60 protein-coding genes and 1 pseudogene (2 of these 61 only partly in view) are annotated in these 57,671 nt (G+C 31.0%); 3 read left to right on the top strand and 58 right to left on the bottom strand.

Going from position 1 to position 57,671, the window contains the following annotated elements; genetic code table 4:
- From SCLAR_RS01265 to SCLAR_RS01230, 7 genes are all read right to left on the bottom strand, one after another.
- On the bottom strand, positions 1-892 hold the start of the coding sequence (locus tag SCLAR_RS01265) for a hypothetical protein (protein ID WP_100254146.1). It extends 1,445 nt beyond the left edge of the window; 892 of the gene's 2,337 nt are visible here — the first part of the coding sequence; it begins with the start codon at positions 890-892; its stop codon lies off the left edge, out of view.
- Positions 892-3,144: a hypothetical protein gene (locus SCLAR_RS01260; protein ID WP_100254145.1), complete on the bottom strand. Its 2,253-nt coding sequence runs from the start codon at positions 3,142-3,144 to the stop codon at positions 892-894. The genes SCLAR_RS01265 and SCLAR_RS01260 overlap by 1 nt, the downstream gene beginning before the upstream one ends.
- Positions 3,145-3,207: 63 nt before the next feature.
- Positions 3,208-3,438: a lipoprotein gene (locus SCLAR_RS01255; RefSeq protein ID WP_100254144.1), complete on the bottom strand. Its 231-nt coding sequence runs from the start codon at positions 3,436-3,438 to the stop codon at positions 3,208-3,210.
- 323 nt (positions 3,439-3,761) lie between these two features.
- Positions 3,762-4,085, bottom strand: coding sequence for a hypothetical protein (locus tag SCLAR_RS01250; RefSeq protein ID WP_100254143.1), 324 nt, complete (start codon positions 4,083-4,085; stop codon positions 3,762-3,764).
- A 279-nt stretch (positions 4,086-4,364) separates the two neighbouring features.
- Positions 4,365-5,291, bottom strand: a complete 927-nt coding sequence (locus tag SCLAR_RS01240) for a hypothetical protein (RefSeq protein ID WP_100254141.1) — start codon at positions 5,289-5,291, stop codon at positions 4,365-4,367.
- A gap of 344 nt (positions 5,292-5,635) precedes the next feature.
- Positions 5,636-6,556, bottom strand: a complete 921-nt coding sequence (locus tag SCLAR_RS01235; RefSeq protein ID WP_100254140.1) for a hypothetical protein — start codon at positions 6,554-6,556, stop codon at positions 5,636-5,638.
- A gap of 315 nt (positions 6,557-6,871) precedes the next feature.
- On the bottom strand, positions 6,872-9,598 hold the full coding sequence (locus SCLAR_RS01230; protein ID WP_100254139.1) for a 2-oxo acid dehydrogenase subunit E2: 2,727 nt from the start codon (positions 9,596-9,598) through the stop codon (positions 6,872-6,874).
- A 149-nt stretch (positions 9,599-9,747) separates the two neighbouring features.
- On the opposite strand from SCLAR_RS01230, the gene SCLAR_RS01225 reads away from it, so the two are divergent.
- Entirely contained in the window at positions 9,748-11,649 is a 1,902-nt protein-coding gene (locus SCLAR_RS01225; RefSeq protein ID WP_100254138.1) for a M13 family metallopeptidase, read from the top strand.
- Positions 11,650-11,674: 25 nt separating this feature from the next.
- Here the strand turns inward: SCLAR_RS01225 and SCLAR_RS01220 are convergent, their stop codons facing one another.
- From SCLAR_RS01220 to coaD, 4 genes are all read right to left on the bottom strand, one after another.
- Positions 11,675-12,961, bottom strand: coding sequence for a hypothetical protein (locus tag SCLAR_RS01220; protein WP_100254137.1), 1,287 nt, complete (start codon positions 12,959-12,961; stop codon positions 11,675-11,677).
- 125 nt (positions 12,962-13,086) lie between these two features.
- Entirely contained in the window at positions 13,087-14,280 is a 1,194-nt protein-coding gene (locus tag SCLAR_RS01215) for an acetate kinase (protein ID WP_100254136.1), read from the bottom strand.
- 1 nt (position 14,281) lies between these two features.
- A complete protein-coding gene (gene pta, locus SCLAR_RS01210) occupies positions 14,282-15,262 on the bottom strand; it encodes a phosphate acetyltransferase (protein ID WP_100254135.1) in 981 nt (326 codons plus the stop codon).
- A 5-nt stretch (positions 15,263-15,267) separates the two neighbouring features.
- Positions 15,268-15,690 carry a pantetheine-phosphate adenylyltransferase gene (gene coaD / locus SCLAR_RS01205; RefSeq protein ID WP_100254134.1) on the bottom strand — a complete coding sequence of 141 codons (423 nt, stop codon included), beginning with the start codon at positions 15,688-15,690 and terminating at the stop codon, positions 15,268-15,270.
- A 97-nt stretch (positions 15,691-15,787) separates the two neighbouring features.
- Here coaD and SCLAR_RS01200 point away from each other — a divergent pair, with 97 nt between their 5' ends.
- Complete coding sequence (locus SCLAR_RS01200; protein ID WP_100254133.1) at positions 15,788-16,549, top strand: type III pantothenate kinase; 762 nt, start codon at positions 15,788-15,790, stop codon at positions 16,547-16,549.
- Between the two features lie 25 nt (positions 16,550-16,574).
- Here SCLAR_RS01200 and pflA read toward each other — a convergent pair whose 3' ends face one another.
- From pflA to SCLAR_RS07105, 11 genes are all read right to left on the bottom strand, one after another.
- Complete coding sequence (gene pflA / locus SCLAR_RS01195; protein WP_100254132.1) at positions 16,575-17,324, bottom strand: pyruvate formate-lyase-activating protein; 750 nt, start codon at positions 17,322-17,324, stop codon at positions 16,575-16,577.
- A 53-nt stretch (positions 17,325-17,377) separates the two neighbouring features.
- Positions 17,378-17,623 carry a glycine radical domain-containing protein gene (locus SCLAR_RS07285; RefSeq protein WP_100254131.1) on the bottom strand — a complete coding sequence of 82 codons (246 nt, stop codon included), beginning with the start codon at positions 17,621-17,623 and terminating at the stop codon, positions 17,378-17,380.
- Between the two features lie 28 nt (positions 17,624-17,651).
- A complete protein-coding gene (gene pflB / locus SCLAR_RS01185; RefSeq protein WP_100254130.1) occupies positions 17,652-19,724 on the bottom strand; it encodes a formate C-acetyltransferase in 2,073 nt (690 codons plus the stop codon).
- Between the two features lie 140 nt (positions 19,725-19,864).
- Positions 19,865-22,471 (bottom strand): bifunctional acetaldehyde-CoA/alcohol dehydrogenase, encoded by a 2,607-nt coding sequence (adhE, locus tag SCLAR_RS01180; RefSeq protein WP_100254129.1) that lies wholly within the window; start codon positions 22,469-22,471, stop codon positions 19,865-19,867.
- 143 nt (positions 22,472-22,614) lie between these two features.
- On the bottom strand, positions 22,615-23,922 hold the full coding sequence (locus SCLAR_RS01175) for a flavin monoamine oxidase family protein (protein ID WP_100254128.1): 1,308 nt from the start codon (positions 23,920-23,922) through the stop codon (positions 22,615-22,617).
- A gap of 123 nt (positions 23,923-24,045) precedes the next feature.
- The gene (gene rpsI, locus SCLAR_RS01170; protein WP_100254127.1) at positions 24,046-24,450 is read right to left on the bottom strand and encodes a 30S ribosomal protein S9; all 405 of its coding nucleotides are present in this window, start codon (positions 24,448-24,450) and stop codon (positions 24,046-24,048) included.
- Complete coding sequence (rplM, locus tag SCLAR_RS01165) at positions 24,450-24,905, bottom strand: 50S ribosomal protein L13 (protein ID WP_100254126.1); 456 nt, start codon at positions 24,903-24,905, stop codon at positions 24,450-24,452. The genes rpsI and rplM overlap by 1 nt, the downstream gene beginning before the upstream one ends.
- A gap of 174 nt (positions 24,906-25,079) precedes the next feature.
- Positions 25,080-27,740, bottom strand: coding sequence for an endo-beta-N-acetylglucosaminidase (locus tag SCLAR_RS01160; RefSeq protein WP_157795120.1), 2,661 nt, complete (start codon positions 27,738-27,740; stop codon positions 25,080-25,082).
- A gap of 8 nt (positions 27,741-27,748) precedes the next feature.
- The gene (locus tag SCLAR_RS01155; protein WP_100254124.1) at positions 27,749-28,858 is read right to left on the bottom strand and encodes a hypothetical protein; all 1,110 of its coding nucleotides are present in this window, start codon (positions 28,856-28,858) and stop codon (positions 27,749-27,751) included.
- Positions 28,842-29,783: a hypothetical protein gene (locus SCLAR_RS01150; protein WP_100254123.1), complete on the bottom strand. Its 942-nt coding sequence runs from the start codon at positions 29,781-29,783 to the stop codon at positions 28,842-28,844. Before SCLAR_RS01150 ends, SCLAR_RS01155 begins: the two co-directional genes overlap by 17 nt.
- Complete coding sequence (locus tag SCLAR_RS07105) at positions 29,783-30,106, bottom strand: hypothetical protein (RefSeq protein WP_146637316.1); 324 nt, start codon at positions 30,104-30,106, stop codon at positions 29,783-29,785. Before SCLAR_RS07105 ends, SCLAR_RS01150 begins: the two co-directional genes overlap by 1 nt.
- Position 30,107: 1 nt before the next feature.
- On the opposite strand from SCLAR_RS07105, the gene SCLAR_RS07100 reads away from it, so the two are divergent.
- Positions 30,108-30,431 carry a hypothetical protein gene (locus SCLAR_RS07100; protein WP_146637315.1) on the top strand — a complete coding sequence of 108 codons (324 nt, stop codon included), beginning with the start codon at positions 30,108-30,110 and terminating at the stop codon, positions 30,429-30,431.
- Between the two features lie 204 nt (positions 30,432-30,635).
- On the opposite strand, the gene SCLAR_RS01140 is transcribed toward SCLAR_RS07100, so the two are convergent.
- The 36 genes and pseudogenes from SCLAR_RS01140 to rplB form a co-directional block, all read right to left on the bottom strand.
- Positions 30,636-31,322, bottom strand: a complete 687-nt coding sequence (locus SCLAR_RS01140; RefSeq protein ID WP_100254121.1) for an ABC transporter ATP-binding protein — start codon at positions 31,320-31,322, stop codon at positions 30,636-30,638.
- Between the two features lie 317 nt (positions 31,323-31,639).
- A complete protein-coding gene (gene truA / locus SCLAR_RS01135; protein ID WP_100254120.1) occupies positions 31,640-32,377 on the bottom strand; it encodes a tRNA pseudouridine(38-40) synthase TruA in 738 nt (245 codons plus the stop codon).
- Positions 32,378-33,334 (bottom strand): energy-coupling factor transporter transmembrane component T family protein, encoded by a 957-nt coding sequence (locus tag SCLAR_RS01130; protein WP_100254119.1) that lies wholly within the window; start codon positions 33,332-33,334, stop codon positions 32,378-32,380.
- Between the two features lie 15 nt (positions 33,335-33,349).
- Positions 33,350-34,243: an energy-coupling factor transporter ATPase gene (locus tag SCLAR_RS01125; RefSeq protein ID WP_100255211.1), complete on the bottom strand. Its 894-nt coding sequence runs from the start codon at positions 34,241-34,243 to the stop codon at positions 33,350-33,352.
- Between the two features lie 293 nt (positions 34,244-34,536).
- Entirely contained in the window at positions 34,537-35,733 is a 1,197-nt protein-coding gene (locus tag SCLAR_RS01120; protein WP_100254118.1) for an energy-coupling factor transporter ATPase, read from the bottom strand.
- Between the two features lie 128 nt (positions 35,734-35,861).
- Positions 35,862-36,809: a DHH family phosphoesterase gene (locus tag SCLAR_RS01115; RefSeq protein ID WP_100254117.1), complete on the bottom strand. Its 948-nt coding sequence runs from the start codon at positions 36,807-36,809 to the stop codon at positions 35,862-35,864.
- A gap of 11 nt (positions 36,810-36,820) precedes the next feature.
- Positions 36,821-39,409 carry a PhnE/PtxC family ABC transporter permease gene (locus SCLAR_RS01110; RefSeq protein ID WP_100254116.1) on the bottom strand — a complete coding sequence of 863 codons (2,589 nt, stop codon included), beginning with the start codon at positions 39,407-39,409 and terminating at the stop codon, positions 36,821-36,823.
- A 3-nt stretch (positions 39,410-39,412) separates the two neighbouring features.
- Positions 39,413-40,174 carry a phosphonate ABC transporter ATP-binding protein gene (gene phnC / locus SCLAR_RS01105; RefSeq protein ID WP_100254115.1) on the bottom strand — a complete coding sequence of 254 codons (762 nt, stop codon included), beginning with the start codon at positions 40,172-40,174 and terminating at the stop codon, positions 39,413-39,415.
- 55 nt (positions 40,175-40,229) lie between these two features.
- Positions 40,230-41,498, bottom strand: coding sequence for a PhnD/SsuA/transferrin family substrate-binding protein (locus SCLAR_RS01100; protein WP_169921830.1), 1,269 nt, complete (start codon positions 41,496-41,498; stop codon positions 40,230-40,232).
- A 388-nt stretch (positions 41,499-41,886) separates the two neighbouring features.
- Positions 41,887-42,876, bottom strand: a complete 990-nt coding sequence (locus SCLAR_RS01095; protein WP_100254113.1) for an NAD(P)-dependent oxidoreductase — start codon at positions 42,874-42,876, stop codon at positions 41,887-41,889.
- A gap of 19 nt (positions 42,877-42,895) precedes the next feature.
- A complete protein-coding gene (locus SCLAR_RS01090; protein ID WP_100254112.1) occupies positions 42,896-44,116 on the bottom strand; it encodes an AEC family transporter in 1,221 nt (406 codons plus the stop codon).
- A 157-nt stretch (positions 44,117-44,273) separates the two neighbouring features.
- On the bottom strand, positions 44,274-44,633 hold the full coding sequence (rplQ, locus tag SCLAR_RS01085; RefSeq protein WP_100254111.1) for a 50S ribosomal protein L17: 360 nt from the start codon (positions 44,631-44,633) through the stop codon (positions 44,274-44,276).
- A 14-nt stretch (positions 44,634-44,647) separates the two neighbouring features.
- Entirely contained in the window at positions 44,648-45,601 is a 954-nt protein-coding gene (locus tag SCLAR_RS01080; protein ID WP_100254110.1) for a DNA-directed RNA polymerase subunit alpha, read from the bottom strand.
- Positions 45,602-45,610: 9 nt separating this feature from the next.
- Entirely contained in the window at positions 45,611-46,003 is a 393-nt protein-coding gene (gene rpsK / locus SCLAR_RS01075; protein ID WP_100254109.1) for a 30S ribosomal protein S11, read from the bottom strand.
- A gap of 17 nt (positions 46,004-46,020) precedes the next feature.
- A complete protein-coding gene (gene rpsM, locus SCLAR_RS01070) occupies positions 46,021-46,386 on the bottom strand; it encodes a 30S ribosomal protein S13 (protein WP_100254108.1) in 366 nt (121 codons plus the stop codon).
- Positions 46,387-46,439: 53 nt separating this feature from the next.
- Positions 46,440-46,553 (bottom strand): 50S ribosomal protein L36, encoded by a 114-nt coding sequence (gene rpmJ / locus SCLAR_RS01065; protein ID WP_100254107.1) that lies wholly within the window; start codon positions 46,551-46,553, stop codon positions 46,440-46,442.
- Between the two features lie 53 nt (positions 46,554-46,606).
- A complete protein-coding gene (gene infA / locus SCLAR_RS01060) occupies positions 46,607-46,837 on the bottom strand; it encodes a translation initiation factor IF-1 (protein ID WP_100254106.1) in 231 nt (76 codons plus the stop codon).
- Positions 46,837-47,607: a type I methionyl aminopeptidase gene (gene map, locus SCLAR_RS01055; protein WP_100254105.1), complete on the bottom strand. Its 771-nt coding sequence runs from the start codon at positions 47,605-47,607 to the stop codon at positions 46,837-46,839. The genes infA and map overlap by 1 nt, the downstream gene beginning before the upstream one ends.
- On the bottom strand, positions 47,607-48,242 hold the full coding sequence (locus SCLAR_RS01050) for an adenylate kinase (protein WP_100254104.1): 636 nt from the start codon (positions 48,240-48,242) through the stop codon (positions 47,607-47,609). Before SCLAR_RS01050 ends, map begins: the two co-directional genes overlap by 1 nt.
- A gap of 15 nt (positions 48,243-48,257) precedes the next feature.
- The gene (secY, locus tag SCLAR_RS01045) at positions 48,258-49,676 is read right to left on the bottom strand and encodes a preprotein translocase subunit SecY (RefSeq protein WP_100254103.1); all 1,419 of its coding nucleotides are present in this window, start codon (positions 49,674-49,676) and stop codon (positions 48,258-48,260) included.
- Position 49,677: 1 nt separating this feature from the next.
- A complete protein-coding gene (rplO, locus tag SCLAR_RS01040; RefSeq protein ID WP_100254102.1) occupies positions 49,678-50,115 on the bottom strand; it encodes a 50S ribosomal protein L15 in 438 nt (145 codons plus the stop codon).
- Between the two features lie 16 nt (positions 50,116-50,131).
- Positions 50,132-50,770, bottom strand: a complete 639-nt coding sequence (gene rpsE, locus SCLAR_RS01035; protein WP_100254101.1) for a 30S ribosomal protein S5 — start codon at positions 50,768-50,770, stop codon at positions 50,132-50,134.
- Positions 50,771-50,789: 19 nt separating this feature from the next.
- The gene (gene rplR, locus SCLAR_RS01030) at positions 50,790-51,140 is read right to left on the bottom strand and encodes a 50S ribosomal protein L18 (protein WP_100254100.1); all 351 of its coding nucleotides are present in this window, start codon (positions 51,138-51,140) and stop codon (positions 50,790-50,792) included.
- 23 nt (positions 51,141-51,163) lie between these two features.
- Complete coding sequence (rplF, locus tag SCLAR_RS01025; RefSeq protein ID WP_100254099.1) at positions 51,164-51,706, bottom strand: 50S ribosomal protein L6; 543 nt, start codon at positions 51,704-51,706, stop codon at positions 51,164-51,166.
- A 15-nt stretch (positions 51,707-51,721) separates the two neighbouring features.
- A complete protein-coding gene (gene rpsH / locus SCLAR_RS01020; RefSeq protein ID WP_100254098.1) occupies positions 51,722-52,111 on the bottom strand; it encodes a 30S ribosomal protein S8 in 390 nt (129 codons plus the stop codon).
- Between the two features lie 20 nt (positions 52,112-52,131).
- Positions 52,132-52,317 carry a type Z 30S ribosomal protein S14 gene (locus SCLAR_RS01015; protein WP_100254097.1) on the bottom strand — a complete coding sequence of 62 codons (186 nt, stop codon included), beginning with the start codon at positions 52,315-52,317 and terminating at the stop codon, positions 52,132-52,134.
- A gap of 11 nt (positions 52,318-52,328) precedes the next feature.
- Positions 52,329-52,880 (bottom strand): 50S ribosomal protein L5, encoded by a 552-nt coding sequence (rplE, locus tag SCLAR_RS01010; protein WP_100254096.1) that lies wholly within the window; start codon positions 52,878-52,880, stop codon positions 52,329-52,331.
- Positions 52,881-52,893: 13 nt separating this feature from the next.
- The gene (gene rplX, locus SCLAR_RS01005; RefSeq protein ID WP_100254095.1) at positions 52,894-53,211 is read right to left on the bottom strand and encodes a 50S ribosomal protein L24; all 318 of its coding nucleotides are present in this window, start codon (positions 53,209-53,211) and stop codon (positions 52,894-52,896) included.
- Between the two features lie 14 nt (positions 53,212-53,225).
- A complete protein-coding gene (gene rplN / locus SCLAR_RS01000; RefSeq protein ID WP_100254094.1) occupies positions 53,226-53,594 on the bottom strand; it encodes a 50S ribosomal protein L14 in 369 nt (122 codons plus the stop codon).
- A gap of 24 nt (positions 53,595-53,618) precedes the next feature.
- Complete coding sequence (gene rpsQ, locus SCLAR_RS00995; RefSeq protein ID WP_169921873.1) at positions 53,619-53,879, bottom strand: 30S ribosomal protein S17; 261 nt, start codon at positions 53,877-53,879, stop codon at positions 53,619-53,621.
- 1,202 nt (positions 53,880-55,081) lie between these two features.
- Positions 55,082-55,492: pseudogene (gene rpmC / locus SCLAR_RS07340) on the bottom strand (50S ribosomal protein L29); the annotation flags it as partial.
- Complete coding sequence (gene rplP, locus SCLAR_RS00985) at positions 55,492-55,905, bottom strand: 50S ribosomal protein L16 (protein WP_100254091.1); 414 nt, start codon at positions 55,903-55,905, stop codon at positions 55,492-55,494. The gene rplP and the pseudogene rpmC, both read right to left, overlap by 1 nt.
- A gap of 2 nt (positions 55,906-55,907) precedes the next feature.
- On the bottom strand, positions 55,908-56,615 hold the full coding sequence (gene rpsC, locus SCLAR_RS00980) for a 30S ribosomal protein S3 (RefSeq protein ID WP_100254090.1): 708 nt from the start codon (positions 56,613-56,615) through the stop codon (positions 55,908-55,910).
- Between the two features lie 17 nt (positions 56,616-56,632).
- On the bottom strand, positions 56,633-56,968 hold the full coding sequence (rplV, locus tag SCLAR_RS00975) for a 50S ribosomal protein L22 (protein ID WP_100254089.1): 336 nt from the start codon (positions 56,966-56,968) through the stop codon (positions 56,633-56,635).
- Between the two features lie 23 nt (positions 56,969-56,991).
- Entirely contained in the window at positions 56,992-57,261 is a 270-nt protein-coding gene (gene rpsS, locus SCLAR_RS00970) for a 30S ribosomal protein S19 (RefSeq protein ID WP_100254088.1), read from the bottom strand.
- A gap of 12 nt (positions 57,262-57,273) precedes the next feature.
- Positions 57,274-57,671: the 3' portion of a 50S ribosomal protein L2 gene (gene rplB, locus SCLAR_RS00965; RefSeq protein ID WP_100254087.1), read on the bottom strand. 445 nt of this gene lie beyond the right edge of the window; 398 of the gene's 843 nt are visible here — the last part of the coding sequence; its start codon lies beyond the right edge, outside the window — the gene reads right to left on this strand; it ends in the stop codon at positions 57,274-57,276.

Here is a 57,671-nt window from a genome sequence, read left to right as displayed (position 1 = left end):
TTTTGTTTGATTGAATTGTAAATTCAAATTCACGGGTGAAGTTTAATAGATTGTTCTGGTTCACTTTGTCTTCAACAATGTCAGGTTGTTGATATGCATTACTCATAAAGTATTCTTTAAAATTATTTTTAAAATAATCTGCAAAATGTGTTCTTGCATATCTAAATGGTTTTAAAAAGTTGCCAACCTCATTTTCACTTGAACTTGGGTTCAATCCTTTAATAGGGTCATATCTATAACCAGGAACCAGTAAGGTTTTTAGTTTTTCTCTATCTGTTGCATTAAAAGCATTAAAGTATTGACCATTATATAAATAAAATAGTGAATCATTTACAGTATAGTTTGCCTTGTTGTAAGCAATGTCTGCTTCATCAATTGATTCAAATCAATTTACATAATCATATGAATATTCTGGTCTTAAAAGTCCTTGATTTATGTAGCTGTTAACAGCTCTTGAGTGAGCATCTTCAGTTGAATTTACACACCCTTTTATGTCACCAATTTCTCGACAACTTGGTAAAACTATATTTCCTAAGGCATTTTCATAAACTTTAACTAAATTACTTGCATTAGTATCATAAATTTTAGTTTCATCCAGTTGGTTGGTTGCATAATTTGAAACAATTTTTAAAGGATCACTTAAAGTTTTTTTAACTTTTATTGGATTCTTTTTCAACTCTTCGGCCACAATACTGTCTTTGTTTCTATATTCTTTGTTATTGTAAACATATTTTTTTTCAGAACCAATTAACCTTGAATTATCTAAAATATCTTTTTTTAGCTGATCCATGACTAGATTTGTGTTTGCACTACCAACTTGATAAGTTGAAGCTACCAATGGTGTTGAAATAGATAAACTAAGTCCGGCTATAATTAATTTATGTATTAACATTATAAATTCACCCCTTCATATTTATTATTTTGTGTTTTGGTTTCAACCAAAACAATATTTTCTTCTAGATACTCTACATATTTAATTATGTTTTCAAATTCCAAACCATTCAGTGAATAGCTAAGAGTTTCTGTAGTAACTAGTTCATTTCTAAAATTAAGAATTTTTAGAATGGCAAAGAAAGCGTCATCTTTATTTTTGTAAAAGTACTCCATACCATATAGTTCAAAACTACAAATTTTTTGTTCAAATTGACTTAAATCATAAAGTTCATCAAATTTTGAATTTGAAATAAACTCTGTGACACTCACTTTTTTTACAGTCAGTGGATTGTCTTCATCAACAAAGGCCTTTGCTTCATCTAAACTATCAAAGAAAATCTCATTGTCATTCAGTTGTCCATATCTGTAAGAATAAGTTTTTTTAAAATTATCTTCATCTTTAATTTTTTCACGCATTGATACTAAGGCTTCATCCCTAGAATCAAATACCCCACCAAAATAATCTAAGTATCTTGGTTCCACTTGTCCTTCACTAATTATTTTATCCATCCAATAATCAACTAGTTCTTCTTTATTCTCTTTTTTAATTGCAACTTGTCCTCGGATGAAATAATAATATGGTCCTTGTAAAACTGTTCTTGTAACAATATCTTTTACTAATTGTTCATTTGCAGCTTCATAGGTTGAATAGTATCTACCATTTAAAATATATGTTTCATTTTTTCTTGGTTCTTTTATTTCAAAAACATTAAATATTTCTTTTGGTTTAAACTTTTTATTTTCAAAGAACCATTGACTCATTTGGTAAGTTAATTTTTTATCACTATTTGGTAAAATTAACTCATAAATCATTGTAGTTCTAATATTAAAGTCTCTTGCAAACTCTAAGATATCTCCAATAACAGGAATTGCTTCTGCTAAATCCAAAGCAGTTTCCATTATATAATTGATTGCAATATCTGCTGCTTGACTGATTAATTCCATTGAAGTATCAAATATTTTTTTCTTAAATGCTAGTTTTTCTGAATCCATAGCAATACTTAATTCAGTTGCAAAGTCTTTTACTTTTGCTTGTATTTGAGCTTTATTAACATACTGGTTAATAATGCTATCAAATGAATTCTTATCAACAAAGTAATCAGCAAGTAGTAAAATATCTGCTTCACCAATTTCTTCAATTAAAGCATTTCATGAATTGATTCCCACAATAAAATTACTAAACATAACTTTTACTATACGGTTTCATTCTAAATTATCTACATAACTAATTTCAACATTTCTAAACATTTCTCTCATTTGATAAATAAAAATTGTAGCTTTTTCATTAATTGGTAATGACTCAACATTATTAAGATTTCTAATTATGTGAGTGGTTTCTGCCATTAATTCTTCTTTTTGAATGATAGACAATAAACTACTGTAGTCACTTTCACTTGAAAAACATGTTATCATTGATTTTAAAGTAAAATCATCACCATTATTGAAACATGCTTTTATTCCATTATTGTCATCATTTTCTTTGATGTTTAACAGTCTTTCCACTAATGGGGCCACACCCATCATAATTGCAGAAACTGCTGAATTTTGCACAACTTTATAAATGTCCTCTGAATACTCACCAGTTTTTATTCAATTATTTTCATTATGAATTACATCTTCAAGATTAGTTTCTGAATCAATAATTAAATCCCCAGTATAAGTTCCTCCAGCACTTGATCGTGCTTCCACTAAATATTTACCTGGTGACTTAAAGTATTTTTTAATCGCTTGTTTATCAATATAATTTGGTGTTATCAAATTTGGTTGATTAATTTCTGAGTCAAGAAATATTGTTTCATCATATTTATATGCTGCTTTTACTGAAGACTCAATTTTACTTTTTAATTCATTTTTGTTATATGAAACACTATTAAATGAATAAAGATCTTGTTTAATAACATTATCTTTATTATTTAAAAAATTAGTTTGGTAGTAGTTTGCAACTTCATTTAGAGTTTTAAAAACTCTACCGTCAACATAAAAATTTTCATTAATACTTGAATAATATGAATTCTTAGCATACTCTTTTGCAATTTCAGAATTTTTATCGTAAATTGCATTGCCATTTTTATCCTTATAAACTAGTATTTCCTCATTACTATCACCAACAACATTTGGTGATAGTTGATTCATTCCATCAATTATATACTTATCAACATTTTTATTTGTTACTAACTCTTTGATTGGAACAGTTTCATTAATATAATTCATTAAAGAATTGGAATCTGAAAATTTAGTTTCATTAATTTTCAGATTATTACTGTATGATTTAGTTTAATCTATCTCAACTCCACTTTCAACTTTTGTAAAATGATTAATTGCATCAGTTTTTGTACTAAATTTTTTACCAAAAAGCTCATAATAGTAGTTGTCATTCCCATGTTCAGTTTCGGGACTACTTACAGAACCAGAAAAATCTGGTACTGCTCTTCCACATGAAATGACAGTAATTGTTGAAGTGGAACAAAACATTATTGTTCCTAAAATACTCAATAATTTCTTCATTTTCAAATTTATGATTAAATAATAATCACTTACCTCCAAAAAAATTATAACGCATTTAATTATTTTTAAAAATTTTTTTCAACTAACGAGTGTGTTTTAAGGGTTTTAACACAAATTATTTAAATTTTTTCAAAAAATACCACTGTGATAAAATAGGTAAGCAAAATTATCAATTAATCAGTGTTAAGAGTTTTAAATAACTAAAAATTATTATCACTAATACAAGAAAATCATTCAAAATCATTCAAAAAAAAGACTAAGAATTAGTCTTTTTTAAATGCTTGCTTATATCAAAAGTTGTCAAAATCTGGTTTTAATAATAATTATAAGAATTTAAGAAATGTTATCAAAAATTTCAGTGTTAAAATAATACTAATAGAAGTGCACATAATATATCTTCAAGCATATCTTCATTTTTGTGCCTTTAAAAAACATTTGTCATGGTATGGGGCTTGAGACACCCCTCTTCTTGAATTACGCATCAATAAGATTTCATCATCTTTAATAAAATTTTTACATTTAAAACATAAAACTGCAACTGGTTTTGTGGTTGGTGTTCCACTCAGGCAATGCTGACACAAAACATCTGGGTCCAAAAAATCTAGTATTTCTCACTTACAATTTTTACAAATTTTATAACCTTCCATTTTTTTAACTCCTTTCAAACTATATTAGTCAAAATTTTATAAACAACAGTAAAAGTATAAAGACAAGCAAACAACTAAAAAATATTAGAAAATAACCAATCTCTCTAATAATCATCTTCATCAAACACTTCTTATGAAATAGACACTTATTCTTTTGAGGTGAAGTTCAATCAACAATAAAGAATTTTTCATCAGTTTCAAATGGTTTAGCACAATAATAACAACCTCTCATATTTTGCTCCTTTGTGAGTTAACTCTTGATATTTTGATAATTTTAAATTATAAATTAACTATTTCTTTAATTGTGAGAATTTCAGTTTCATAATTTTTTATTAGTTTTAAGATTGATTTTTTTAAAATAAATCTAGGTCCTAGTTCACGAAAAGCATCAACCTTGAATTTTTTAATCTCAATTGCATTTAAATCAGTAAACTCATTCTCAGCTAAGTTATCTTGATCAAGACTAGTCTTTTTAAAAAATATTGTTCCTCCATAAATTGGGAATCAATTCTTTTTTCATGACTCAGGTGTATAAGTTAAATTACCTCTTGAGAGTATAGCTGGATTTGTCACCGCAGCAACTACCAATATTCCCATTGTTAGATACAAAGCAACCAATCTCATTGCTCTAAAAATATTTAATTTAGCTTTTTCGAGATAAAAAGCTAAAACAAATTTTTGGTTGTTTATTTCAAAAACTCTTTTAAGATCCTTATATTTTTCAAATTCTTGATTACTATAAGTTTCTTCACTACTTGAAAATATTTTAATGTTTGAGTTTAATGATAAGAAACTTGAACTTTTTTCACCCAGTATTTCTTTTAGAATATTGTTATAGATTTGTTCAGTATCTATTTTTTTTACCTCATACTTGAGTTTTTGATTTTTTTTAAAATGTTCTCCTTGAATTAAACTTTTTAAAAAGTTTCCAAAAATACAGATTTGAAAAACAGATAGTAAAAATATTGCAGAAATAAATAATATAACAATTATTTTGTATCCTGTACCACTTGAATTTCAGAATTTCATAAAAATAATTGTTTCTCAGACAAGTAATCAACCCAAAAGTGACATGCCCAACTCAGATAATATTCAGAAGGCTATGGTCAAAATTATATGTTGTTTAAGTCTTGTTGCTGCTTTTAATTGTTTAAAATCTATTAAATCTTCAAGATGATACTTTGCAATTTTTTCTTCTAACTTCATAATTTGTCCCCATAATTTGAATCTATTGTTTGTAGTAAAATACTAAGTACCCTGCATGATTTTAATGATTTTTGTGTATTCCGTATTTATTATACACTATCAGTGCCTTGTTAACCTAAAAACAATTAAAATAAATCTAATTTTTTTTAAAATAACCAAAAACAAATCTACATATTCTTAAAAACTGAGAATTTATTCAAAATTCATATAATTATCCTTTTTATTTCTAAAAGCAACTCAAAGAAATATCATTATAAATTCTCAATAATGTTATTGTATTGATATCAAGCTAATTTAAAATTACAAAACCTCCTGATAAATTTAAAATTAAGAGATAAGCAAAACTATGAATTAATGATTTCTTTAATGGCTAGAATTTCCTTTTCATAACTTTTTATCAATCTTGAAATTGACCTTTTGACAGTAAATCTAGGTCCAAGTTTACAAAAGGTTTCAATTTTAAAGTTTTTAACTTTAGTACAATTTAAATTAACAAATTCTGAACTAGTTTGCTTTTGTTGATCATAAAATAATAAAACCCCACTATAGACTGGGATCTTGTTTACTTTCCAAGAATCTGCTTCAAAATCTATATCTGCATTTGAATAATCATTTATCATGGGATCTAAATCTTGACCTGTTCCTGCAAAGGCAAAGGCAAGATACATGATTGATAAAATAATGATTTTTCAAACACTAATTTTGGCTTTTTCAAAATAAAAGGCCAAAACAAATCTCTGATTATTTACTTCAAAAACTCTTTTAAGATTATTATATTTTTCAACTTCTTGGTTTTGAAAATTTTCTACCTTATTATAAAGGTCTTTCATTAGCAAGTCTGTCGATAAAAAACTTGAGGATTTTTCACCCAGTATTTCTGTAAGTATATTATTGTAAATTTGTTGTTTGTCAATTTTTTTTACCTCAGCTTGAAGTTTTTGATTTTTTTTAAGTAACTCTCCTTGAATTAAAATTTTTAAAAAATAGATTCCCATATTAATTTGAAGCAGAATTGTTAAAAATGCTAATGTAGAGAATAGTGCAATAGCAAATGATTGAAATATATCAAAGGCTTCTTGTTTCTGCAAAAAATTAAGTGCTATTAGAAGAAATAAAAAACTAAAAGTTGACAAAATTAATTCAATTAATAATGCCATAGCTATGACCAAAGTTGCATATAAAAAAGGTTTTGCAGCAATCTTTAATTGTTTAAAATCTATTAAATCTTCAAGATGATACTTTGCAATTTTTTCTTCTAACTTCATAATTTGTCCCCATAATTTGAATCTATTGTTTGTAGTAAAATACTAAGTGACTTGCATGATTTTGATCTAATTTTAGTGTTTCTTGTTTTTACGTATTTATTATACACTATCAGTATCTTGATAATCTAAAAACAATTAAAATAAATCTAATTTTTTTTAAAATAACCAAAAACAAATCTACATATTCTTAAAAACTGAGAATTTATTCAAAATTAATATAATTAGCCTTTTGAAAAGTACTTAATAAAAAAACCCACACAGGTTTGTGTGGGTTAATTTAAATCTTAAAAATTTTAGCTCTAGAGTTTTCTTTTTCTAAGACATTGTTAAGAATTCAGGTTTTTCTAAAATCTCTTTAACCCTAGCTAAGAATTGCCCAGCTTCTGCTGCATCAATAATTCGTTGATCAACAGTTAAAGTCATATTCATAATGGCTTTAATTGCTAGTTTTTCATCACTAACAACCACTGGTTTTTTAATTACTTTTCCAACTCCAATTACAGCAGCATTGGGGTAAAAAATTGTTGGTGTTGCTTGAATTGCTCCAATACTTCCATAGTTTGCAATTGTAATAGTACTACCCTCAGTTTCATAATTGTAAAGTTCACCTGTTCTTAAACGTTGTGTCATCTCTTTAATATCAATTGCTACTTCTTTAACAGATAGTTTTTCAACAAATTTTAAGACAGGAATTATTAAACCCTCACTTGTTTCAGTTGCTAAACCAATATTGTGGTATTTTTTAATAATAACTTCATTACTTTCAGGATCATAACTTGAATTTAACTTTGGATATTCTCCTAAAGTTAAAGAAATAGCTTTAGCTATAAAAGCAATTGAAGGAAATTTTAATTCTGTTTGAGTTTTTTTCAAAACATGCTTTAACTTCAAAATTGATGACATATCAATTTCAGTTGAAATAGTCAATGGTGGAATATAATTTTGGCTTAAAATCATTGACTTTACAGCAGCATTTCTGTTTTTATTGACTTTTTCTCTTTTAACAATCTTGTTAGCATCACTACCCTCAAAATCTAAATAGCCTGTGGTTTCTGTTTGAGGTTTTTCAAAATTGACTGCTTGCATTTGATTTCAATCTTGATTAGCATAATTTTTCTTTTGAGCACCAAATTGTTGTGTGGTGTGAGGGTCAAATCCTGGATAATTTGGTTGGTGAAATTGGTGTTCATGAGGTGGAAAGTTATTGTAAGGTTGAGATTGTTGACAATAACATTGATTGGGACTATTGTGATAATGTTGATTACCTGGTCTTAATTCATTTTTGAAATTGTCAATTTCACGACGAATAACATCCTTAACATCTTCACTTGAATTTTTATTCATAGGCATACTTTGCATAATATTTTGCATCATCATATATTGAAATAATTGTGAAAATGTATCAGTTCCACCTGCATAGTTTCCTCCAAAGGTTGGTGCTGCATTTAATCTTTGAGTAGCTGCATTTAACTGATTTTGTTTTTCTAAAGAACTTTGTAAATCTGCAATTTGTTTTTTTAATAACTCAATAGCTTCATTCGCTACCTCTTTGCCAGCAACCGCTTTTAATTGCACCTCTTGTTGGTTTAATTTTTGGTTTAAATCTTGTTGCAATACTTTTGGGGTTGCATTATGAAGATCTCATTCTTGAGTAACATCCAAAGGAGAACTTTGGGGTTGAAAATTATAGTTAGGAGTTGTTTGGGGTGTAACTGCTTGATTTTGATACTGTTGGGGTTTTTTATTTTGATTATTTTTAATTCACTCAGCTAGTTCAATTTTTCCCTGAGGGGTTTGATCATAAGAAACATACTTAATGTCACCACTCTCTGTTTGATAAGGCACAACTTGAGCAAACTCTTTTGGTAAATTACCTTTTCAAAAAGCCAAATCAGGGTTTTTTGGTTCGCTACCATCTAATAAACCAGCTTCAACTGCTTGACGTCTTTGATTTATGATGTTTCTCTCATTACCTTTGGCAATAATTGAGTTTCTTTTAGTTGGATCATACAAATTTGTTAGTTTAGCTTCAGCATAAGTTTTATTTGACTTATTTTGAATTGCACCCATTAATTGATTTGGGTTTACTGATGGTAAAACTGTCCCTCTGTAAGTTGTTGAACCAATATCTTGGGGTTCAGACTGAAAATCAGTTTGTGCCTTATTTTGATCATTGATATTATTATTTATCATTTCACTCTGACCTCCAATCTTTGTTGAATCATTTGTCTCATTACTTAAAACATTGACATCTCCACCAGCATCATTTAACTTTTCCATTCTGGCAGCAATAATATTTCTCATAATAAGTGGTCTACCTTTTTCATCAGTCTTTGACATTGCATTAAGTTCAGGTTCTTCTTGAACTTCTCTAAAGTTATTTTCTTGTAATAAGGCTTCTTTACGAGCATTAACTAGTTGACGAAATTTACTTGGACCTACTCCATCTTTTTTTGAAAAAATGGCACCCTCATCTTTGGCAATGGCTGCTTTATCCATTTTTAAAAGTTCTTCTTGACTAATGGGTGTTTCATTTTTAATTTGGGGAGCATTTTTAATTGAGTCACGAATATTTGCTCGCATTTGTGCAAATCTGTCTAAGCTTTGACTTGGCATAGTTTCCCCCTCAACTTTTGGTAAAAGAGCTGGTTGAGGTTCGCTGATTTCACCAGAAACTAGTGCCCCACTAGTTTCTGCATCAAGATCATTAAAACCATTGGTTTCACTAACCTTAAAGTCCTCTGGCATAAATTCATTTATTTGCGGAGGCACATGCTCTTTTAAAAAATTTCTATTTTTATACTTGGCTATTTCTTTTTCCCCAACAAGTACATTAGCTAAAATGCTGCCATTTTTAATGGGAGAATTTAGTCTTATGGTTTTAACTACAACACCATTGTAATTCGATTTAACAATAAAGTCAGTCCCATCTTCAAGCAAAACTCGAGCAAAGTCAGCACCAAAGGCAATGGTATCATCTGTGAATAACCATTCAACAACAATTCCTTTAGTTGGTAAATTTCTAGCCCTTTGGTGTACCATAAATAATCCCCACTCCTACATATTATACCATTTTTTTTAGATTTTTTCAGGTGCTTAACTGACATAAAACCATTATTAATTATATAACATTCAAGGGGTTTTACATTAAAAATAGATTATAATTATTTTGTGAAGGAGCGATTTTAATTATGGATAAAAAAATAAGACCACAAGATGATTTTTATAACTTTGTTAATAAAGATTGATGTGATGGAGCATGTTTACCACCAGGATATTCATCTTGAGGTAGTTTTGAAAAACTAAGCAAAAAAGCAGTTACTGATGTTAATAATTTAATTGATAAATTAGCTGCAAGTAGTTCTTTAACAAGTGATCAAAGTAGAATTGTAAACACTTATAAAAACTACTTAAATTATGATGCTAGAAACAAAGCTGGATTAACTCCAATTCAAGATGTTTTAAATGAGGTTGAAACCTTAACAGATAAAAAAGATTTTACAGATTTTTTGATTAAAATGAATCAAAAATATTGTATTTCATTTTTCCACTCAAAAGGGATTGATTCAGATTTTAAAGATAGTAACCTTAGAGCAGTTACTATCAACTCTATGGGTTTGGGTATGAGTGATAAAGACTTTTATGACCCAACTCACCCAAGACATATAGAAATCAAAACAGCTTATGAAAAATACATTATTGAACTAGCAAATTATTCAAAAATAAAATTTAAAACTAATGATTTGTTTAAATTAATTTATGACTTTGAAGAAACATTGACAAAAGGAATGTTACGTCAAGAAGAGTTAAGAGATGTTGAAAGAATCTACAATGTCTATACAATTGCAGATTTACAAAAAATGTGTCCTTTTATTGACTGACAAAAATACTTAGCAACCTTAGGATATGACAAAGCTAAGAAAATAATTGTCTCAGAACCTAAATTTTTTGAAGATTTAAGTCAAATGCTTGATAAAATAAGCCTTGATGATATTAAAGATTTAATTTATTTTGACATCATTGACGGTTATACTGGTATGCTAACTGCTGAAATGGAACAAATTGCTTTCAATTATGGTTCAGTTTTCAATGGAGTTACAGAAATGAAACCAGTTAAAGAAAGAGCTGTTAGTTTTACCAATGGTTTAGTTGGTGAACTTGTTGGCCAAGAATATGTTAAAGAACATTTTTCTGAATCTTCAAAAAAAGATGTTTTAAAAATTGTTAATGATTTAATTAAAGTTTATGAAAAAAGGATTTTAAATCTAGACTGAATGACTTCTGCTACAAAAACAAAAGCAATTGAGAAACTTAAAACTTTTGCAATCAAAATTGGTTACCCAGATAAATTTGAAGATTACTCAAAAATTACAATTAGATCATATGCTGAAGGTGGGTCTTTATTTGAAAATATCTTAAATATTTCAAAACACTTTACCAAAAAAGCTTTGGCAGAAATCAACTTACCTGTTGATAAAACTAAATGGTATATGACACCCCAAACTGTAAATGCTTATTACAATCCCTTATCAAATGAGATTTGTTTTCCAGCAGGAATTTTACAAGCACCATTCTATGACATAAACCAATCACATGCAAAAAACCTTGGTGGTATTGGAGCAGTTATTGGTCATGAAGTTAGTCATGGTTTTGATGATGAAGGAAGTAAATTTGACAAAGATGGAAACTTAAATGATTGATGAACTGAAGAAGATTACAAACAATACAATTTAAGAACTCAAAAACTAGTTGAACAATATAGTCAATATGAAGTTGATGGCTCAAAACTTAATGGAAAATTAACTCTTGGTGAAAATATTGGAGACCTTGGTGGATTAAATGCTGCTTTGGATATTTGTCTAGAACAATGTCCAAATGAAGTTAAAGAATTTTTTGAAAATTATGCCTTTGTTTGAAGACGTATTTCAACACCAGAAAACATGAATACTCGTTTAATGATTGACCCCCATTCACCTGAAATTTTTAGATGTAATGGAGTGCTAGTAAACATTGATCTTTATCATGAAGTTTATGAAACTAAACCTGGTGACTTAATGTATAAAGTCAAAGAGGAAAGAATTAAAATTTGATAACAAAAAAAACGGTTTGGCCGTTTTTTTAATCTGGTTCTAATTTACTAATCAAGACACCTTTTTTAACAAGTTTTTTGTAACGTTCAGCCTCACGGATATTTTCTTTGATAAAAACACGATCTGCTGTTTTAACATTGGTTAACATTGAACGAATTTCACGACGAGTTTGGCGTTTCTTATTCCGCGCATTTCTAATTTCAGCCACTTTTAATTTTCGTTGTAGTATTTTTTTATTCTTTCTTTCAAGAATTAATTGGGCTTTTTCTTCTGTGGAAAGCCCTTCTAAGTTTTGTTTAAAAACTTGTGTCTCAGTTCTTTGTAACTTAATCACATTCTTTCACTCTTGTATTTTTTGATAACGGTTTTGTCTTTGCAATGCCATACGATAATCATGTTCTGCTTTTGTTAAAAGATTTTCATTAATATCGTGTCAACGATAGAACTTGTTATTGTTAATAGCAATATAAAAAAACTGTAAACTAATTACTAAAGTAGTGATAATTATGCAAGCTGAGATAAAGAAGAAAATCATCAAACCCATACTAAATTGAGAAGAGGCTCAAATATGTGGGTTTCCAAATTCATCAAAGGCCACTAAATCATATTTGTGTAAGTTAAAGAATCAATATGGATACCACATCTGTGAGGTAAAGGGTTGCATATTTGGACCAACATAAACTCCAAAACCTCCTCCTGTGACCTTATTTCAGTCAGCAATAAACGTATTCGTGACTGAATTATATGAGTAAACCTTAGAAAAGAAACTTGGACCATATTCTTGGAACCTAAATTCACCTCTAATTACTGAATAAATCAAGTAGAAAAGTGGATACATAGAAATTCCAATCATTCCAAATCTTGCATGAGTTCGCATTCCATGATAATAGTCACCACTTGATAAAATAAACTGGACAATCATTAAACAAGGAATGATTGCATGAAGCATCACTGTTGAAATTCAGTTAATAGCGTTATATGCACTCATTTCATCTCGACTGGCTAGCAAACCAAATCAAAAAACCAGCATTGTCACTGTGATGTAAACTGTAATTGCCAGTTCAATTCCAAAGGGTGGTTTTTTGTTGTAACTTTGTTTTAAAAAAACTACACAAAATAGGTAAGCAACCACTAAATAGTTAGATTGAGTTGTAAAAAAGGCATAGTTAATATTTAACCTTTGATAGTATGGCACACCTGTGAGGTTATGTTTTGGGGAGTATAACTGCACAAAAAAATCAAAAATTAAAAAAGCCATTAAAAAAATTAAAACTGTTAGTTTTATTGAAAATTCTGTACTTTTACTAAATTTCATGCATACACCTCCATTTATTTTATGATATCATTATTTTTTGTCAAAAATAATCTTAGTTTAGATAAATAAAAAAACCTCACAAATCTTCAAGAAATATTCTTAAAAATTAAAGGCTTTATTTGCATTTATTTTAAAAATTTTAAAGTTTCATTACAAATCATTAGTTCTTCATCAGTTCTAATTTTATAAATTTCATATTGAGATTGAGAACTTGAAACCTTAATGTAATCATCATATCCTGAAGCCATAGCTTTGTCATCATATTTGATATTTAAGATTTTTACTTTATCTAAGATTGATTCATTGGCTACTCTTGAGTTTTCACCAACTCCTGCAGTTAAAATTATAGCATCAACTTTCCCTTCTAAAAGGTTAGCATATTTAACTATAAAGTCTGCAATTCTTTGGGATCACATATCAAGAGTTAAAGCTGCTTTTTGGTTGTTTTGTTCAACTGCTGCAGTAATGTCACGCATATCACTTGAAATCCCACTAATTCCTAAAAGTCCAGATTTTTTATTTAAAATATCTGTAATTTGTTCTAAATCTAAACCTGTTTGTTTGGCAATATATTGATGTAGTGATGGGTCAATGTCTCCTGTTCGTGTTCCCATCATAATACCTGCTAATGGGGTTAACCCCATTGAAGTGTCAAATGATTTTCCTGCTTTAACACAACAAAGACTGGCCCCATTCCCTAAGTGACAAATAATTAGGTTAATTTTATCCACTGGTTTATTTATAATCTTAGCTGTTTTTTGAGTTATGTAATCAAAGCTAATTCCATGAAAACCATATTTACGAGCTGAATATTCTTCAAATCATTCATAAGGGATTGGGTATAAATAATTTTTTGGTGGCATAGTTTGGTGGAATGAAGTGTCAAAACAACCCACCAATTTTGCATTAGGCATATTTTTTTCAAAAGCATTAATTGCAGTTAAAGCTCCTGGGTTATGTAGTGGTGCTAATTTAATATTATCTTCAACCACTTTTTTCATTGTAGCATCTAAAACTACTGGTTTAACTACTTTTACTCCTCCATGCACAATTCTAAAACCAACTCCTTTAATGTCATTAACATCTTTAATAACATTATTTTCTTGGAAACGATTTAAGATTGCTTGCACTGCTGCTTCGTGATTTGGCATTTTATCATTATATTCTTTTTTGATACCTTCAATTTTTAAAGTTAAAGCACCATCAACTGTAATTCTTTCTGCCAACCCCTCAACAAAGGGTGTTGGTTCTGCTTGACCAGTGCTCTTGTATAATTTAAATTTAATTGAACTGCTACCTGCATTTACAACTAGTATCATTCTATTTTGCCTCCTTTTGTAAAGCTTGATAAATTGTTAAAATTGATGTTTGGTAAATATCTTCAACTGTGGCACCTCTAGATAAATCATTGACAGGTTTTTTTAATCCTAAAATAAATGGACCTGCAGCCTCAAAACCACCCATTCTTTGTGCTATTTTATAACCTATGTTTCCAGCATTTAAATCTGGGAAGACATAAATATCTGGATGGGCATTTTTAAATTTACATTTTGGGTATTTTTTGTTTCTAGTGGCTTGATCATAGGCACAGTCAAATTGCATTTCTCCCTCAAAAAGCAATCCGGGTTCATTATGTGCTTTTAAACGGTTAACAGCTTTGCTAACTTTATCAACCATTGGACCAGAACCTGAACCAACTGTTGAATAACTTAACATTGCCACTTCAATATCTGTAAATTTTAGATCTTTGGCAAAGTTTGCAGCCATTAAAGCAATATCAGATAAATGTTTTGAATTTGGATCAACATTTAAAGCACAATCTGTAAAGATGTATTGTTCTTCACCTTTTGTCATCACAAAGACTGAAGAAGCAATTGAATAATCTTCATGAGTTTTAATAATTTGTAGTGCAGGTCTTAAAGTATCTGCGGTTGAGTAATTTAACCCACAGACCATAGCATCTGCTAAACCCATTTGCACTAACATTGCCCCATAATAATTTCTTTTTTGAACTAAAAGAGTGGCTTCATCTTCTTCTAATCTACCTTTTCTGATAGTTAGTAATAAATTTAACATCTCTTGGTTAATATTATTTTTAATAGCAATTGTTTTAATTCCAGCCACTAAATTATTGGGAATTTCAGCTTCAGTTCCAAATAACACAGCCACATCAGCAAGACCCTCAGTTTGCAAGCGGTTGGCTACCTCTATAATTTTATCCTCTTTTCCCTCTGGAAAAACTAATTTCATTTTTTTTGTAGATTTTTGTAATTCACTTTTAATTTCTTTGATTCAAAACATAATTTTTATCCTTTTCTATATGCTTGTATTTCTTTAAGACGAGTTGATGAGATTTTTCTAGTTGGACTATCTGCTATAAAAATAACAGTTTCCAAACCAGGATTCAAGGTTTTATTAGCATCTGAAATTTCCATTTCATATTCAAGATCATCTTTATCTCTAATTCCTCTAATAATAAAGTCAACCCCTAATTCTGCAGCTAACTCTGCAGTTAGCTTGTCTTCATTGATGATAATTTCAACCCCTGTCATTCCAGAGGTACTAGCTTTAATTGCAGCAATTCGTGACTCCAAATCTGGGGTAATATCTTTAAAAATGTTTTTACTAATAACTAAGTAAACTAAGTCAAAGATTTTTCTAGCCTTTTTTAAGATTTGTAAGTGTCCCTCATGGAAGGGGTTAAAACTACCTGGATAGATTGCTTTCATAAGCTCACCTTTTCTATGTTATTATTTTAAAACAATTGTTGATATAATTTCTATTATTCTTAAATTTGTGTAAAATTATTAGGTTAGGAGAAAAAATATGAAAATACTTATGATTGATGTTGGGAATACTACTGCTGATTTTAGAGTTTGAGATTCCCAAACTAAAACCATCACCAAATTAACTAGACCACTAACAAATTCAGTGGCAACTGACTCACCAAAACAGATAGTTCAACTTTTAAAAGATCAAGAAATTGTTATTAACAAAATTCTTTATGTTTCAGTTGTTCCAGTTTGAAATGATTTAATTCGTGAACTGGCTGTCCTTTTAAAAGTTGAAGTGTTTAATGTGAGAAACTTAGTTGACCTAGAATCTGAAATTTTTGCAATTGATAACTCTGCTAAAATTGGAGCAGACTTTATTTGTAATTATTTTGCTGCTCGTAAAATGTATAACTTAGAAAATGGTGTCATTGTCTCAATGGGCACTGCCACCACATTTTTAGTTGTTCAAGATGCTTGTATTGTCGGAACCATTATTGCTCCTGGATTAACCACAGCTTTAAATGGTTTAATTAGTAATGCTGCTTTATTACAAAATTTTCACTATGAAAAATCAGACAAAATAATTGGTAAAAACACAGTTGATGCCATTAATCTTGGAGCCTATAATGCTCATTTGTGAATGACAACTGCTGTTATTAACAATTTACGCAAAAACTTTAAAATTGGTCAAGTAATTTACACTGGAGGTAACTCCCTAGTCTTTGAAACTGAAATAGCTAATGGGCTAGGAAAATTTAATGAACAATTAATTTTTGAAGGAATTGTGGCAATTGCTAAAAACATTACTAATTAAAAGATTCAAATACTTGAATCTTTTTTTAACTTCTGACTGCGGCAATACCTTGTTCAATAATTTTGCGACATTCAGTTACATATTCTTTGCTTGGTGGTTGAACATTACGCAAGTAGAATTTCATTTTTAAATTTTCATATTTAGGAATCATCATATTATGGTATGGGAGCATTTCTAAACGTTCCATATGTTTTAACTTACCTACAAATTCTCCAAGTTTTTCAAGATCTACTTTATCATCAGTTCAACCAGGAACTAAAACATGACGAACTCACATTTTTGTACCAACTTCATCTGTCAACAAAATCCCTTGTAAAATATTGTCATTAGGGCGCGAAGTTAATTTAATATGTTTTTCATTATCAATATGTTTTAAGTCTGCTAAAACCAAATCAGTATGTAATAAAAGTTCTCTTCATTTTTCTTTAATTTTAGGAATATTTTGAAAAGTTCCATATGAGGTATCTAAACAAGTATTGATTCCTAATGACTTAGTCTTTTTAAAAAGTGCAATACAAAAATCAATTTGAGCAGTAGCTTCTCCCCCAGATAAAGTAATTCCACCATTACGATAAAATGATTTATTTTTTTGATAAAGTCTAATAACTTCATCAACTGTGATTGGTTTATCTCTTTTGAATTCTAAAGTTTCAGGGTTGTGACAGTATTTACAACGTAAATAACAGCCTTGTAAAAAGATTACAAGTCTTACCCCTGGACCATCAACTGCTCCAAAGGTTTCAATACTACTGTAATATCCAATTGGTTGTTCCATAATGACACCTCCTTATAAAAAAGGAGAACCTAAATTAGTGCTCCCTTTTTTAGTTACATTGATTCGTGAAAAGTTCTTGAGATAACTTCATCTTGTTGTTGTTTTGTCAATTTAACAAAGTTAACTGCATATCCTGAAACTCTAATTGTTAATTGTGGGTGGTTTTCTGGGTGTGCTTGGGCATCCCTTAAAACTTCTCTGCGTAAAACATTGACATTTAAATGGTGTCCACCATTTGCCATATAACCATCTAACATATTAACTAAGTTACCAACTTGTTGTTTTGAGAATTTTTCCATAATTTTTTACTCCTTTTTAGTTTTTCAACTATTTTATTTTTGCATCTTCAGGAATTTCTCCTGAAACTTGGAAGTCTCCGTTAATGATTAGGTCATCATCTTTTCCTAAAGCATTTGGAATCACTGAGAAGGTATTTGAAATACCATCAGCTGCATGTTTGAATGGAATTTTTGAAACTGATGCCAGTGAAGCAATAGCTCCAGTACAGTCTCTTCCATGCATTGGGTTTGCTCCTGGGGCAAAAGCTTCTGGGAATCTTCTACCACAAGGTGTATCACCTGTTGATTTACCATAAACTACATTTGATGTAATTGTCAATACTGACATTGTAGCTTCTGAATTTCTGTATGTAAAGTGTGAACGCACATAGTTCATAAAGATTTTTACCACATCTTTGGCAATTTGATCTACTCGGTCATCATCATTTCCATATTTTGGGAAATCTCCTTCTGTACGATAAGATGTGACAATTCCAGTTTCATCACGAACTGGGAAAACTTTAGCATATTTAATAGCAGATAGTGAGTCAGCTACAACACTTAATCCAGCAATACCTGTGGCGAAGAATCTATGTACATTTGTGTCATAGAAACACATTTCTGCACTTTCATAATAATATTTATCATGCATATAATGAATTACATTTAATGTATTTACATATTTGTCTGCAACTCATTTCATCATATTGTTAAATTTCATTCAAACTTCATCATAGTTTAATTGACCATCACCAGTAGTTACTGGTTCAAATCTTGGTGAAACTTGATCTTTTGAAATTTCATCCACCCCACCATTAATTGCATATAGTAGAGTTTTTGCAAGATTAGTTCTTGCTCCAAAGAATTGCATTTGTTTTCCAACTTTCATTGGAGAAACACAACATGCAATGGCATAATCATCACCATGAGTTGTTCTCATAATGTCATCATTTTCATATTGCATTGATGAATACATAATTGAGTATTTGGCACAGAACTCTTTAAATCCTTCTGGTAAATTTGTAGATCACAAGATTGTTAAGTTTGGTTCTGGTGATGGTCCCATATTTGATAGGGTGTGAATGTATCTAAATGAAGTTTTAGTTACAAGTGTTCTACCATCTAATCCCATTCCTGCAATTGATTCAGTGGCTCAAACTGGGTCACCTGAAAAAATTTCATTGTAAGCAGGGGTTCTTGTAAATTTAACAATTCTTAATTTCATTACTAAGTGGTCAACTAATTCTTGAGCTTGTTCTTCAGTAATAACTTTATTTCTTAAATCTCTTTCTAAATAGATATCTAAGAATGATGAAGTTCTCCCAAATGATTCAGCTGCACCATTGTTTTGTTTAATAGCTGCCAAATATGCTAAGTAAGTAAAGTTGAAAGCTTCAACTGCATTACTTGCAGGTTTTGAAACATCAAACCCATAACTTGCAGCCATTTTGGTAATGTCTTTTAAGGCATTAATTTGTTCTGTAATTTCTTCTCTTAATCTGATTTTTTCTTCAAACATTTCCCCGTCAATTAATTCTGCATCTTTAATTTTTTGTTCAATTAAAAAATCTGTTCCATAAAGTGCTAACCTACGGTAGTCACCAATAATTCTCCCACGTCCATAAGTATCAGGTAAACCAGTTACAATATGGCTACGACGAATTTTTCTCATATCAGGAGTATAAGCATCAAACACACCTTGGTTGTGAGTTTTTCTGTATTTTGTAAAGATTTCTTTGACACGATCAGAAACTTGGAATCCATATGATTCGTTCGCTTGAACTGCCATACTAATTCCACCTCAAGGCATTAATGCTCTTTTAAATGGTTTATCTGTTTGTAAACCAACAACTTTTTCAAGTTTTTTATCAATAAATCCAGCAGCATGTGAGGTAACTGTTGATGGTACATCACTATCAACATCTAAAACCCCACCAGCTTCTCTTTCTTTTTTAGTTAAATCCATAACCATGTCTCACAATTTAGTTGTGGCTTTGGTTGGACCAGCTAAAAAATCATCTCCCCCATCATAAGGGGTATAATTTTTTTGAATAAAGTCTCTAACGTCAACTTCTTCAGTTCAGAAACCTGTTTCAAATCCTTCTCATTGTTTATATTTCATTTTACTACCTCCAGTTTTATTATCTCATTTATAAGTGAAATTTTTTATCATTTAAGCAAAAAACAAGGTTTTTATGGAAAAAATACCTTGTTTTAAAGTGTTTTTATATAAAATAATCTTGATTTTTTAAAAAAATGAAATTATTTTTCAAATTTAGGTATTGGTTTACCATAATATGCATCTAAGTAAATTTGTTTTAAATCTTCAATTAAAGGATATCTTGGGTTTGCTCCTGTACATTGGTCGTCAAATGCATCTTCTGCCATTTTATCCAATGAGTCTAAGAAAGCTTTTTCATTAACACCATAATCTTTAAATGATGCTTTTAATTCAACTTCTTTTGTTAATTTTTGAACAGTTACAATTAGTTCATCCACGAGTGCTGCATTAGTTTTACCTTTTAATCCAAGTTCTTTTGCCATTTGAGCATATTTTTCTAATGAATTTTGAGTTGCATATTGTGAGAAGTAGGCTTGTTTTCCACCTTCTAAAACACAAGCTGCATTGTAACGAATTACATATGGTAACAAAATAGCATTAGCAGCCCCATGAATAACATCATGGTATCCCCCAACTTTATGTGACATTGAGTGGACAATTCCTAAGAAAGCATTAGCAAAGGCGATTCCAGCAAAGGCTGCACCATCCATAACTTTTGCTCTAGCTTCTTGGTCTTCACTACCATTGTGGTATGCTTTTGGCAAGAATTTAATAATATTTTTTGCCCCTTGTACTGCATAACCATCAGTGTACTCAGTAGACATTACAGAAACATATGCTTCTAAACAGTGAGTTAAAGCATCAAGTGCTGGTGCATTTGTAGCCATTTTTGGTACAGTCATAGTTAGCTCAGGATCAATAATTGCCATTTGCGGAGTTAATGAATAATCTGCAAGTGGGTATTTTTTATGAGTTTTGTCATCAGTAATAACAGAGAATGGTGTTACTTCTGAACCTGTTCCTGAGGTTGTTGGAATACACAACATTTTAGCTTTTCTACCTGTTCTTGGGTATTTAACTATTCTTTTTCTAATATCTGCAAAAGTTACTGCTAGATCTTTAAAGTCAATTGCTTTACCATCATTTTCATACATTAATCACATTAATTTAGCAGCATCCATTGATGAACCTCCACCAAATCCAATAATTAAGTCTGGTCCAAATTTAGCCATTATTTCTGCACCTTTTGAAGTGGTAGATAACATTGGGTTTGGTTCCACATCATCAAAAATTGAGTATTGAATTTTTAACTTGTCTAATTGTTGAGTGATTCTTTTCCCATAAAGTTGGTTAATAACTTTATCAGTTACAATAAATGCTTTTTTGATTCCTCATTCTTTTAAGTCATCAAAAGCAAATTCAAGTGCCCCATATTTATGATAAATACGTTCTGGCAATCTTAGTCATTGCATATTTTCCCTTCTTTCTGCTACTGTTTTAACATTTAATAAGTTTAAAGGACCCACATTTTGTGAAAATGAGTTTCCCCCATGAGTTCCACAACCCAAAGTTAAACTTGGATCTAGACCAAAGTTATATAAATCTCCAACTCCTCCAAGTGATGAAGGTGAGTTGATTAATAATCTTCCTGGGTTAAGTCCTTTGAATTTTTCAACTTTTGATTCATTTTTTGCAACATCAACTCATAATGATGCTGTGTGACCTGGTCCCATTGTTAAAATTTCTTTTGAAATTTTAATGGCATCATCATAGTTTTTGGTTTTGTAAATAGCCGCATAAGTTGAAAGTTTTTCATGTGCTAATGGTTCATCATATGATGTTGAACTTGCTTCAACTAAAATAAAACGAGTAGTGTCTGGAACTGAAATTCCCACTGTTTTTGCAACAACTAGTGCAGTTCTACCAACAATTTCAGCATTCAGAAGGCCATATTTACCCTCTTTAAACATAGCTTTTCTAAATTTATTTTTTTCTTCTTCTTTTCTTACAACATAAGTGTTTTTACTTTCAAATAGTTTAACCACTTGATCATAAACACTTTCTAAAACAACAATTGAGTTTTCTGTTGCACAAACAACCCCATTGTCAAATGTGTTTGACTGAATTATTGATGAAGTTGCAACATCTAAGTTTGCACTATCATCAATGATTGCTGGGGCATTCCCAGCTCCAACTCCAATTGCTGGATTTCCTGATGAATAAGCCGCTTTTACCATACCTGGTCCACCAGTTGCTAGAATAATGTTTGCATTTTTCATAACATATTCTGTACCTTCAAGACTTGGATTGTCAACTCAAGCAATGATACCTTTTGGTGCTCCTGCTGCAACTGCTGCATCTAAAACAATTTTAGCTGCTGCAATTGTTGATTTTTTTGCTCCTGGGTGAGGAGAAATAATAATTGCATTACGAGTTTTCAATGCCATAAGACATTTAAAAATTGCAGTTGATGTAGGATTGGTTGTAGGAATAACAGCACCAACCACCCCAATTGGTTCATAGACTTTTTGAATCCCTAGTGCTTTATTGCTATAAAATGTACCTACTGTTTGCAAGTCTTTATATTTGTTATAAATCATTTCACTAGCGAAATGATTCTTCATAATTTTATCTTCAACAATTCCCATACTTGTTTCTTCGTGTGCCATTTTTGCTAATGGTATACGATTTTCACTTGCAACAAGTGCAGCATTCCTGAAGATTTCATCAACCTTTTCTTGTGAAAAAGTTGAAAATTTTTCATAAGCTTCTTTAGCTTGATCAAATAATTTTTTTAATTCTTCCATCTAAGTAACTAGCCTCCATTTTTATTATAGTCCTAATTTGAAATTTTTTTTCATCTATTGTCAAAAAACCTAGACTTTTTTTTACCAAAAATTTGCTAAAAAAATAAAATGTTGAAAATTTTTTTAAAAAAAATAGCTACTAGCTATTTTTTAAGGATTTCATCAATCACTTCATATCCTCTTTGAACTCCACCTTCAACAAAACCATTATAGTTTTTGCTAAATTCTGCCCCACTAAAATGGATATTGCCTACTGGTTTTGATCAAATTTTATGATACTTGTTTCAGTCATTAATTCCAAGTTTAGAAACAAAATAACCATCTTTGAATATTTCATCATCTCAATTGTATTCTGAAAAATCACTGTAGTTATATGCTTCAGCTGAATCATAAATAGTTTTAATTTCATCTAGCAAAATCTGTTTACGTTCTTCAACTGATTTGCTCATGATTACATCTTTTTTGTCTCCAATTACAAACCCAACAAAGACATAATCTTTATTAATAACTGTGGTGTTTTCGATACACTTTGAAATATAGCCACTAGTTTTTAAATTAAAACCATGACCATCTCAAAATTTGGTTTCGTACGTGAATGAGAATTTATAAACTTTTGTTTTTGAAAATGCTTTCATTAAAGCAATGTTTTCTGGTGGTAATGGTGGTTCAAAATTAATTTCTTTGGTCATTTCTGGTGCCAAACCAATAATAACATGGTCAAATTCATAGCTATCTTGGTTGGTATGAATGATTACTTTGTTACCTTTTTGTTCAATTTTTAAAACTTTTGAATTTAACAAAATGTTTTCAAGACCAATTTGGCGAGCTAGTTTTTTTGCTAGCAACACCAATCCACCAACAATTCTTTGTTCATTTAAACCTGCACTAAACTCAAAGAAATACTTGACTGCGTTATTTGATTTAATAAAGAATAACACATTAAGTAATGAAGTGTTATCAACTTGAAAGTTTGAAAAATGCCAGTTAAATAAAACATTAACACTGTCTTTTATCAGTTGATCATTTGTTTGATACATAATTCACTCATTGAAATCAATGGCATCCCAATTTTTTGCTTTTGGATGATTCATTAAATCATTTAAATCTAGCTGATCTGCCATGTAACAAATTTCATCAATTAGTGCTTTAAATTTCGGGAGATCTAAGCCCATTTTTACTTCACGTTCAAATAGATGTTCAAAATCTGCTTTTACTGGTGTAGCAAATGTTAATAAACCTAAGTTATCAATTAGCTTTTGTACCTCTTTGTGGTGGTGATTAAATCATTGACCTCCAAGTTCAATGATTGACCCATCAACTAAATCTTTATTAAGTAAACGCCCTCCAACTTGGTCTCTACCATCAAAAACTGTGAATTCCATACCTAATTCTTTAGCTTTCATTGCAGAGGCTAGACCTGAGATTCCTGCCCCAATTATCCCTATTTTCATTTTTTGCCTCCTATTGTCTAATCTTTCTAATTTTAAAACTTTTTAATACAAAATACTAGACTTTTTAAAGTAATAATAAAAACACCCAAAATTGGGTGTCATATGCGCATATGATATTGTAAATTAACGTTTTGAAAATTGAGGTGCACGACGTGCTCCATATAAACCATATTTTTTACGTTCTTTAACACGTGCATCACGGGTTAATAAACCTTTTCCTCTTAAATCAGGCTTGTAGTCTTTACTTGCTTCTAATAAAGCACGAGCAATTCCTAAGCGAGCTGCTCCAGCTTGCCCTGTAAATCCTCCACCTTTAACAGTGACTCTGATTGAAAAGTCTGTTTTTGTACCTGTAGCTACTAGTGGTTGTTCCATGTCTTGAACTAATGTTGCATATGGGAAGAACTCTAAAGCTGGCTTTCCATTGACAACAATTTTACCATTACCTGGAGTTAAAATTACTTGGGCAGTTGAAGATTTTCTTCTTCCAGTGCCTCTATACATAACTGATTCTTTTTTTGCAGCCATTATTTTTTATCTCCTTTTCTGGTATTTATTACTAAAACCTCTGGGTTTTGAGCTTGGTGTGGGTGTTCTGGTCCTGCATAGACATGCAAGGCACGATATTGGTTTCCACCTTGAACATTTTTAGGTAACATTAGTCTTACTGCTCTTTCCACAATTCTTTCTGGGAACAATTCACGTTGAGTTTTAACATTTCTTGATTTTAATCCCCCAGGATACATAGAGTGGTGGTAGTAATTTTTATCAGTTTCTTTTTTACCTGATAAAACAACTTTTTCAGCATTAATAATGATCACGTGATCGCCATTATTAATGTGAGGTGTATAATTTGGTTTATGTTTTCCTCTTAAAACTGTAGCAACTTCAGTAGATAAACGTCCCAAAATTGCATCAGTTGCGTCAACTACATATCATTTTTTAGCAATATCTGCTGTTTTAATAAGTGTAGTTTGTTTCATTGTGCTTTTTCTCCTTCGCTTCCGGGGCTTGTGAGTAAGCAAATATATTATATCTTATTTTTACATAGATTCTAGACTTTTTGTAAAAAAATGCTTGGCAATCCATTGTTATCAAAACAAAAAAGGACTAAATGTTATCAAAAAACCCTTGCTTTATAACAAGGTTTTGTTAAATTAAGTAATTAAATTTGAGTAATTTGAATAATCTAGGTTAATTAATTTCATTTCTCCTTGATTCCCGTTTTTTGAAACGGGAATAACACCAAATTGCATTTTGTTTCCTCTAATTGGTAATTCTGCAACAAAAACTTCAGTATTTGAGGTTTCATTTACTCGGTAATATTTATTATCATAATGATAATAAATTTCATAGTAATCAATATCAACTGCATTACTAGTTCAAGCCAAACGCACATTTACATTATTTTTACTTCTAATCACTGAAAGTTCTGAAGTAATGTTTGAAATTTCAGGAAGTTCAGTATTGCTAGTTTGACTTGATTTTTTAAAAGTGAAGTGACCAACATTAAATTTAAAATTACCATTAACTTTTGAGTTAAATCTTAACCCAAGTTTGGCAAGTTTTTTGGATGTTGATGCACTAATAGGAACCTCTATTTTGTATCAACCAGCAGCTAATTTTTGAGGAGTTCCTAAAACTTCTGCAATTTTATTTTCTCCATCATTTGTATATGTAGCTAAAACTTGTACTGAGTTAGCAACATCTTCAACTACTTCACCTGTAGTTTCATCAAATGCTGAAAATACAAAGCTTGTTTCATAACCTGATTTTGAAATATTTGCACCCATTATATTTCAGTCATAATTTGAGTTTGGTGCAAATTCTGCATTTGTAACTGATCCATCAGGTAAAACTTTACCCCCAATTGCTAGTGAATTACCTTTTTGATAAGGGTGATAATAATCATAAAAACCATTAACTTTTGCATCAATAGGGAGAACTTTATTTTCTCCTGTTTTTTTAATATCTCATGTATAAGTTGGTAGAGTTGAAGTTAAACGACGATTAGTCCATGGATAATCTGAAACTGTTTGTAAAACATTCCCCAGCTTATCTCGAGTAAGAAACTTTGTTCCATTTCCAAGTGAAAATGAACTTTCAATTAAAGGCGTATTTGCAACTCCATCAATTTCTTCATCTGTTATTGGGGTGTATTCTTGAATTAATGAACCAATCCCATAGCTTTTACTAATTAATCCAGCATTTACTTCATAATCAAATAAATCGCGATAAGTAATACTTCCTGGTTCTAAGGGGCTATTTGGTGTTTCAATTCTTGGATCTGCATATAACATGTTTCTAGTGTTAATACCAGAAGTTGATTTTGATCCAGTATCACTTTCACTTAAACCTCCATTTAATCCAGTAAACATGTAATTGTCATACATGTTTGTTACTTGCTGGGCAAATAATCAAGATTTTAAACGATAATCATATTCATTTAAGTCACCGTTAATATTGGCAATTTGAAAAGCTTGTGAGCCAAAGTTTCCTGAACCTTCTCCTGAAAAAGAAGAAAAAGACTGGTACACGTTTTTATCATATTCAAATTCACCAGTGTGGTCTAAACCATAAACCATTTGTCTTCAATCATAACTACCAATATACTGGTAGGCTGCTGCAGTTTCTAATAGTGAATGGACTTTACTAGCATCAATATTTCTTGAAGCAATATAATCTTTGTTCATATCTGGAGTTACTCGAAAATCATTTTGTAAAATATCCACATAATCTAGCATTCTTGCATAGTCAGTGAAATTTGGAGTATTATTAATACTTGCCAATGACCCACCATCTCGATAATAAATAATTTTTAAGTTTTTTGCCAAAGGATTTTGGTGCTTAGCTTTTTTTGCTTGAAAATCTTTTAGTAAATCATATGCATAATTGGCTGGTACAACTGTCCCGTTTGGTCAACCTCCATTTGTTTCATCATTATAAAATCAACCATCAAACCCTAAATCTAAGGCCATGTCTATTAAGGTATCTGCTAGTTTATAAGTTCCATCAGCATTTGTTTCTAAAAAATCTATCATTTCAGCTCTAGTTAAACCTCCATAACCTGAAAAAAACATTAAACCAAAAACTGGTGTACCATTAATGTGCCCAGCATCAATTACATCTGCTGCTGGGGGTGAGATATTTCCATGTTGGCCTCAATCAAATAAATAATCTCGGTACTGAAAATTATTGACTGATTTTTCAAAAGGATTTTTTGTACCATTATTTGTATTTTGAAATGATCCATTTGAACGTGAATGGTCTCGGATATCTCCAAATGAAAGTCTTTCATCTTGACTAGAAACAGATTTTAGTGCTGTCTTGGAACGAGCTAATAATGGTTGAATGGCTTTTGCATAATTGTAATCAATGTCACTAACATCATTTCATTGTCAAATAGAATTTGCTCTTAAGTATTTTCGAGCCTTTGAAGTGACTCCAAAGTCACTTCAAAAATTACCTGCTGCATAGATTTTATTAATTGGTGCTCCGGTTGTGGCTTGTTTAATTAATGAGGGCCCCTCTTTAAAATTAGTATTGTATTGATCAAAGTCAAAGTGACTACCAACATAGTTTGATTGGCTGTTAATAACCTCACCATTAATGTTGGTGTTACTTTCAGCTAAAACTGCTTTGTTATTTAGATTTTTTAATTCTAAGTCATAACCAGTTGAGCCATTAGATCAATCAAAATCTTCAAGTGAACTTAAGTATTTGTGAGTAGATTGTTCGCCAATGTTACAAGCAACTGCATTGAATGACAATGAAGTCAATAGTGTTATTGCTGAAAAGCTAGATAATAATTTTTTCATATTGCCTCCTATCATTTCATTTCTTTTAATTCTAAATACTGTTGATAAATTTTATTTACATATTTTTTTGAATAATTGTTCAAAACTGTTAATGGATTGCTGTATAATTGACTACGATCAGCTGGTAAAGTGCTTTCATCATTTCTAACAATTGATGGATGAACATAAAAATCAAAGGAGAAGAAAAAGTAATATCCTGATAGTTCACTATCTCCTGGAGGCCAAATTTCAAAGTAACTTATCATTTCATCATACTTGTAAAAACAAAATAATCTATCTATCATTCTTGAATCTAGTAAACCAAGTTTATCAATGTGAGCTGGGTTAGAATTGTATGATGCATTATACATCATTTGAGCATAAATTTGTTGTAAGTAAGCGGCCATTATGTATTGCATTGTTTCCGAACTATTGTATTCAAATTTTAAATATTGATAGGCTCTTCATTGTAAGAAATTTTGACTTTCTCTATCACTGTTTGAAACACTTAAACTCAATCTTAAGGTTTCTTTAGCTGGATGTGAGGCTTCAACAATTATATTACCATCACCAGGTTTTTTAGTACCCTTAAACCAAACAGCGCCTCGGTCATCTAATCTTAAAATTTCAATACTATCTGGGATTGAAGAAGTCACTGAGAATTCATAACCTAAGTTTTGTAAAGTTTTGTAATTATAGATTTGAAAAAATTCTTCTTCACCTAGAGTTGAAGCACTCATAGAAATCGATCCAAATGGAGTGGCTCAATCTCGATACGGTAATTCAAAATCTGGAACTATTTTATCTTCTAGTAAAGGGTCTGAAATTATGAATTGTTCTTTGGGAACATAATAATTGGTTAAATCAATTTCTTCATCAAACCCTCATCTAATTGCATGATTAATAACTGCATATTGGAATTGAATTAAGTAACTGTTTAAAATTCTACCATTTCTGTCCATTTCATTTTTTCAACTTGAAATGAATTTGTAATCATAACCAATATCTCTAATTCGTAAAATGTAATCTATATTTTTTTCAAATTGTCTTTTAGCTGTGCAAGCAACAGTTAAAGAACTAGTTGCTGTTATTGCTAACATTGGGGTTAATGTTCCAATTAAACTAAGTAATTTTTTCATGATGTTTTTTACCTCCATTAAAGTTAAAGATAGCTACAACAGATATTAGTGCAGTTCATAATAAAGTGAAAGGAACTAAGAAATAGTAATCAATAAGAAAAAGTTTTGTTGCTAAATTAACTATTACTAAATTAATTAGATTGTCATTGGTCTGTAAATCAACATATAACCCATACATAAATCAAGTAAAGTATTTTTGTGGTATCAAAAAACCAAAATAATACAATTCATTGTATAACACTCCACTATTGGGATTAAACATGATGTCTCCAGCAATTAAAGAAATTGAGACAATTAAGAGATTAATTATTTGAATAAAGGCAATGTTTTTAATTGCAAAAGCAAAGAAGAAACCAACAAAAAAGTAAAATACTGAACTTAACATCAACAAATAAAAGATTCCTAAAATTCTTCTAAAAGTTGCTACAGTAGCAACCTGTTCTTGAAGCATAAGTGTATTGTAACTTTTTAAGGTTAGTGCCACTGTGAAAGACTTGTTTGTTAAAAATAAGTCAATTCCTAAGGCTAAAAGAATGAAGACTAGTAAAAAAATAATGTTAATTACAATAAAGACAGCTAAAAAAGCTAAAATAAATGTAACTTTATTGATCTTAAATAAGTGCATTTGTTTAAAGAATATTGATTCTCGTCAATCTGTTACAACTGCTGAGACTAGAAATATTGAGCACAAACTTGGAATAAATAAAAAGGTCATAATAATACCTGGATTTATCATTTGTTTGTCAAAGTTACTTTGTAATAAATTTACAAAAAGATAAATAAAAATCGGTAAAAAGACTGAGAAAACATACAGTCTTGCAGACTTGAAAGTAGACTTAAATCCATATTCTAAGGTTTTTCAGTATTTTTCTAAAAAACCTTTTTTCTCAGCAAATGTGTTGTCTTTTTTTAGATTGGTGTTCATTATTTCACCCCCCACTTAAAGTAAAAATAATTGTGAATAAAGTACCCACCTAATATTAATGTGGTAATACTTAATGGAATTCAAATGTTTTTAAAAGATATAAAAACATCAGCTCCTAGTAAATTGTTGGTACCAATAATTTGCGTTATACCCTGATAGTCTATATATTGATATGAAGTAATCATAAAAAACACTCAGACACTATACTTCATTGGGTTTAAATATTGGATTACTGAAACTGCCATGTGTTTTGAAGTTACTTGTGGAATAATAATCATATCACTTGATAGTAGTAAAATTATCAAAACCACTAATGCTAACAAATTGGCTAAAATTTTTGATTTTGCAAAATTTGTAACCAGCAAGAAAGTTGCAGTTGAAGACAGTGACATCAGTGTTAAAGCAAAAACTGAAAGCATTCAAATGTACCAGTTAATGTCATCAATAATGCTATTTGTAACTTGAATTGAAAGAGAGATGTTTAAGAAAATTAATGCACCACAAACATTCAAGAGAAATGAGCATCAAGAAGTTAACACGCCAATTACCATCATGGCACAAACTAGATTAATTGAATTAACTCCCTGTAATTTTAATTGTTTTAAAAATAGTGTTGCCTTTCAATTATTAATCAATATTGAAAGATAAAATGATATTGTGAAAATTCCAACACATAAAAAACCTAAAAATTGTGGAGGATAAACTGCATTGATATCAAGGTTGAATCAAACTGAGTATAAAACAAATGATAATACTAATGGAATTAAGAATGAGAAAATGTAAAATTTTGGATACTTTAACAACAAAAGACTGAGAAAGGTAAAAGTTTTTGCAAAGGTTTTCAATTCACTTTTAACTTTTATCATTGTTGAAAAATTCCTCCATGTATTTTCTTACAGATCCATTTTGCTTAATAACTTCTTGGGTTGTTTTGTTTTCAACCACTTTACCATCTTTTAACAAGATAATTCTTTCACAAAGCTGCTCAATCTCATCTGGAATATGTGAAATTATTAAAAGAGTGATTTTATCCCTTTTTCGTAAATTGTTAATATAGTTTAAGATTTTAATTTGCATCTTAATATCTAACCCTGTAATTAACTCATCTAATATCAAAAGTGTTGGCTTATTAATTATTGCTAAAAAACAATTAAATCTCTGTTTTTGACCTGCTGATAGCTTAGTGATGTCTTCTTTTAAAATTTTCTCAATTTCAAAAACTTCAAAAATCTCCATTGTGTATTGGTCTTCTTTTCATTTTTTGCCTTTAAAAAATTTAATTAAATCTAAAGCTCTTGTTTTTGGTGGTCAAACACCTTCTTGAAATTGAATTCCTATCCGTTCATTGATGTTTTTTGAAAAAATAATTTCGCCACTTGTCTTGTTCTGAATTCCTCCAATGATTTCTACAAGTGTAGTTTTTCCCGCACCATTAGCACCCAAAATTGCAACACTTGTTCCTTTTTCAATTTTTAACTCTAGTTCTTTAAGAACTTCTTTGTCTCCATATTTTTTTGTAAGATTGCTAATTTGTATCATTAAATAATCCTTTCGATTTACCTGCCAAAAATTATTATATATTTTAATTACGTATTTGTAAAGTATAAGTGTAGTCCAAAACTTGATTAAGACAAGGTATTTGTGGGAAAAATTTAAATGTGGAAAAGCAAAAAAAGGCACAATTCTGTGCCTTAAGTGTGGTTATTAGTAACAAGAAGTTATGGTTATGTATCCCCTTCTCGCAATTTGCTTATGCAAGAATACAAGGTCTATAACTTAATTTTACTGTATTTACAAAATATGACGTTATTTAGCTTTTTTAAAATAACCACTCAATAAGCATACCATTAATTTTTTTAATATTCAATAGCAAATAAAGTTAATCCTTCTGGATTTGCTAAAAATGGTAATTTTTCATGAGTTCTTTTTAATGTTGCAATAATCTTGTTTAGACTAGTTTTGCCAGCAGCATAAGCTAATGCAGCTCCGACAATCATTCTGATTTGGTATCTAATAAAACCTTTAGCTTTAAATTCAATAATTAATTTTTTTTGCTCTTCTTTTAACCTAATTGAATCAATTATTCTTATTGAGTTAATTGCTGCCAGTTCAAATTCTTTTAAACCTGAGAAATTGAAAAAGTCATGTGTACCCACAAATAGTTGTAATGCCTCATTTAACTTATTTTGATCAAACTTAAATTTAGGTTGCAAATAATAGCGGTTTTCAAAAACATTTGGTGTATCTAAATTGATTTGATAATGATAGGTTTTTTGTTGACAATTTCTAACCCGAAACTCAGGTTTTATTGGTTCTATTTTTGTAATTTTGATTCCAACCGGGAGAGCACTATTTAAGCCATTTAAAAAGCCTGGTAAATTTGGGCTAAATTCCAATTCCACTCAGGCTTTTTGATCAACAGCATGAACTCCAGCATCAGTTTTTGAAGCTCCAACAACTCGAAACTGGGCATTTCTAGTAACTTGACTAATTGCAGTTTCAACTTCTCCTTGGATAGTTCGTTGTTTTGTTTGTTTGGCTCAGCCACAAAAATCTGTGCCATCATATTGAATTGTAAATAAATAGTAGTTCATCTATTGAATTTTGCTCATAGCTAGAATTCTATCAATTCTAGGAATTTCAAAACGGTGGAATAATGGTGCATCAATAAAACTGCTTTCAAATGCATAAAAAATTAATAAAGCTGCAACAGCAATATAACACACAAAAATTAATCAGTCAATAATTCTAAATTGAACTTGTCTATATCTTGTTCTTTTTGCATGTGGGTTATACCCTCGTGAGTCCATAGCATAAGCTAAGTCCTCAGCCTTTTGAAAGGAACTAACAAGTAAAGGGATAATTAAACTAGTCATAGATTTAATTTTATCTTTAAATTTACCATTCTTAAAATCAATTCCCCTTGAAGACTGGGCCTTCATAATTCTTCCTGCTTCATCAATTAGGGTTGGAATCATTCTCAATGCAATTGAGATAATTGTTGAGAAAATATAAACTGGGATTCCTATTAATTTTAATGGTCATAAAAGATCTTCAATTGCTAAAGTTAACTCAAGAGGTTGAGTTGTCCCTGTTAAAATTGTAGTCAAAGTAATCATCAAGAAAATTCTGATAGTCATATAGATTGCACGATAGGCTGCACGCTCTGAGAAGTAAAGACTTTTTCAACGAAAGATGTATCCAAAGTTACTTGACCCTTCTCCATAATCCAAAGCCCAAAAAGCTCCGCCACCAGTACTGTGTCACTCAATATTATTGTCTGTATGTGGACTTAGCATAAAGATATTAATTAATAACAACATAATAAAAATTAAAATACATGGTTTTAAAAGTTTAAATAACATTTTAAAATTCAAATGACTCACTGCATAGAGTGCCAAAATTGCTACACCAAGAAGTGCAAAACCAGTAAATCCTACTGGAAAGAATACAACTATAATCAAACAAACAATCATAAATAATTTAACCCTAGGGTCCATTTTATGAATTGTAGAATTATAGGGCATGTATCTTCCAAAGACCATTCTCATGTTTAGTTCACTCCTTTATTTTTTGGCTGCTTTAATTGCTGCAGCCACTTCTTCAACGGTTCTAAATTTTTCACCAGTTATATCTAGACCTTTTGCTTTTAATTTATATGCTAACTTGTACAATTTTGGTGGTTCAATTTCAATTTTTTCAAGTAACTTTTGATTTGAAAAGATTTCAAATGGTGATCCAGTCTCAATAACTTTTCCTTTATGCATAACCACAACATCATCAGCAATTTGTAAAACATGATCCATATTGTGGGTTACAATAATAATTCGCTTATTTTTTTCTTTATTGAGATTATAAAACAATCTCATAAAATCTTCTTCACCTTGTGGGTCCAAACCTCCAGTTGGTTCGTCCAACACCAAGGTTCCCCCATCCATAGCAATTATTCCAGCAATTGCCACTCTTCTTTTTTGACCCCCAGAAAGGTCAAAGGGACTACGTTTTGCATAGTCTTCAGGTAAGTCAACCATTCTTAGTAATTCTGGTACTTTCTTAAAGGCAAGCACTTTATCACCACCAAGATTAATTGGACCAAAAGCAATATCTTTAGCAATTGTGTCTTGGAATAATTGGTATTCAGGAAATTGAAATACCAATCCAACTTCCCTTCTTAAATCCTTAACTTCCTTAATTTTTTTCATTGAGGCAAATAAAGGATAATCACCAACTAAGGTACGTCCAGTTTCAGTTACTAATAAACCATTTGTTAATTGGATTAAGGTTGATTTTCCACTTCCTGTCATTCCAATAACTGCTGTAATTCTATCTTTTTTAATAGTTAAATCTGTTCCATCCAAAGCTCTAAACTCAAATGGTGTGTCTTTACTATATGTTAAAGAAACATTTTCAAATTTAATATCATCTTCAAAATTAAAATGTGGTTTTTTAGCACTCTCCATTTTGGCCTTGTGCTGTCTAATGTTGGTTTTTTCAAGTTTTTCTTCTGGAGTCAAGTTGTTTCATCAATCTTGAACTTTTTTGACCCTGACAGGAGAATCTTGTAGTTTATCTTTCTTTAGTTTATTAAATTCAGCTTTAAAGATTTTTTGATTGGGTAAATCTTCTTTAATCAACTTCATAGTATTTTTATGTAAATCTTTGGTTCTTCGAATTTCCTCTTTTTGAGCCAGGGCTAGGTTTTTTGAGTGTTGTTTACGTCTAGCTTTTAACTCTTTTTTATCTACTGAATTGTTTACTTTTGACATATTCTCTCCACCAACTCTTCTAAACTTTCACTGTGCTCTAATTTAAGACCAACTTCTTCAAGTGCTTCTTCCACCTGAGCCACAAAAGGAATATCTAAGTGAATTGATCTTAAAAAATTCTTATCTGATAAAATTTCACTTGGAGTTCCAAATTTAACAAGTTGTCCTGCATTCATCACCATAACTTTATCAGCATTTAAAATTTCATCCATATCATGAGTGATTGAAAAAATTGTTTTTTCACGAGTATTTTTTAATTCAACCATAATGTTTTTAACTTCAGTTTTACCTTTTGGATCCAACATACTTGTGGCTTCATCAAAAATCATAATATCTGGAGATAAAGCTAAAGCAGAGGCAATAGCAACACGTTGCTTTTGCCCACCACTTAGCATTAATGGTTCATGGTCTAAGAACTCATGCATATTTACTTTTTTTGCTGCTTTTTGAATGATCTCTTCCATGTCAGCAGGTTCAACTCTACGGTTTTCTAAACCAAAAGCTATATCATCTTTAACTGTTGAACCAATAAATTGGTTATCTGGGTTTTGAAAAACTATTCCCATAAATTTACGAATAACACTTAAATTACTTGAAGTTACTCGGTTTCCATAAACTGCTATGGCTCCTGAGGTTGGTTTTAAAACCCCAATAATGATTTTTGATAAGGTAGATTTACCACTACCATTGTGACCAATAATTGCTACATACTCACCATGTTTTACTTCCACACTTACTCCATCAACTGCAAAGGGGAAGTCATCTTTATATCTAAATTTAATATCCTCAAGTTTTAGGGCTACTTTGTTAATTTTTGAAAGTTCAGCACTATTTCCTTTGTCTCTTAGTGAAAACCTAGCATCTTTTAACAACTGTTTTGCAGTTTGTAACTCAGTTAACAATTCAGTCAAATCTGAATTGTTGGCTTTTGCTTTACTAATTTTAGTTTTAACTAAATTAATGTTGTCCACAAACTTTTTAGTATGGGCATTAGCTTTATATTTTGCTTTATTTTCTCTATATTCAGTTTCATAACGTTGAACAAATTCAAGCTCTACTTCTTTTTTAGAGTATTTTGCCTTTGCAACCACTAATTTTTGTCCAGATCTATTTAATTTATCTCTGTACTCATTAATTAGTAATTTAAATTCATTCAAATCGCTAGCTGTTAGAAATTTTGCCATTATTAACTCCCTCTCATACTCTAAAATTATATCAAATTCACAGTCATTTTATTAATTTTAATTATATTTTTTATAAATAGCAACAGTATTTTTACAATAATTTATAATAAAAACCCTAAAAATAGGGTTTAAAGCAGACTTTTCTTGACCATTAGGTCGCAAAATTCTACAACTTTTTGGCATTCATTTAAAGTTTTTAACCTAGCTCCTGCTGCAGTTTGGTGTCCTCCACCATTAAATTGAACTGCCATTTCACGAACAGAGATTGAATTTGATCTAAATTCTACTCTAATGTGATCAGAAGTTTCAACAAAAAATAGTCACATTTTAGCTGCTTTTAATTCACCAAGAATATTGACTCATAAAGCAACTTGGTGAGGGTTATCTATCTGAAATTTTTGTAAAATTGCTTGTGTAATAACAATGTAGGCCACTTGATTTTCAGTAATTTTAAAATTTGAAAGAATATATCCCTTTAAATACATTAACTTTGCATCAATTTGATAAATATTTTCATATGCCTTTTTGAAATCTGCACCATTTTTTAACAAAATCGCAGCCATTTCAAAAGTTCTGGCACTAACACTGCGATACATAAACCTGCCTGTGTCTGTTACAAGTCCATGAAATAAGCAAAATGCTGTTAGTCTTGAAAAAATTAACTTAGATTCAGCAAAAAGCTTTGTTAATAATTCACAGGTTGCTGGATAGGTGGGGTCAACAATCTCAAAATCTCCATAATGTTCTTCATTTATATGATGGTCTATTTTAAAAACCATGCTAGCTGATTTTAAAAAATCCTGATTTTCAACATCAATTCTAGCTTTGGTGGCTGTATCTGTTATGATGACTAGTGCCCCTTTAAAATCTCTGGCACTTAGTCTGTCACTTTTCCCAATTGTCTCATATTCAAGTGGCAGTTTGCCCCCAATTAAGACTTTTTTATCTGTAAAATTATCTTGAATAAAACTTGCTAAACCCATTTGTGAACCAATAGCATCATAATCTGGGAAAATGTGTCGCAATAAAATAATTGTGTCATGGTATTTGATTTGCTCTAATAATTCTTTAAACATTTGCAATCTCCTTACAAGCTTAAATTACTTTTCATATACTTTAAGATTCTTGTTGAATTTTTCTTAGTCTTTTTAAATTCATTTTTTAAACTTTTTACCTCAGTCTTATCACTAGTTTCACTTAATTTTTTATGTAAATTTTGTTGTAGGCTCTGTAATTCTTGTTGATATTTTTGTTTCAATGATGACAAATAGTCTTTTCTTTGAATTTTATATTTTAAAATCTTGTTTTTTTCTCAGGTTTTAAGCTCAGCATAAGTCATTAAATCTAATTTAAAGTAAGCGCAATACCCTCTAACATAAGCTGTTTTGTAACTTAATCTTTCAGTTTTTTGTAGTTTTTTTACTAAAATAAACAACTGTTGATTTGTATAAGCATAAAGTGCTCTTGATTCATCATAGTTTAATTTAACTGGATAGGCAATAATTTCTGCATTAGCTTTATAAACTATTCAATTTTTATTCTTAATGAATAAAATTAAGTTATCCATAAATTTAGGATTAACTCCTAAGTTAATTTTGTTTCTAATTGTTGTTGAAACTGTTTCAACAAATAAAGTAAATATCATAATTCCAAATAATAGTGCACCAAACTCAGCAAAATAATGATCTCCAAAATAAGTGTTTAACAAGTACCCCATCGTCCCAGCCCCAACAATTCCTAGTGAAACCACCTCTTTGAAGTTGATATCAAATCGATAAATTACATAAGAAACTAAACCACTTGTTGTTTGAGGCATAATTCCATATCTAAAACGCTCTCAAGCATTTAATCCTGTTGCCTGTAATTGTGTCACTATTTTAAAGTTAACATCTTCAAATAGTTCTCGATTATATTTTGTTAACATTCCAGTTGTTCCCATTGCTAAAGCAATTGCTCCATTAAATGGTCCTAGACCAACAAGTGAGACAAAAATTATAGCATAAATGTAAGTGGGAATTGCTCTAAACATTGATGTTATGGTTACAAATATTTTCGCAACATAGACATTAACTATTGTTTCAGAACTTAATAAACCAAGAATGAATGCTAGAATTGCTCCAAGGAATGTTCCCACAATTGCAATTGACAGTGTTTCAAATAATAAGTAGACAACTGAATAAGGGGCAATATCAGTTTTTGAAAATATTGAAGCTCAACTAATTTTAAAAATACTTGCCAAGTTTTTATTGGTTGAGGCAATAACATCTTCGGTTTCTAAGTTGTAATCTATTAAAGATACTGAGTAAACAAATAATGCAAAGATTAAACTATAAAAAATGGCTCTCTTGATTCATTTTAGTGGCGCCTTCTTATAGACTTTTTCAACGGTTAGACTTTGTAAAAACTTTTCATGTTGACTTTGCATTTCTTGTTTTGTTGCCAAATACATTCTGCTTTTCATTTCTTCAACTTCTACATTAAAATTAGTTAAATAAATTTTGTCGAGACGAACATCTTGACTAATTGTTTGGTTGTAAACAAATCATTTTTTATAGTCTAGTTCTTGTTTTTTAATAGCTAAAAAACTATCTTTATCTAATTTTAATTTTTGCTTATGTTCTTGTTTAAAACTTTTCACAGCTTCTCTTTGTTTGCTTCATAACTTAAATTTTTCTCTTAAACTTTTTTTCTTAAAGTTAAAATTTACTTTGATGGTATTACTAATATAAAAATTTAAATTATTTTTTGCAAGTTGACGTTTAACTTTATTTAAAATTTCATCTTGCTCACTTTTATCTAAAATAAAATCTCTATCTTTAAGAATAAATTTCTTGATTACATAGATTAGTAATTCTAAAATTAATACTACTAAAATAAGTAAAAATAATAAGAAGCCTGCCTTATCTCAATTTTGTAAATTAATATTGTTTTGAATTAACTCACCCAAACCTACAGAAGACATTCCTCCCACAATTGCAATGTAACGAACATTAGTTTCAAGTGAGTAAAATGTGATTGAAAGAATATTGTGAGAAATTTGTGGTACCACTGCAGTTCTAAATGCCCTTGGTTTTGAAGCCCCTGTGGCTTGAATTGCTGCATAAATTTTAAAATTAACATGTTCAATTCTTTCTAAAAATAATTTACCAGTAATTGCAAAAGTAAATATTGCCACGGCTATTGTTACTGACAAAGTTGTTTGACCAAAGTAACCAATCAAAATCAAAGCAAAAGTAAATGCCGGTAGTGTTCTTAAAACTGCTAGTAAAGTTTTAAAAATATTGTTAACAGTACGATTGTGAATAATATTATTTGAGCTTAACATTGCTACAGGAATTGCCATTGCAACTCCAAGAATAGTTCCAGCAAATGACATAATAATTGTAGTCTTCAATGAAGTGAAGGCTTTTGCAAAGAAAGTATCACCAAATGAATTCGGAGTTGCATAATTTTTGAAGTTTCATGACAACATTTTTTTTATAGTTTCACCAAGTTGGTTGAAGCTACTAAAGAACTCAACTCAATTAGCATTAATAAAAATAAAACCAAAAATTGCCATAGTAACTGCCACAGTAATTAAAGTTCAAGCAAAAATTTTTGATGGAGGTTTAGTATAATGGTCATTAACTTTAAAAACATCTCTTGATGTTAGTTTATTTCATTTTCTTTTTAACATAATTTAATTTTTCGAATACTCTTTTCCATAAATTTGTTCAAGTCTAGTTGTAGATAATTCAGCTGGGTCTCCAGCAAATAAAATTTTCCCATCTTTTAAACCTATTATTCTAGTTGCATATTTTAATGCTAAATCAATATGATGAATATTAATAATAATTGTTATTTTGTCTTCACTATTAATTCTTTGAAAATCTTGCATCACTTGGTTTGCAAGAACAGGGTCAAGAGCTGAAACTGGTTCATCAGCAATAATTAAACTCGGTTCTTGTGCTAAAGTTCTTGCAAGAGCAATTCTTTGCTGCTGACCTCCGCTTAAATTTTCAGCTCTCACATATGCATAATCGAGTAAATTTAACTTTTCTAAATTTTGCAGAGCAATAAATTTATCTTGTTTATTAAAATACCCAATTAATGCACGTAAGAATCCCATTTTTGAAACCCGTGAATTTAAAACATTTTTTAAAACAACTTGCTTTTCAATGTTGTTATATTCTTGTGACATTAATCCAATATGTTTTCTTAAATTTTTTAATTCTTTACCTTTAATTTTGTTTACATCAAATTGTTCATTATCAAAATTTATTTGAATTGCTCCTGAACTAATTGGTACAAATTTATTAATAGTTTTTAATAAAGTGGTTTTTCCAGCACCAGATAAACCTACAATAGCTACAAATTCACCTGTTTTAATTTCCAGATTAATGTTTTCTAATGCATATTTACCGTTTGGTCAAACCTTATTAACATTTTCAAATTTAATCATATTCACTCCTATAAAAAAATATGTAATTGTAATCACATATTTTTTAAATATCTTTTTATGCAGCTATTTCTGCTACCAAATCTTTTATTTCTTTAATAGTACTTAAGTTTGAAGTCACTATTTTATCTCTGGTTGATTCAAAAGCAGTGTTTGTTTCACCATCTTTTGGTCCCACATATCCAGTATGACTATAAATACCAAAGATTTCAGCATTGGTTGGATCTTTAATTAATGAAATTAATGATGTTCTTAAGTTTGTTGCTAAGGTTTCATCAACAGTTTTTCTTGAAAACATGATTCCATCATTTGGTATTCCAATTGATGCTCCAATAGTAATTGAATTTTTAAAAGCACTAACTAGTGTTGAAGGTTCTTTTAGTTCATTTCTAATATCTCCAAAACCAACTGCTAACTCAAATTTACCATTCGCTAACCCTTGAGCAGCATCACTGTAATTTTTTTGTAGTTCTTTAGTTTCATAGACTTTTTTAATTTCTTCATTTGAATAACCTAAGTCATGTTTCAATCAATGTAGTGGATACAAGACTGAGGCACTTGAGGTTGGACTTTCACCAAGACCGAATGCCTTATCTTTTACTGCTTTATCAACTAATGATTTTAATTGTTCAGTAGTGAAGGCTATTCCTGAAGCCGGTACATTTTCACCAAGTGTTTTACTTACAAAATCTTTATTTGCATAAATGTATGATCTGTAATAGCTTACATCGCTACCTTTACTGTCAAATAAAACTTTTTTAATATTTTCAGGGTTCAATTCTAGTTTTTTTGAATTAGCTTCACCTGAAATATTTATTTGTTTATTCAATATGTCATTGTAGTTTGCTGATAGTTTATCTAAATCTGTTGTGCTAATTGTTGATGATGCTGCTTTTGCATCATCAAATTTATCATCAGTTTGAAAACTTGGGAAAGCACTTTCAGCAGTCAATGCTTTTCTTGATGCTACCAACAATATTCCAGCATCTGAATATGTTCCATCATCTTTTACATCTCCACGATAGCTTTCATAAGTATTTACTGGAAGAAAGGCAAGATCGGTTTTACCCTTTTTCATTGCATTACCAGCAGCTTCATAATTAGTTGCAGTTGTTATTTTAACTTTTCTTGAAAAATTTTTGTCATGTTTTTTCATTTCAGCTTCTAACTTTGATTCAAGTTTTGAAACAGTTGCAGTAACTTCAGTTGCTTTTTGTGAAGGAACAAAAGCAATTCTTAGTTCAGGTGTACCACCACAAGCAACCACACTAGCAGCAGGTGCTGACAAAACAGATGCGCTCGCAAAAATTAATAGTAGTTTTTTCATTTTTCTCCTTATGCTGAAAATAAAATTTATTATTCTCATTCATATTGTTTTCAAACAATTAAAGGACTAAACAATTATTGTCTAGCAATAATTGTTTGAAGCGTAATTAATAGAGCAGCTTCTTCAGAAATTCTAATAGTTAGATAGTAGTTAGATAGGTCTAACGTAGAGACACCCACCCTTTATGTGGGCTTATAAGCTAACTATTAATTACAACTTCATTATATATAATTCAATTACATATTATTCTATAATTTTTAATTAATAAAATTTTTTATTCTTTATGAAAATTTCCAAGAAAAAATTTTTCGGTGCTTGCTCAATTATTTTATTTTAATTTAGATAAAATAAAAAACAACCAGCTTGGTTGTTTAATTTTGAATTTACTTTAGATTTTATTTTTGCAGTCCCGAGTTTCACTATACTCTTTTAAATTTTCAAAACTTGTTTCCACCATATTTTTAACAGCTTCATCTGTAAAGCTACCAATATGAGGTGTAAAAATTACTCTTGGTTTTAGTTGGTATAATTTTTCATAAACATCAACTGGTAATTTACCTGAATGTTTTTTAAAGAAGACTTGTCCTTCATTGGTTAATGTATCAAGTGCTGCTTGTTTTACTTTTCCACTAACTAAGGCATCATATAAATCTTCATTATTAATTAACTCACCTCTAGCAGCATTAACAATAATTAAACCATCTTTTGCCAGGGCTAATGACTTTTTAGAAATTAAATTATCATTTTGACCTTTAATGTAAGGACAGTGTAAAGAAATTAGATCACTTTCTTTCATTATGTCTTCAAATGATTTATACTCAATAATTCCTGTAGCATCTGTCCTTGGATATAAATCATATCCTAAAACTCTAGCACCCATTCCTTTTCAAGCCTTGGCACATTCAAAACCAATTCTTCCAGTTCCAATAATTCCAATTGTACTATTGCGAGCTTCATAGGCAAACATACCTGCATCTACTGTAAAATCTTTTTCTTCCATTTTCTTTGCCATATGAATAATGTTTCTTAACATTGCTAACCCTAATGAGAAAGCAAGTTCACTAACTGCATTTGGTGAATAAAATGGTACATAGGCTAATTTAAAGCCAATTTTTTTGGCAGCTTCCACATCAATGTGGTTAACTCCAACTGTTCTTGTAAACATATATTTAATATTATATGATCACATTTTTTCTAAATTTTGTTGGTCTGCAACACAGTTGGCACGCAACAATACTGCATCATGACCTTTGGTTATTTCAACATTTTCATGAGTTAACAACTCAGGAACCAAAGTCATTTCAAAACCAAATTTTTTATTAACATCTTCAAAGATTGGTTTTTCTACATCTCTAACCCCAAAACAAATAACTTTCATATTTATGCCTCTTTTCTAATTACCCAAACATTGGTAATGCACCAACTGCAGTTACCATAATTACTCAAATAGGTAAAGTGATGATTGATAATAAGGTTGAAAGTGTAGTTAAGTTTGAAGCTGCATTGGCACCTTTCTCATAAGAAATTGCATAAGCCACAACAACATTTGCTGGTGGGGCTGCTGTCATAATTACCATTACAGCCAGTGAAACTTTTGAAAATGTAAATCAATCAGTAGCTGAACCAATTCCAGCAACTCCAACAATCATTAATAAAATAATTAATGGTGCTACAATTACTTTAACTGAAGCAGCATATCAAAGTTTCCCATCTTTTAATGCTTCTTTTAAATTACCTTTAGCCATTGTCATACCAATTGCCAATCATGCTAATGGTGTACAAATTCCAGCTAAAGTTGATAAAATTGTTTTTGCTGGAGGGAATAAAATATCAATTCTTAAAAATGAATACTTATCAATTTTATCAACCTTTTCAAAAACACTTGTTCCAGCAATTTGTTTATACTCTACACCTTTTACAGTTAACAAATCAATTCCAGGAATTAATTGCGTTACTCAAATAAACAATCCTATAAATGTACAAATTAAAATTGGATTTAAGAAAATGTTTTTTAAAGCATTTTTTTTGATTTTTCTACTTTCTGCAATTTCAACCTCAGTCATTTCTGATTTTAGTTTTTTGGTGCTAACTTTTCCATCAACAGTTGCAGCCATTGGTTTTTTGCTCATTATCATAAATGCTAATGAATACAAGAAAACTCTATATGGAACATTAAAAATGTTAGCAGGCATTGCTGCTGCCCCTCCATAAATTGCTGTTACAATTGGAGTTCCAAAGAAAGTTGTTGATGCAAGAGCAATACACATTGCAAATGTATCTTGCAAATCTTTTTCATATTTAAAGAAAAAGTATTTTGAAACAAACATCATGATTGCATAAAATGCAAATCCTGTTAACAATACTGTTAATTGTTCAATAATATCTTTAACAGTGGCATTTGCTAAAAATCCATTCAGTGCTAATGCTGGTAGACCAACAACCATGACAACTCTAACAAGGATTTTTTCTCACTCTTTTTTGAAAATACCCCTAGCTGCTAAAAAGAACCCTAAACCAATTACTGAGACTGTGGCAATAATTGCAGATCACATTCCCCAACCACCTAAGGTATCTTTTAAGGCATCAGCTATAGCTTGTCCTACGTTACTATATAACATATATTTCTTACCTTTCTCGTGCTAATAAACACAAAAATATTATATCTTAATCAGCACGAAAATGCTATATATAGGTGGTTATATGCTGCTGACAAGTTTAGAGACAACAGTAAACCAAGCATAAAAAAACTTATTAGTTTCCTAATAAGTTTTGGCTTTAAACTAGCTCAATGATACACATTGGAGCATTATCTCCACGACGATTATCAAGTTTTAAGATTCTTGTATAACCACCATTTCTTGTTTTAAATCTTTTTCCAAGATCTGAAAACAATTTTTGTAATGCTGTTTCCTTTTCGCTTGCATTAATGTGACGTAATCATGCTGCTGCTTGGCGGCGGGCATGTAGGTCTCCACGTTTTGCTAGTGTAATCATATTATCAAAGTGCTTTCTTAACTCTTTTGCTCTTGTTTCAGTAATTTCTAATTTTTCTGAAATAATTAGTTCAGTAGTTAAGTTTCTCATTAAAGCGACTCTTCAAGCTGTGTTTTTTCCTTGTTTTTGAATATATGACATAGTACTACACCTCTCTAGTCTTGTTTAAAAGTAAGTCCCAATTGAACTACTTTATCTTTGATTTCTTTTAATGATTTTCTACCCAAGTTTCTAATTTCTTGGATATCATCTTCACTACGTGATACTAAATCTCGTAGAGTATTGATGTTTGCTCTTTTCAAACAGTTTAAACTTCTTTGTGTGAAGTCTAAATCTTCAATTGATCTGTCTAATTCTTTTTCATCTTCTTCACTTGTAACTCCAATTACTCCAAGATCATTGATTTCTTCATTTAAGTTAACAAAGAATTGTAAATGTTCTACTAGAATTTTTGAAGCAGTAGCAATTGCATCACTTGGTGCAATTGTCCCATCTGTTTCAATTTTAATTGTTAGTTTTTCAAGATCGACTGACTTACCAATTTTAGTGGCTTCAACTTCATAAGCTACTTGTACTATTGGTGAATAATTTGAATCAATTGTAATTGAATCAGCTGTTAGTTTTTCTTTTTTGTTGTCTTTAAAAGATCTATAACCTCTAGAATTTTTTGCAAATAAAGTTAATTCTAAATTTCCACCATCTGCTAAATTACAAATAACTAGATCTTTATTAACAACTTCTACTCCTGCAGGTAATTCAATTTCTCCAGCAGTTACAGGACCAACAGTTGATGAATTTAGTGCTAATTCAACAACTTCTTCATCATCGAACATATTGTGATCAATTCTTAGCGCTAATTTTTTAATATTTAAAATAATTCTGCTAACATTTTCAATAATTCCATCGATTGAAGTAAATTCATGTGCTGCTCCAGTGATTTTTATTGCATAAACTGCTGCACCTGGTGTTGAACTTAATAAAGTTCTTCTAATTGCATTACCAAGTGTAGTACCGAACCCTCTTTCTAAAGGTTCAACTTTAAATTCCCCATAATTTTTTTCTTTTTCTTCTTTTAATAATGTAAATTCAGGTCTTGCGAATTGTCTCATTAAAAAGTCCTAACCTCTTGGGCGTTTTGGGGGTCTAACACCATTATGAGGAATTGGTGTGGTATCTTTGATTGAAGTAATTTCTAGGCCTACTCCTTGTAAGCTTCTTACAGCGGCATCTCTACCTGGACCTGGACCTTTAACTTCGACAGAGATAGTTCTTACTCCATTGTCCATTGCACCTTTACCTGCTGCTTCTGCAATCATTTGAGCAGCATATGGTGTTGATTTTTTGCTTCCTTTAAATCCTAGTGCTCCTGCACTTGATCAAGATAATACATTTCCTTGTTCATCTGAAATTGTTACAATTGTGTTATTGAAAGTTGAGTGGATGTGAGCTACACCTTTAGCAATATTCTTTTTAACTTTTTTACGGTTATTTTGTTGTTTTGGTTTTGCCATTTTGTCTTACTCCCTACCTATTTTTTCTTGTTAGCCACAGTTTTTCTGGGACCTTTTCTTGTACGTGCATTTTGCTTTGTAGATTGTCCACGAACAGGTAATCCTTTTCTGTGTCTCATTCCTTTGTAACTTCCAATTTCCATTAAACGTTTCACATTTAATGATGTCTCTCTTCTTAGATCTCCTTCAGTTTTGAATTTTGAAATCTCAGTTGATATTGCTTTGGTTTGATCTTCTGAAAGATCTTTTACTCTAATTTCTTCGCTTACTTTTGCAGCCTCTAGGATTTTTTGTGATGTTGATAAACCAATACCATATATATAAGTTAAAGCGATAACCACTCTTTTATCATTAGGTATCTCTACTCCATTAATACGAGCCATTGTTCATTTCCTTTCTAAATAATAATAAAAATTAATTTAAAATTATTCTCTAATTAACCTTGACGTTGTTTATGTTTTGGTTGTTCACAAATAATCATGACACGGCTTTTACGTCTAATTACACGACATTTGTCGCATATTTTTTTGACAGATGATCTTACTTTCATCTTTATAACCTCCTGATTTTTGTTGTTTTGTTTGCTATTGTTTAAATAATTAATTACTTAACTCCACCTTTGTGACGATAAGTGATTCTTCCACGCATAGGATCATATGGTGAAATTGCCACAGTAACTTTATCACCTGGTAAAATGCGGATGTAATTCATGCGAATTTTACCAGACACGTGGGCATCTATTACTATTTCATTTTCTAGTTTCACCTTGAATGTAGCATTTGGCAACACTTCAAGTACAGTACCATCAACTTCTAAATAATCTTCTTTTGCCATTATTTATCCTCCATTGGTTTATGTATTGTTAAAATTTCTGGCTCATTATCTGTCACCAGAATTGTGTGTTCAAAGTGTGCTGTCATACTATCATCGGCTGCAGACACTGTTCAGTTGTCTGCTCCAACCACGGTTTGATCGGTTCCAATTTGAACCATTGGTTCAATGCAGATTGTCATATTTTTTGTCAATCTCATTCCAGTATCTTTTTTTCCAGTATTTGGAACAAAAGGATCTTCATGCATTGCTAACCCAATCCCGTGGCCTGAATAATCTTTTGGCAAATGAAAACCATTTGATTCAACATAAGTCTGAACAGTAGAAGTAATGGTCCCGATGCGCACACCGGCTCTTACCTGTTCAATTGCCAAGCATAATGACTTTTCAGTCACCCTTAATAGTTTATCATATTTTTCATCAATAATGTCACCACAAATAACACTGAAAGCCGAATCTGCATGTCAACCTTGAAAACTGCATCCAGCATCAATTTTAACAATGTCTCCTGCTTTAATTACCCTGTTTACAGGGATGCCATGAATTAACTGTTCATTAATTGAAACACAAATATGAGCTGGAAAACCATAATAACCTTTGAAGTTACTTTCACACCCATTTTTGGTTATAAAATCAATAAAATACTTGTCTAAGTCTAAACAATTAACTCCTGGTTGAATCATTTTTTTTAAATCATATAGTGCGGCTCCCAAAACTTTACCTGCATAACGCATTTTATCAAGCTGTTCAGCATTTTTAATAGTGACTGCCATTAAATTGCCAACACCTTAACTAAATCTTGGTAAAGTTCAACTGGTGTTTTGTTGTTTGCATCAATTTTAATAAGTTTATCTTTATAAAAATCAACTAATGGTGCTGTTTGTTCTTGATAAACCATCAAGCGCGTTCTGACCTTATCGGGTGCATCATCAGGTCTAACAATAAGTCGAGAGTGATCATAATCGCAAACTCCCTCAACAAGTGGTGGTCTATTTTTGATATGATAACTTCTTTTACAAGTTTGACAAATCAAACGCCCTGTTAAACGATCCATTAAGATTGCAGCATCAATTTCAAAATAAATTACTTTATCAATTGAACCTTGCAAAGCCTCTAGCATTTCATCAAGAGCAGATGCTTGTTCTGCAGTTCGTGGATACCCATCAAAGATTAAACCATCACTTTTAGTTTTTAAAAATTCTTGCACCATACCATTAGTAATTGTATCTGGAACATAAAGTCCTTGATCCATATACTTTTGTGCTTCAGTTCCTAATGAAGTTTTGTTCATAATATTGCTGCGAAATAAATCCCCAGTTGAAAGTTGAACAAAGCCATTTTTTTCACACAAGAACTCTGATTGAGTTCCTTTGCCACCACCAGGTGCTCCTAATAAAATAATATTCATCTTCTTGCCCTTTCACTATCAAATATGTGAGTTGGTTTTTTCATTTGCATCTGCAAATTTTTCTTGTTTCTTGTCAATAAATGATTGTTGAATCAATCTTCCTTTTAACTGTTGCACAGTTTGAATTGCCACAGAAATAATAATAACTAATCCTGTTCCCCCAATTGCCAATGAACTTGGCAAGTTAGTAACCTTACTAATAATATATGGTAAGACTGCAATTCCTGCTAGGAAAATTGCTCCAATTACACTTAGACGATTGATAGTACCTTGTAAGAATTTTTCAGTATCTTTACCTGGTTTTATTCCTGGAATAAAAGTACCTGATTTCTTAAAGTCTTCTGCAATTTTTTCAGGATTAATTTGGACTTGCGCATACAAGAATGTAAACAGCACTGTTAAGACCCCATAAATCCCTATACCTCACCATGTACTAAATGAGAGGTAGTTTTGGGTAAATTGTGAAAAGGCACTATTTTCCCCAACAATTTGAGCAACTGTCATTGGTGTTGAAATAATGGCAGATGCAAAGATTACTGGAATAACCCCGGCATTATTTAATTTTAATGGTAGATAAGGGGTGTGGTCCTTAGCGTCGACAAGTCCAGATCCAGTTTGCTGGATTGGAACCTTTCTTTCAGCTTCATTCATCAAGACGACTATGAAGATTACAAAGACAAAGGCCACAATATAAATCAAGAATTTTAAGACACCATCAAATAAAATTGTTGGGTCTTCACCTTGTTTAATTCAAAATTTGAATGTATTAACAAAGTTAGTTGGCATACTTGAAACAATTCCTGTGAAAATAATGATTGAAACCCCATTACCAATACCTCTAATAGTAATTTGGTCGGCAACTCATAACATTAAGAATGTTCCTCCCAACATTACTGTTGGGACTAAAATGTAGTAAAACCATGCAGGTCCTGATCCTGCAGCACTGCTTCCTCATTTTGGAGAAATCAACCCACTAGTAGATAGTGTGAAGATTGTCGCAATTGATTGCATTATTGCAAAAGGCACAGTTAAGGCTTTGGTTAATTTATCAAGTTTTCTTCTTCCTCTTTCCCCAGATTTATTTCATCTTGTTAAAACTGGGATAACATCTGTTGATAATAACTGCACAATAATTGATGCAGTAATGTATGGGGAAACCCCAAGAGCAAGTATTGAAAATTGCCCAATTGTCCCTCCCCCAAGGGTTGCTAACAGTTGAAAGAATTCCTGGTTGTCAACACCAGCTTTAAAACTTTCACTTAATTCTATCCCAGGAACAGTCAATAGTGTTCCTGCCCTAATAATAACTAAAACTATTAAAGTAAAAACGATTCGTTTGACAAGGTCTTTGTTTCTAACAAAGAAATTACCCCTAGCGAATTCGTTCTTCTCTTTAGTTTTAGATGTGGCTTTACTTTGTTTCAACTTAGCCATTCTAAATCACCTCTATAGTTCCCCCAACAGCCTTAATTGCCTCTTGGGCAGCGTTTGAAACTTTATTAACTTTGACATTAATCGCTTTTGTTATTTTACCATTTCCTAAGACTTTTACTAGACTTTTTTCAGATTTAATAACTTTTTTTTCAATTAATGTTTTGTGGTTTACATCAGTAAGACCTAATTTTTCAATTTGGTCTAAGTTTAAAATTGTAAACTCTTTTCTGTTTAAACTTGTGAATCCTACTTTTGGTAGTCTTCTAAATAATGGAGTTTGTCCCCCTTCAAATCCAGGTCTAACTCCTCCTCCTGAACGAGAATTTTGTCCTTTATGTCCTCTTGTTGATGTTTTACCTTTACCAGATGCCATTCCACGTCCAACGCGGGTTGCATCTTTCTTACTTCCAGGTGTACTTTTTAATTCATGCAATTTCATTAAATTTTACCTCCCCTTAAGCAGCTTTCACGGCTTCAACTTTCTTTTCAACAATTGTACCTCTTAAACGACCAATTTGTTCAGGTGTTTGCATTTCTTTTAATCCATCTAAAGTAGCTCTAATCATGTTGATTGGTGTATTTGATCCTAATGATTTAGTATAAACATCTGAAATTCCAGCTAATTCAATAACAGCACGAGCAGGTCCCCCAGCAATAACTCCGGTACCTTTTTTAGCTGGTTTGATTAAGACACGTCCAGCTCCGTGATGTCCAATAATGTCATGTGGAACAGTGGTTCCTGCTAATGGAACTTTAACTAGAGATTTACGAGCATCTTTGATTGCTTTTTTAATAGCATCTGGAACTTCATTTGCTTTTCCAGTACCCAAACCAACTCTACCTTTTTTATCGCCAATAACCACAACTGCAGCAAATCTAAAACGACGTCCCCCTTTAGTAACCTTAGTAACACGATTAATTGCTACTACTTTTTCTTCAAAAGGGTTTTCTTCTTTAGGTTTGTTGAATTTTCTTGGTCCATTGTTATCTCTTCTTGGTCTAAATTCTCTCTTAGCATCGGTTTTATCTGTTCTTGGTGCTCTGTTTTCTGCAGGTTTTGCAGCAACATCAGCTATTTTTTTATCTTCTGCCATTTTTTCATTTCTCCTTTATCTAGAATTTCAATCCGTTTTCTTTTGCAGTGTCTGCAAAAGCTTTTACTTTACCATGGAATAAATATCCACCTCTATCAAATACTACTTCAGATATTTTTTTTGCTTTAGCTTTTTGAGCTAAGTCAACTGCCACTGCTTTAGCAGCATCAATGTTACATCCATTTTTTAATCCCATTTTTTGTGATGAAGCAGCAACCAAAGTTACTCCTTTAACATCATCAATTATTTGCGCATAGAAGAATGCATTAGACTTAAATACGTTTAATCTTGGTTTTTCGCTAGTACCAGAAACTTTAGATCTTACTCGGTAATGTCTTCTTTTTCTTGCTTCTGCTTTAGTGTATCTCATATTTAACTCTCCTTAGCAGCAACCTATTTACCAGCTGCTTTACCTTCTTTTCTAATGATTTTCTCATTTTTGTATTTAACCCCTTTACCTTTATACGGCTCAGGTCTTCTGTATCCTCTAATGTCTGCAGCAACTTGTCCCACTAATTGTTTATCAATTCCAGAGATTTTAACCTCAGTTTGTTTTGGAATTTCAATAGTGATACCTTTGGGAATTTCATATTCTACTGGATGTGAGTAACCTAATGAAAGGTTTACTTTGTTTCCTGCTAATGCAGCACGGTACCCAACCCCAACTATTTCAAGTTCTTTTACAAAACCAACACTAACTCCAGTTAGCATTCCTTGTAATAATGAATTGGTTGTACCATGTAATTGTTTTGTGTGTTTAATTTCATTTTTTCTTACAGTAGTTAATTCACTACCTTGAACTTTAATTTCGATTACTGGTGCAAATGACTGAGTCAATTCACCTTTTGGACCTTTAATTGTTACAGTGTTATTTGCATCTATTTTTACTTCAACCCCAGCTGGAATGGTTAAGATTCTGTTTCCAATACGTGACATATATTAACCCTCCAACTATCAAACAAAGGCTAGCACTTCTCCACCAACATTTTGGTGGCGTGCTTCTTTGTCTGTGATAATTCCATTTGAAGTAGAGACGATTGCAATTCCAAGTCCATTCAGTACGTTTGGGATTTCGTTTGCCGGTGAGTAGACTCTCAATCCTGGTTTTGAAATTCTTTTTAAGCCTTTAATTACTCTAATTTTCCCTTTGTATTTTAAGCTGATTGTGATGTCTTTTTTGAAGTCATCAGATATTTGGAAGTCTTCAATGAAGCCTTCCTTTTTTAAGATTGTAGCAATTTCTTGTTTGATTTTGCTTCCTGGAATTAGAACTTTTTTATGAAATCTTTGATTTGCATTTCTAATTCTAGTCAGCATATCTGCTATTACGTCTGTTGTCATATTCTACTTACTTCCTTTCACTATCATGATGCTTTCTTAATACCTGGGATTTCACCTTTGTATGCTAAATTTCTAAAACATACACGGCATAAATTGAATTTTCTTAACACTGAATGAGGTCTTCCACAGTTTCCACAACGTGTGTACTCTCTCACTTTAAACTTCTGAACTTTAGCTTGTTTTACTTTTAATGATTTTTTTGCCATAATTCTTCTCCCTACTTAGCGAATGGCATTCCAATTTTTTGAATTAGTGAGAATGCCTCGTCCTTATTTTTTGCTGTTGTAACAATTGTGATGTCCATACCACGAATTTTTTTAACTTTGTCATAATCGATTTCTGGGAAAATAATTTGTTCTTTAATTCCCAATGTAAAGTTTCCTTGTTGATCAAAACTTGATTTTGGAACTCCTCTAAAGTCACGAACACGAGGTAACGCCACTGAGATAAGTTTGTCCAAAAAGTCATACATCATTTTACCTCTTAAGGTAACTTTTGTACCAATTGGCATTCCCTCACGTAATTTGAAAGCAGCCAATGATTTTTTTGCTTTTGTAATCAGAACTTTTTGTCCTGTAATTAGTGCTAGTTCTTCTGCTGCATCATCAAGTCTTTTTGAATCTTGCACAGCATCACCAACACCTTGGTTAATAACAATTTTACTAATTTTTGGAACTTGCATTACTGATTTGTACTGTTTTTCTTTCATTAATTCTGGGACAATTACGTCTTTGTATTTTTTTTCTAATCTATTTACAACTTTTGCCATAATTTACCCTTCCTTATTTCAATTCAGCTTTAGATTTTTTTGCAAATCTAACTTTTTTTCCATCAGTAATTCTGTAACCAACTCTTGAACCATTTGCTTTATTTTTTGGATCTTGAATTGCAACATTTGAAGCATCAACTGAAACTGGAATTACTCTAATTCCACCTTCTTGATCGGTTTGACTTGGTTTAAAGTGTTTTGTTCCATTTACACCTTCAACTCAAACTCTTTTTTTATCTTTTGATAATTTTGTAACTGGTCCAACAGTACCTTTGTGATTACCTGAGGTAACTTTTACTACATCACCTTTTAAAATTTTTGACTTATACATAAAAGTTTTCCCTCCTATAATACTTCTGGAGCAAGTGATGCGATTTTTGCAAATCCAGCATCCTTAACTTCTCTTGCAATTGGACCAAAGATACGTGTTCCCCTTGGGGTTTTGTCATCTTTAATAATAACAGCGGCATTTTCTGAGAATTTGATGTATGTACCATCTTCTCTTCTTAAACCTCTTACAGTTCTAACAATAACAGCTTTAATAACTTGACCTTTTTTAACTGCCCCACCTGGTGCGGCTGATTTAACAGTAGCTACAACAATGTCCCCAATATTTGTGAATTTTCTAACACTTCCACCTAAGTTTCTAATAACTAAAATTTCTTTAGCTCCTGAGTTATCTGCAATTTTAAGTCTTGATTCTGTTTGGATCATAATCTAAACCTCTCTGCAAAAAAACTATATAACAGCTTTTTCGATAACTTTAACTAATCTGAAATTTTTAGTTTTACTTAGTGGACGAGTTTCCATGATTTCAACTCTGTCACCCATTTGAGCCACTTGTTGTTCATCATGTGCTTTGTATTTTTTAGAATACTTAACACGTTTTCCATAAATTGGGTGGTTTTTGTAAGTTTCAACTAAGACAGTAATAGTTTTATCCATTTTGTCAGATACAACTCTACCAACATAGGTTTTTCTTAAATTTCTTTCCATTATTTCTTAGCTCCTTTAACTTTGGCAAGTTTTTTTTCTTCAAGTTTTTTGTTAGCTTCTTCAATTTGTCTTCTTGCCTCATCAATATTTGAACCATAAGTATATGTTTTAACATCTTTAGGTTTTGATGAAAGCTTTAAGTTAATACCTTCAATATTTTCACCTTTAACAGATGAGATATCAAATTTTTGGGTAGTTACACCTTTTAGTGCAGCTTTACCTTTTCCAGTTGACTTAACTTCTGAAGGTTTATTAATTGTAATTGTTTTTGCATCAGCTTGTGATGCCTTCCCAGTTTTTTCAGCAACTGAACTTCTAATTGGTTTTGGTTCCAATTCAGTATCAACAGTTTTAGTTGATTTTTTTGCTACAGGTTTAGCATCTAAAATAGGTGCCACTTCAACCTCTTCAACAGCTTTTTTTGCTTTTTTAGCTGCTGGTTTTTCAATAACTGGTTTTGCTTCTGTACTTTCAACTACTTTAGTTGTAGTTTTAGTAACTTTTGGTTCTTTGGGTGCAGTTTCAACCTTAGCAGGTTTTGCTTCTTTGGTTACTTCTGCTTTACTTGTAGTTTTCACTGTTTTAGCAGGTTCAACTGCCTTAGCTGTTTTGCTTGCAGGTTTGGCTGCTTTAGCAGGTTTTTCTTTAACTGCTTCAACAACTGTTTCAGTGATTGTTTCAACTACCAACTCAGGTTCAGAAATTGCTTCAATTACTGTTTCAGTGATTGTTTCAACAACTAATTCAGGTTCAGAAACTTCTTCAACAACTGTTTCAGTGATTGTTTCAACAACTTCTGTGATTGTTTCAGGTTCAACAATAGTTTCAGTGATTGTTTCAACAACTTCTGTGATTGTTTCAGGTTCAACAATAGTTTCAGTGATTGTTTCAACTGGCTCAACAATAACTTCTGGTTCAGAAACTGTTTCAATAACTTCTGTAACTACTTCTGGTTCAGAAATTGTTTCAATTACTGCTTCTGTGATTACTTCAGGTTCAGAAACTTCTTCAACTATTATTTCAGTAATAGTTTCAGGTTCAACAATAGGTTCTACTACTGCTTCTTCAACTTTTACTTTTGTTTCAGCTTTTGGTTTTGTTTCAACCTTAGCAGTTGATTTTTTAGCAACTTGTTCAGCTTTTGCCTTTGGTTCTGCTTTAACAGTTGGTTTTGCTTCAGCTTTGCTTGTTGCTGGCTTTGTTACCTCAACTGTTTCTTCAAAATCTGCAGTTGCAGCATTCATTGCAGCCATGACTGCATCATCACTCATTGAAGTATCTGCTCCAAATTGTTCTGCTTGCATTTTTTCAATCATAGCTCTTTGTTTTTTTCTAACTTCTTTACCAGCAACTTCGGCTTTTTCAACAGCTTCAGCATAGTTTGCTTTAACAACCTTGTTGATTTGTTCTCCAGCTCTACTTTTTTCTGATAATAAAGTTTGGATACGTGCAATATCTTTTTTCAGTGATTGAATTCTGTCTGTTTTTTCAACACTACCTACAACAACCTGGAATTTTAATGCAAATAACTCAGCTCTGTATTCTTCATTTAATTTCAATAATTCTTCAACATTTTTTGATCTTAATTGAATTAATGTATCAACTCTTTTAGACATTACTCATCACCTCTTTTCACTATTTTGCAACGTACTGGTAATTTATGCATTGCTAAACGCAATGCTTCACGAGCAACTTCTTCTGAAACACCAGCAACTTCAAACATAAATTGCCCAGTTTTCACAACTGCCACTCATTCTTCAGGTGATCCTTTTCCAGATCCCATACGTACTTCTAATGGTTTTTTAGTTTTTGCCATTTGTGGGAATATTCTAATTCAAACTTTTCCAAAACGTTTCATATAACGAGTCATTGCAATACGAGCAGCTTCAATTTGACGAGCTGTAATTCAAGCACCATCTAAAGACATTAAACCAAATTCACCAAATGCGATGAACTTGCCACCTTTAGCTTTACCTTCATAACTAACACGATGAGGTCTACGGTATTTAACTCTCTTAGGCATTAACATAATTATTTAGCCCCCTTTGTAGATCTTTCAAATTTTCTCTCTGCAATTACATTATTTTGGTTTTGTCCTGGTTTTCCTAAAATTTCCCCATGATTGATTCAAACTTTAACACCAATTTGTCCATATGTTGTTCTTGCTTCATATAAAGCATAATCAATATCACTTCTCAGTGTTGACAATGGCACAGAACCTTCTAAGTAACCTTCAGTACGAGCCATTTCAACTCCACCAAGTCTACCTGAAACAGAAGTTTTGATTCCCATTGCTCCAGCTTTTAAAGCTTTTCTAATTGCTAATTTTTGCACAGTTCTAAATGATGCACGATTTGAAATTTGTTCTCCAATGAATTGTGCTACTAAACGAGCATCAACATCTGGGTTTTTAATTTCAATCACATTTACTTTTACTTGTGCTTTTTTATCTTTAATTGTTTTTTTAACAGTTAAGACAATTTTTTCAACGTTTTTACCTTCTTGTCCAAGAACTATAGCTGGTCTTGCAGTACGGATGAATAGGATGATTTCTTTTTTAGTTCTTTCGATTTCAATTTTAGAAACTGCTGCATTTTTTAGTAATTCTAAAACAGCTTTTCTAATTTTGATATCTTGGTGTAATCATTTTACATATTCACCTTTTTCAGCATATCATCTGTCATCTCAAGTTCTAATAATGCCAATTCTTAAGGCATTTGGAGATACTTTTTGTCCCATATTCTATAATTCCTTTCCTATCTTTCGTCACTCACAACAATTGTGATATGACTTGTTCTTTTCAAGATTTCATAAGCTCTACCATGAGCTCTTGGTCTAAAACGTTTTAATGTTGGTCCTTCGTTAACGAAGATTGTTTTTACAAATAATTGGTCAGCTTCCATACCATTGTTGTTAACAGCATTGGCAACAGCTGAGTTTAATAACTTTAATACTGGTTCTGAAGATCTTTTATCTTGGTTTTGAAGAATTGCTACAGCATCTGAGATTTTTTTGCTTCTAATTGAGTCGGTTACTAGTCTAACTTTTCTTGGTGCGATTCTAATCATTGTTAATTTTGCTTTTGCTTCCATAGCTTACAAATACCTCTTAATGACTATTTTTTCTTTTTCTTATCGTCACCATGTCCACCAAACTTACGTGTTGGTGAAAATTCTCCTAGTTTGTGACCAACCATATCCTCAGTTACATAAACTGGAATAAAATCTTTACCGTTGTATACTCCAAATGTGTGACCTACAAAGTTTGGGAAAATTGTAGACCTACGTGATCAGGTTTTAATTGTTTCTTTTTTATCCCCAGCAGCTTCAACTTTTTTCATTAAGTGGTCATCTGCAAATGGACCTTTTTTTATTGATCTTGACATCTAATGTTCCCCCTATTTACTTGCTTTTCTTCTTCTAACAATTAATTTTGTAGAAGCTTTCTTTTTATCACGAGTTTTAACCCCAAGAGCTTTTTTACCTCATGGTGTTAATGGCGCTTTACGCCCAATTGGAGCACGTCCTTCTCCCCCTCCATGAGGGTGATCAATTGGGTTCATAACTGAACCACGAACAGTGGGACGGATTCCTCTTCAACGGTTTCTTCCAGCTTTACCTCAGTTAATTAAGCTGTATTCTTCATTTCCAACTTCACCGATTGTTGCATAACATTCGGCAAGTACTTTTCTAACTTCTCCTGAACCAAGACGTAAAGTAACATACTTTCCATCTTCATCTTTTGCTAAAATTTGCACTGAACTACCTGCACTACGTGCAATTTGTCCACCTTTTC

The organism is Spiroplasma clarkii (assembly GCF_002795265.1).
GTDB lineage: Bacteria > Bacillota_I > Bacilli_A > Mycoplasmatales > Mycoplasmataceae > Spiroplasma_A > Spiroplasma_A clarkii.
The sequence above is the reverse complement of the archived record's forward strand: the minus strand, read 5'-3'. Positions and strand labels throughout refer to the sequence as shown.